Source organism: Streptomyces typhae (assembly GCF_009755605.1).
GTDB classification, from domain to species: Bacteria; Actinomycetota; Actinomycetes; order Streptomycetales; family Streptomycetaceae; genus Streptomyces; species Streptomyces typhae.
In genome coordinates this window covers 402,182-459,852 of record NZ_WPNZ01000001.1, presented here as the reverse complement: position 1 = coordinate 459,852, position 57,671 = coordinate 402,182, and the positions used below count along the sequence as shown (strand labels likewise).

The window sequence follows — 57,671 nt, the reverse complement described above, 5'->3', positions numbered from 1 at the left end:
GTGCCCAGCAGGATGGTGAACACCGTGGCGGTGTACAGCAGGCCCTTCAGCCACAGCCGCGTGTTCGGGCGCTCCGCGTAGTCGTTGATGACCGTACGCAGGCCGTTCGCGCCGTGCAGCATCGCGAGCCACAGCATGAGCAGGTCCCAGACCTGCCAGAACGGGGACGCCCAGCGGCCCGCGACGAACGCGAAACCGATCTTGGAGACGCCGCCGTCGAGGACGAGCTGGATCAGCAGGTGCGTGATCACCAGGACGACGAGGACGACGCCGGACAGGCGCATGAACAGCCACGCGGCCATCTCGAAGTTGCCACGGGTGGCCCGCGGGGTCTTCGTGGTGCGCTTGCGCGGCGCCTCGATGACGGGGGCCGGGTTGTCGACGTCGTACAGCGAGGCGCCCTCGACGGGGCCGATGCCGCTGCCGCCGGACTTCTCTACGGTCGTGTCAGTGGACATGTCTCGCCTCAGCTCCCGAAGACTTCACGGACGGCGTGGCCGAGGACCGGGTACAGCGCGCCGACCATCAGCACGACCCAGATGCCCACGACGGTCCAGAGCATCTGCTTCTGGTAGCGCGGACCCTTCGACCAGAAGTCGACGGCGATGACGCGCAGGCCGTTGAGTGCGTGGAAGAGGATGGCAGCGACGAGGCCGTACTCGAGGAGCGCGACGATCGGCGTCTTGTAGGTAGCCACGACATCGTCGTACGCCTCCGGGGAGACGCGGACGAGAGCGGTGTCGAGGACATGCACGAACAGGAAGAAGAAGATGAGGACACCGGTGACTCGGTGAGCCACCCATGACCACATGCCTTCCCGGCCGCGGTACAGCGTTCCAGCCGGCACGGAAGAACCCTCCGGGAGCGGGGATTGGGGCCGGCCGGCTTCGGCGTCGGACGAGCCCGGCCGGGTACGGTCCACCGGCCGCTCGTCATCGTATCGACGAGTTGTCGGTGACCTCGCTCCGGGTCCTCTACTGTGATCAAACAAGCAATCAAACTGGTACGTACGGGCTATTACGCCGCGAATCCGTGCCCGAAGCCGCCGCCTGTACCGCTGACGGCGGCGCGGACTGCGGGGGCGGCGGCGTCCGGAGCAGCCGGGTCAGCCTGCCCCGGGCCAGGCGCCGCAGTTCCTCGGCCGCGAGGGCGCGCTCCTCCTCCGGGTCGTTGCCCAGGCGGTCGCGGAGCGAGGCGAGCAGGTGGTCGAGGGCCTCGCTGGGGGCGACGTCGTCCAGGCAGATGACGAAGGCGTGGCCGAAGCGGCTCTCGTACGCGGCGGTGGCGGCGCGCAGCGCGGTGGCCGCGGCGCCCTGGGCGCTGCCCGCCGGGAGCGCCGCCTGCGGAGGTTCGGCGGCCAGGGCCTCGCCGAGGTCGCCCGGGGCCAGGTCGTAGGACGCCTCGTCGGCGGCGGCGAGCAGGGCGCCCAGGTCGGGGTAGGGCCGGTGGTCGGCGACGCGGCGCGCCCAGCGGCGGCTTCCGCAGCAGGTCATGAGGGTGCGCTCGGCGTCCTGGGGTGACGTCGTGTTCATGGCGTGCAGGGCGGGCGGCACGGCGCGGTGCGGCGGCAGGGGTGACTCCTCGGCGCGGAGCGGCGGATGTCGGAACTGGGGCTCGGAACTCGGACAACGCTAGCGACATGGGTCCCGGGGTGGCTGTGCGGCGCCAGGAGTTCATCCGAATGGGAGAGTTTAGCGATGTTCCGTGGACGTGCGGTGAACGCGCGGGGGTCCGCCACCGGGGCTTAGCGTGGAGGCATGGAGATGGTCGAGGTGCCGTTGTCCACCGCGGGTGCGGATGCCGCCGCTGCTGCTGCGGCCCGGGGGTGCCCGGCATGGGGCTGAGAGCGCACAGCGGTGGTCCTGACGGCCCCCGCCCGGGTGCGGGCGAGCGCCCGCCGAACCGGCGCCGCCGCCGTGTCGCGGCAGCCGCGGGAGCCCTGACCGTCACCGGTGCCGTCGTCCTGACGGCACTCCTGTGGCCCACGGGGGACGACGATTCCGGCGGGGCGGGCAAGGGCGGCCGCACGGGCGCCGCGCGCGATCCCGCGGCCGAGCCCACGCCCACCAAGTCGTACGCCCTCTCCGAGACCCCGGCCACGCTGCCCGCCGTACGCGACCACACCCCCGCGCGGGGGCCGGGCTGGCGCCCCGCAGGGAAGGGCCGCGTGGTCGTCGGGGACGAGCGGCTCGCGGGCGAGGCCCGGCTGCTCGCCGGTGAGCTGCGCCTGCGGTACGCGGGGAAGGCCGAGCCGCGCGCGGGCGACGTGCACCTGGGCCTGACGGCGAAGAACGGCGAGGGCGACGAGGACGCCGCGAACGGCATGGACGCCGAGGACGCCGCGAACGGCAGAGGCGGCAAAAACCCCGCGAACGGCCGAGGCGGCAAGGACGGCAGGAGCGCCGAGGACGACGCCGCGCACCGTGAGTCGTACACCCTCACCGTCAAGGACCGCACGGTCCGCATAGCCGCGCCCACCGACGCCGGTGTCTTCTACGGCACCCGCACCCTCAAGCAGGAGGTCGCCGACGGCCGCACCGCCCCGGAGGGCGTCGTACGGGACCGGCCCGCCAAGCCGCGCCGCGGCTTCATGATCGACATCGCGCGCAAGAACTTCTCCGCCGAGTGGATCGAGGACCGGATCCGTGAGCTCGGCGACCTGAAGTACAACGAGATTGGCCTGCACTTCTCCGACGACCAGGCCTTCCGCATCGCCTCCGACTCGCACCCCGAGGTGGTGTCCGACGACCACCTCAGCAAGGACCGCGTCCGCCGCATCGTCGGCCTCGCCGCGAGCCGCCACATCACCGTCGTCCCCGAGATCGACTCGCCCGGACACCTCGGCGCGGTCATCGGCGCCCACCCCGACCTGCAACTGCGCGACACCCGCGGCGCGGCGACGCCCGGCGCCGTGGACATCTCGAAGCCGAAGTCCGCGAAGATCGTGGACGAGCTGCTGCGCGAGTACGCCGAACTGTTCCCCGGGGCGCAGTGGCACCTGGGCGCCGACGAGTACCAGGCCCTGGTGCGCAGCGACCCCGAGGCCTCCTACCCGCAGCTCGCCGCCGCCGCGCGCGCCCGGCTCGGACCGGACGCGCGCATCCAGGACCTGGCCACGGTCTGGCTCGACGACCGCGCGAAGACCGTCGGACCCGGACGCGAGGTGCGGGCCTGGAACGACGGGTTCTTCCGCGGCGGCGTCACCGGCGTCGACGACCGCGTCGAGGTCGCGTACTGGACCGGCAAGGAGATCGGCGCCCGCGACCCCGTGGAGTACCTGCGCGACGGGCGGAAGGTCGTCAACTACAACGACGAGTACCTCTACTACGTCCTCGGCCAGCCCAACGACTTCACGTACCCCACCGGACAGCGGATCTACGAGCAGTGGACGCCGCGGGTGATCCGCGGCACCGCGCCCGTCCCCGCCTCCTACGACCGGCAGATCCTCGGCGGCTCCTTCGCCGTGTGGTGCGACCTCGCCGGGGCGCAGACGCAGGAGCAGGTCGCCCGCGGTATCCGCATGCCGCTGCGGGCGACGGCGCAGAAGCTGTGGGACGAGCGCGAGCCCACCCGGCCGTGGCAGGAGTTCGTGCGGCTCGCGGACCGCGTCGGACAGCCCGTCGGATAGTCCTGTGGATGCGCGAGAAGCCCGAGGGTTCCGGTAGGTTCGCAGGTCGCGCCGTGCCCGCGCCCGGGGAGAGGAGCGGGCGGCGCCGCTCGGCACACACCGGATCCGTGTGCTCGGCGCACATCGAATCCGTGGGGGTCGCTCCGTCATGTCGTACACGCCACCGGCCATGCCCGTCGCGCCGCCGCCTCCGCCCGGCGGGCCCGCGAGGCCCGGGGCCTGGCTGAAGTCGCCCGTCGGGCTCGCGCGCGCCACCATGGTCCTGCTCGGCGTCGGCATGGCCGTCGACGTGTTCTCGCTGTGGGCGGGCGTCGGGGTCCTCGACGTCGTGAGCGATCTGATCGACCACGGCTGGAGCGCCGACGCGGAGGACCGCGCCGACCGGGCCGACACGCTCTACGGCACGTCCGGCGTGCTCCAGGCGCTGGTGCTGCTCGTCACCGCCACCGTGTTCATCTGCTGGTTCCACCGGGTCCGCGTGAACGCCGAGGTGTTCGCCCCCGACGCGCACACCAAGGGGCGCGGCTGGGCCGTGGGCGGCTGGTTCGTGCCGGTGGTGAACCTCTGGTTCCCGCGCCGGATAGCCGTCGACACCTGGAACGCGAGCTCTCCCGGTTTCTTCGTCTCCCTGCCCGGCGACTTCGCGCCCGAGCAGCCGCGGCGGACGCTGCTCAACGCCTGGTGGACGCTGTGGCTCTGCACCGGGATCTTCGGGCAGATCGCCTCGCGCCAGTACGCGAACGCCGAGGAGCCCGAGGCGATCGAGCGGGCCGTCGTCTCGCTGCTCGCCTCCGACGTCCTGAACATCGCCGCGGCCGTCGTCGCGATCCTCTTCGTGCGCCGCCTCACCGCGATGCAGGACGCGAAGGCGCGGTACGGGCCGGGCGGCGTTCCGGCCTAGAGGCCGCGCCGCACCCGCGTACGGGCAACGACCTTGTCCGATCGGTGCTTTCGCCGCGTTTTCGGTGGCGCGGGCACCCGCCTTGTGGTCTATTCGGCCGAAAGCGGGAAAGCGTGATGCGAGCACGTCGGTAGGAGCGCGTCGGTACGAGTACGGCGAGACGAGCGCGTCGGTACGAGTACGGCGATTCGAGCACGGCGACACGAGCACAGCGGTTCGAGCACAGCGGGGGCACGGAGATGGGCTACTGGGGGTACTACGTCGTGGGCCGGAGCGAGCGACCGCTCGGTGAGCTCAAGGCGGTGGCGGGAGTACGGGACCGGCTCACGCTGCTCGACCGGCGGCCCGACGGTTGGCAGGTGTGGGAGAGCCCGGGTGACGGCACCGTCGACGTCGGCAACATGAACGTCCTCGCCCGGGAGACCGCCGCGCCCGCGCTCTTCGGCTACGTCCTCGACAGCGACAGTGTCGTCATCGAGGCGGCGGCACCGGAGAGCGGCGCGTGGACCACCTGCCTGGGCCGGGAGGCGATGGCCGGGTTCCTCCAGGGGGACGAACTGACCGTGGAGGACTACTTCCTGGAGCCGCGCGACGCCGCCGAGCGCGCCGTCGCCTGGGCCGCCGAGTCGGGCAGGAAGGTGGGGTCCGCCGTGCTCCTCGACGTGCTCACGGCGGACCCCGAGCCGTCCGCGGAGGAACTCTTCTTCCGCTTCCTCGACCGGCTCGGCGTGTTCCCGCAGTAGCCGCCCGCGGGACCGCCCGCCACAACCGGGGCGGCCGTGACGCACCGTCGTCGAATTCCGGCCGCTCTGACGCGGGAGTGACGTTCCTGCCGCTCCGTACGCAGTAAGGGCAAGTGGGGCATGCGGAGGTGCCCATCCGCGACGGGAGACGGCGTACGTCATGAGTACGAGCCCTTTGTCCAGTTCAGGTCCGCGCCCGGGTCCGCATGCGGGGGCCGGTGAGGCATGGCCTGAAGATGTGTTTCCGGGTGCTGGAGGGGCGGAGTCCGGCCAGTCGGACCTGGCCGGACTCATCGCCCGCGCCGACGAGACCGCCCTCGCCGCGAGCGGCCTGGGCTGCCTCGACCGCTGCCTGCCCCTGCTCGGCGGCACCGACCAGGTCCTGCGCCCGCTGTGGGTGAGCCTCGCGGACGGCACGGGGTGGGAGGGGGCGCTCGCGGAGGTGCGGCGGGGGTTGCGGGACGCGGGGGCCGCCCCTGACTCCGCCCCCGGTTCCGACTGCGGTGCCGCCGCCGTCCTCGCCCGGAGCATGCTCGACGCCGTCCCCGCGGCCCGCTCGGCAGGCGCCCTGCGCTCCTGGGCCGACGCCTGCTCGACCGCGGCCCTGCGCGTCCACCGCCTCCTTGACGCGGGTGACGGCGGCATGACCCCCCTGGTCGCCGCCGAATTGCGCCGCCAGATACGGGTCCTTGAACTCCTCGAAGCCGACGGCGACGCCGTCACCGGTGGCCTGCGCCAGGTCCTCGACGTGTCGACGGAGGGGCGCCGGGTGCTGCGCGCGGTGGTGTCCAGGTCGCGGCGGTCGGAAGTACGGGCGGGTTCGGACGGCGCCTAGACTTGGTGCCGCCGAGCCTCCGGGACCGCCGAGTCGCCTGAGACTGCTGAGGTGCCCCGAGGGTTGTACGGGGCGGGACCGGAGCAGCACGTGACGTATCCCGCACCGCGCCGATGTGACAACCGCGTGGGCCGCCCCGCAGGGTTCATCAGACACGTACATGAGAAACGCATGAGGACGTGTGGGAACGCGTCGGGGCGACGGCGGGAGAGGTGGGGGTCGTGGGGCCGAGAAGGATACGCGGGGTCCGGGGCGGGCGTGGCGGGCGACGGGCGTGGGTGCGGGGTGCGACCGCCGTGCTGGCGGCCGCCTCACTGGCGTCCGGGCTCACCGCCTGCGGGGGGCGGGAGAAGCCGGTGCGGTTCGAAGGCGGCGTCTTCACCGAGCGGAAGCCCGCCGACCGGGCGCGTGGCGAGGCCCTCGCGGCCGAGGGCATGGGGCTGCTCCAATCGGCGGACTCGCTGCGCATCGTCGTCGAGATGGAGCGGGGTCCCGCGGCCGGGGGCACGAGGCGCTCCCAGGAGGTGGGCCTGCATCTGGACCGGGACGGCAACTGCGCGGGCACCTTCGACGCCGGGAACGGTCAGCGCGGTGACCTGATCATGGTCGCGGGCGGCGCGACGTACGTGCGGTTCACGGAAGACTCGCTGGAGGCGATGCGGACGATGGCGCGGGCCCGCGGCCCCCAGGCCCTGGCGACCGTCGAGGAACGGATCGCGCTCGTCCGCGGCAAGTACATGAAGCTGCCCGCGGGCGCCGGCGGCAGGAGCGGGCGCGCGGTGCCCGGGGCGCAGTGCGACCTCGACACGATGCTCAGGGAGCTGGACGGCGGGGAGGACACCTTCGACGGCCAGGTGCGCGCCGAGGCCGCGACGTACCGCTACGGGAAGCACGTCATACCGCTCGTCGACCCGAACGCCGGCGGGGGCGAGGCCAACGCCATGTACGTCGCCGCCGAGGGCAAGCCCTACATCACCGCTCTCGTCATGAACGAGGACGGCAGGCGGATGACGATGCACATGTCCGACTACGGCAAGCCCGTGGAGGCCCACGCCCCTCCGGCGGCCCAGACCGTCGACGCGAGCGAACTCGGCGGCCCGGCAGGGGCGGACCTCTTCGAGGTCTGACCGGCACCACCGCAGGGGGTCCCCGCCCGGCCTGCGCCGAGCGCTCGGGGTGAGCGAGCGGCCGGGGCGCGACCTCCGGCCCGACCGCGCCAGACCGCCTGTCGAAGCGCACTGTCGAAGTACCCTGTACTCACTGCACGGCTTCTCCCCGGACCTGGTCGACCTGGCGGACCGTCGCGACGACCTCCTCTTGGTCGATCTGCCCACTCTCTACGGCAGTTGATGCCGAGCACCGAACGACTTTTCCCAGGCCCGGATTCAACTCCGCCGCGCGATCCAGTAGGTCCTGCCGTGTGAGCTCATCGCCTACGCCCATGGGGCAGTGGCGCGGCCTCGGCCGGATACTGGCCACGCGGTTGGTCACGGCGACGGGTGGGCCCCGCATCGTCCCAGGCCAGAACCGAAGGCGTCGTGGAGACGGCCGGGGCCGCCACCCCCCACAGGAGAGGCCCCGGCCGTCACACGGTACGAACCGCGTGGCGGTCCGTACTCCCTTCTGCGTCCCGGGTGCGTTTTCTGTCACACCGCATCGCGTCACCCGCTAGTTGCATGTTGTACAAACATGGACGTGCACCCGTCGCACGCCGTAGCGTGCAGTTTCGCGCCGCGTCGCGACCCACCGACGCGACCGCCGTCCGGACCCACCACGAGCGGCACAGCGGCGCACGACCGCGAGATGACAGACCCGTGAGAGCGGCGCCTCGCCGAGGCGCAGAGGGGCACGCAGTGCAGGGGGAGGACGACGCTGAGCTGACCGCCGCCGTGCTTGCGGCACAGGACGGGGACGAGACCGCGTTCCGGACTGTGTACCGCACCGTGCACCCGCGGCTGCTCGGTTACGTACGTACGCTCGTCGGCGACCTCGACGCGGAGGACGTCGCGTCCGAGGCGTGGCTGCAGATCGCCCGCGACCTCGACCGGTTCAGCGGTGACGCGGACCGCTTCCGCGGCTGGGCCGCGCGCATCGCCCGCAACCGCGCCCTCGACCACATCCGGATGCGCGGCCGGCGCCCCGCGATCGGCGGCGACGAGACCGAGCTGACCGGCAGGCCCGCCGACGCCGACACCGCCGGCGAGGCGATCGAGTCCCTCTCCACCGACGCCGCCCTCGCCCTCATAGCCCAGCTCCCGCAGGATCAGGCGGAGGCCGTCGTGCTGCGTGTCGTGGTCGGCCTCGACGCCAAGAGCGCCGCCGATACGCTGGGCAAACGTCCCGGAGCGGTCCGTACGGCCGCCCATCGCGGGCTCAAGCGGCTCGCCGAACTCATGGGCGCGGAAGCGCCCGCCCAGGGGCGCGGACTCGGTGCCGTTCCCCCGCAGCCGGACCCGCACGGACGTGCTGTGCCGCCGTCCCCCTGTGTGACGCATTCGCGTACGCGGACGCAGAAGGACATGTGATGGCCGACGAGCAGTACAAGTGGCTGGACCGTGACGCGGCGGAGCGATTGCTCCGCGGCGAGCGGCTCGAAGGCATCGGTGATCACGAGCGTGAACAGGCCGAACGCCTCGCCGAGGCGCTCGTCGCGCTCCGCGCGCCCGTCCTCCCCGCACCCGCAGCCCAGGCCGGAACCGCCGCCTCGGCGGAGCTTCCCGGCGAGGCCGGGGCACTGGCGGCGTTCCGTGCGGCGCGCGGGGATGCGGTGGCATCGGGTGCCGCGGGGGGTGTGCCGGGTGTTCCGGGTGTTCCGGGTGTGTCTGGTGCGGCCAGCACGGCCAGCACGGCCAATGTGTCCCGTGCGGCCAGTGCGCCCCGTGCGGCCAGTGGGTCCGGTGCGGTGCGTGAATCCGGTGCGCCCGGTGTGACGGCGACGGCTGGTGTGGCTGCCGTGCCCGGTGCTGCCGGAGTCGTGGATCGGCCCGGGTACGTCGCCAAGGCTGCCAACGTTGCCAAGGGCGCGAGTGACGCCAATAGCGCCAATGACGCCAACGGTGCTAACGCTGCTGATGGAGCGAACGGCGTGAACGGCGCGAACGGCATGCACAGTGCAAAGTCCGCTAACGGCGCGCACAGCGCAAACGCCTCGGAATCCGCAAATCGCCCCACGAGCCACGTGAACGCCGCGCACCCCAGACCCGAGGCCGCCACCGCCCCGTCCGGCGCCCCCGCGCCCCCCAAGCCCCCCGGCGATCAGTCCGTCCGCATCGGGCGCACCGCCGCCGGGCGCAGGTCGGTCCGCATTGGGCGCCCCGTGCGGTTCGGGGTGGCCGCGGCGATGGCAGCCTGCATGGTCGGTGGGGTCGCCGTCGCGGCCGGGACCGGGGTGATCCCCTCGCCGTTCCAGCGGAGCGAGCAGGGGCCCGCGACCAGCGCCTCGCCGGCGGAGACGCCGCAGCGGCCGCTCTCGACGCCCTCCGGCGACGTCGTCGCCCCGCCCGACGACGTCCCGGACGACGTCAGCTCCGCCCCCGAGGACGAGCCGTCGAAGCCCCCGGAGACCAGTTCGCCGCCGGAGAACTCCGAGGCCCCCGACGCCGAGCCCGACGGCGACTCCGGTGGCGGCCAGGAAAGCATCGACAAGCCGCGGAAAGACCCGGACGCCGGGACCGACACCGGCAAGGACAAGGGCCGGGGCCAGGACCGCGGCGACACCAAGAAGTGGTTCAAGCGCGTGGTCGCCGCCTGCCGCGACTACCGCAGCGGCGCGCTCCAGGGCGACAAGCGGCGCAGCCTGGAGGAGGCGGCACGCGGCGCCGAGCGCGTGCGTACGTTCTGCGATCGCGTCCTCGACGGCGGCAAGGGCAACGGAAACGGCAAGGGCAACGGCAACGGCAACGGAAGCGATAACGGCAAGGGCAACGGCAACGGCAACGGTGGCAAGGACGACGACCACCAGGGCGGTGGGGACAACGGCCCCGGCCAAGGACAGGGCGGCGGCCATCAAGCCCCGCCCGCCAAGCTCCCCGCCCCGCGCCCGTCCGCCCCGTACAGCGCGCAGCCCGTCCGCTGACACCACCCGACGCGTCCGGCGGTTTCCGCCACCCCGGTCGAGGCGCGCGCTCCGCACCCGGGCCGGAGCACGCGCTCTCCGCCCAGGCCGAAGCGCCCCCACCCAGGCCATGTGACCCAGACCGCACCGCCCGGGTGTGACGTTTTCCGACCGGGTGGCGCAGTAAGAAGTGAGCCGACTGGTCATCGGCTGCGCACGAGCCGGGGTTCCCCCCGTACCTACGGCTCCGTGCCACTGGCGCGGGCGGAATACGTTCCCCCGATTCCGCCCGCGCCCTCAACTCCCGAAGGCGCCGCGCCAGGCTCCCGCCGCTGTCCGGTTTCCGGCCGCCGAGCGGCCGCCCCGCTCACTTGTAGACGACCACCCGGTCCCCGTCCTTGACCTGCTTGAACAGGCGGGCAATGCCCTCCTTGTCGCGTACGTTCACACAGCCGTGCGACGCGCCGTTGTAGCCGCTCGCCGCGAAGTCGGACGAGTAGTGCACGGCCTGGCCGCCGCTGAAGAACATGGCGTACGGCATCGGCGTGTCGTACAGCGTCGACACATGGTGGCGGGACTTCCAGAAGACACGGAACTCGCCCTCGCGCGTCGGGGTGTACTCGGAGCCGAAGCGCACGTCCATCGTGGACCTGACCTTGCCGTCGATCATCCAGGTCAGGGTGCGGCTGTCCTTGCTGATGCACAGGACGCGGCCGGTCAGACAGCGCCGGTCGGGCTTGGCTGGCGGCATGCCGCCGTCGGGGTACAGCTCGTACCGCGACGGCTCGCGCGTCATCGCGCGCAGCCGGGACCAGGTGCGGGTGTCGGTCGCGCCGGTGGGCAGCAGGCCCCGCTTGCCCTGGAAGCCCGCGACCGCGGTCGCCGTGACGGGCCCGTACGTCCCCGTCGGGTTCTGCCCGAACCAGCCGATCTGCCGCAGCCGCGCCTGGAGCTCCCGCACCTTCTTGCCCTGCTCGCCGCGGGCCAGGACGACCGGCCCCGGCTCGGGCGGGGGCGGCGGCGCGCTGGTGCGCGGCGGGGGCGGCGGTGTCGAGGTCGAAGGGGTGGCCGGAGCCGGGGGTGGCGGGTCCTCAGTCCGGGCCGACGCGGGCAACTCCGCCCGCGACACCGGGGACTTCATCTTCTTGAGCTTCTCCGTCCCTTCCGTCCCCTCCGTCGGCGAACTTCGCGGAGTCGGCACGGAGTTGTCCGAAGTGGACCGGGCCGATGGCGAATTCTCGTCGCTCCCGGCCGTGTCGACGGCCTGCGCCGTGCACCCGCACGCCAGGGCGAGGGCGGCGACGGCACCCGCCGCCGCCCGCCCCTTGGCTATCGCGCCCCTGCTCATCGCTTCTCCCATGTCGCGCCATGTCGCGGAACTGGACACCGTTCCCCGAAGTGTTTCCCATGAGCGAATGCTTGAAAAGCCTGCCTCGGCGGTACGTGTGGCGACACCGTCAGTGGTGCCAGGCCTGCCCGTCCACGTTGTAGATCATGCGCTGGAGCACCTTCAGGGCCCGTACGTAGTCGGCGTCGTCGATCCCGTCGTGGACCTCCCCGCGAGTCCTCACCTGTAGCGCGGCGACCCGCTCGCGCAGCTTCGACCCCTCCTGTGTGGTGTGCAGCGGGCCGCTGTCCCTGCCTCCGCCCCCGGTGCTCCCAGTGCCCTCGGTGAGCAGCCCGCGCCGGATCAGGGAGTCGATGTCGTGGTGCAGGGGCCCCTCGCCGAACTCCAGGTATCCGCGCAGGATCTCGACGACGTCCTTGCGGTCCCGGCCCTCCGGGTGGCCGTCGACCTGGTTGAGGACCCACCACTGCGGTTGGGTGAGGCCGTTCTCCGCGAGCATCGCGCGGATGTGGTGGACGACGGCCTTGGCAGCCGCCGAACTCCAGTACCCGATCGGCTGGTTGATCAGTTCGGCGTCGCTGTGGGAAGGGCTGAAGGGCGCGGTCTTCGCGTTCGCGCCGGTGTTTGCGCTGGTCGTGTTCGTCATGCGTACGAACGTAGGACCTCAAGTTTGCTTGAGGTCAAATACTCCGTGAGGCCCTGTCCGTCCCGGCCCGCCCAGGCGACGTACCCGTCGGGCCGGACGAGATGGAGACCGGATGCGTACGGGGGGCAGCCCGCTTCCGTACGCACCACGCGCACCGACCCCGCCTCGAAAGCCGGAAGTCGCAGCTCGCCCACCGAGACGGCGAGCAGCGTGAAGTGCGGCCCCCGGAAGGCGTCGAAGAGTCGGCCGCCCTGCTCCAGTGCGGCGTCCGGGGCGCGGTCGCCCGCCAGGGGCGCGCCGTCCGGCAGGGCGGCACGCTCGGCCGGGGTGCGGGCATCGGCGGACAGGGGCGAGTCCCGGTAGCCGAGGCCGAGTTGGAGAGTGTCGGCGCCGCGGCGCGCGGTGCCGTGGTGGATGCGGGTGGACAGGTCGAGCATGCGTGCGGCGAGCGGTCGCCGCTCCTCCTCGTACGTGTCGAGCAGTGCGGGTTCGGCGCCGTGCCGCAGCACCGCGCCCAGCTTCCAGCCGAGGTTGTAGGCGTCCTGCACGCTGGTGTTCAGGCCCTGGCCGCCCGCGGGCGAGTGGACGTGCGCCGCGTCGCCCGCGAGGAAGACGCGGCCCGCGCGGAAGCTGTCCGCGAGCGCCGCCCGGGGCCGGAAGTCGGAGGCCCAGCGCACCTCGGTGACGTCGTCGGCGGACAGGTGGGTGCGGGCCGCGACGGCCTTGCGGACGCCGTCGGGGGAGAGGTCGGGTGCGGTGCCGTCCGTGAACCGGGCGAGCAGCTGGTAGTCCTCGGTGCCGGGCAGCGGGCAGATCGCCGCGAAGCCGCCGGTGCCCGCGGCGCCCGCGGCCGGGTCGGTGCCGTCCGCCGGGAAGATGTGCCAGTTGTCCCGGTCGAGGGCGCCCGCGGCGAGGCGCAGGTCGGCGACGAGCATGGGCTGCGGGTCGACTGTCTCGCCCGTCATGCCGATGCCGAGCGCCCGGCGTACGGCGGAGCGGCCCCCGTCGGCGGCGACGGCGTACGCGGCCCGGAGCGTGGAGCCGTCCGCGAGCCGCACCGTGACCCCGTCCGCGTCCTGGGCGACGCCCGTCACCTCCGTACCGAAGGCGACGGTCCCGCCCAGCTCCGTCAGGCGGGCGTACAGGATCTCCTGCGTACGCCACTGCGGCACCAGCCACGGCCCGGCGTACGGGGCCGACGCGCTCGGCTCGGCCTCCTCGAACATGCGGTACGCGCCCCGCCGGGTGCCGTCGCGCCACACCATGCCGGGCGGCGGCAGACTGCCCGCCGCGAGGAGGGCTTCGGCCACGCCGAGGTCGTCGAAGACCTCCATGGTGCGGGGCTGTATGCCCTTGCCGCGCGAGCCGGGGAAGAGTCCCGCGGCCCGCTCGACGACGAGGGCGCGTACGCCCCGGCGGGCCAGATCGCAGGCGAGGGTGAGGCCGGTGGGGCCCGCCCCGACCACGAGAACGTCCACGTCCTTAACGTCGTTAAGTTTCATGCATCGAGGATCGACTTAACGGTGTTAAATTGTCAATGTGCCCCCGACGACACGACTGGACCGGCGGCGAGTGGCGTCAGTCGCCCTCGACCTCCTGAACGAGACCGGCCTCGACGGCCTGACCCTGCGCGCCATCGCCAAGGAACTGGACGTCAAGGCGCCCGCCCTGTACTGGCACTTCAAGGACAAGCAGGCTCTGCTGGACGAGATGGCGACGGAGATGGTGCGGCGCGCCGCCCCCGGCCTCGGGGGCGACGCGGACGCCGCCGACTGGCAGGCCTCGCTCACGTCGGCGATGCACGGCCTGCGCCGCATGCTGCTGCGCTACCGCGACGGCGCGAAGGTGTACAGCGGTACGCGCTTCACGGACACGTCGTACGCGGTCCCGGTGGAGGCACAGCTCCGCACCCTCACCGAGGCGGGCTTTGCCCCGGCCGCGGCTGCCCGCGCCCTGCTGACGGCCACGAGCTACACCGTCGGCCACGTCATCGAGGAGCAGGCCACGGGGGCCGGCCCGGGGGGCGTTGCGGAGGGGTACGACCTCGCCGCGCGGGCCGAGCGGTTGCGGGACTTTCCGCTGGCGGCGGCCGCGGGCGAGGAGATGTTCCAGAACCACGACGCGGGGTTCGAGGCGGGGCTCGCGGCGGTGGTGGCGGGGGTGGGGGCTCTGCGCTAGGCCGTGGGCGCGCGCAGCTCGGCCCAGACCTGTTTGCCGGGGCCGTTCCTGGGGGTCACGCCCCACCGCTCGGCCAGCGCGGCGACTATGGGCAGCCCCCGGCCGCCGTCCGCGCAGGGCCCGTACGGCCGCACGACCGGCAACTCGGCGTCGCTGTCGTGCACTTCGATCCGCACGACACAGCTTCCACCGCTTCCATCGCTTCCACCGCTTCGATCGCTTTCCAGGCGGCGGAAGCGGGTCTCGATCTCCCGGCCGTGGCTTGCGCGTGCGTGCCGTACCGCGTTCGTCAGCAACTCGGACAGCACGACGAGTGCGGCGTCCTCAAGGTCCGCCGCGCCCCAGTCGGCCAGGTTCTTCCGCAGTTCCTGCCGTGCTCTGCTCACCGAGCGTGGATGCCGTGGCCACCGCAGAATCACTTCTCCTTCGTCCGTCGTCACCGCAAAGCTCCTCCGCGTCGGCTCCGGCTGGACCCAGCGGCAACTGGGCGATCAGGTGCCTGTCGCGCACAGCCGCATCGCCCAGTACGAACTGGGCAAGGAGAGCCCGCCCAAGGATGTCTGCGACGCGCTTGACCGCCTGCTGGGGGCGGGCGGCGACTTGAGCGAGCTGTGGGAGCACGTGCAGCGGGAGTCCATTCCGGACTGGGCTCGGCGGTATGTGGAGTTGGAGGCGCGCGCGAGCGTCATTCGCAAGTATCAGGCCCACACCGTGCCTGGATTGCTCCAGACGGCGGGATATGCGCGGGCACTGTTGACCGTGGCCCGGCCCAGCGTCGGCGATCGACTGGAAAACATGGTGACCACGCGGCTCATGCGGCAGGACATCCTGAACCGGGCTGCCCCTCCCGTGCTCTGGACGCTCCTCGACGAGAGTGTGCTCTACCGCCCAGTCGGCGGCGCAGCCGTCATGTGTGAGCAACTGAGGCACGTGCTGGAGGCGATGGCCCGCTACGACCGCGTGCGGGTGCAGGTCCTACCGTACGAGAGCGGTGCCCAACCGCTCTTGGGGGGCTCAGCAACGGTACTGTCGTTTCCCCGGCGACCAGACGTGGTCTACCTGGAGGGTTCGCACTCGGGTGAGCTCGTCGAACAGGTGGGTATCGTCACGGAGTACGGTCTGGCGTTCGAACATGTGCAGGCTCAGGCGCTTGGGTTGGACGAGTCGGCAGATCTGATCCGTTCCGTGATGGAGGGCACCCACCGTGACGTACGAATCCCGACCCGACCTGAGCGCCGCCGTGTGGCGCAGGTCCAGCTACAGCAACACGCAGGGCGGCGAGTGCGTCGAGGTCGCTGAAGGCGCCGTCCGGGCCGTCCGGGCCGTCCGGGACAGCAAGTGCCCGCAGGGGCCCATACTGATCGCCTCCGAGGAGGCGTGGACCGCGTTCGTGCGGCAGCCGCTCGCGCCGGCCCGCCCCGTCCCGGCGTAGCGCCCCGGCCGGGCGGAGGCGCCGGGCCGGGGCACGCCGGGCGACCGGTCAGCCGATCCTGTCCGTCCAGCCGACCTTCAGGTAGGTGGTGCGGACCGTGGGCTTGCCGTGGAGGTCGCTGGTGCTCTCCACGACGCGGCCGGTCCTCGGGGCGATGAAGTAGTAGGGGCCGTCCACGTAGGCGGGGGACGCAACAGATGGCTTGGATTTGCCGAGGGCGGCCTTCGGATCGGGTTCCGCACGACGGTGCAGGTTGATCACGGTGCCGAGCCGCCCCCGGCTGTCCTTGACGTTCGGAGCCATCCGCACTCCGGGGGTCTTCGCGACGATCTGGAACAGCGCCGAGCGCAGCCGGGGGCCGGCGGGGGACTCCTCCAGCAACGACATGATCTGGAAGAACCGGTCCGCCGTGTTCTTGGGGAAGTGGGCCTTCAGCTTCTGCGGATCGGTGGGGAGCTGGTTCAGACCGTCCCAGGAGAGCCGCCGGTGGCCCACGCGCCAATCGGCGATGTTGTGGCCCGACACGGCCACCTTGCCCTTCGGGTCGCGGATCCAGCTCTTGCCCGAGCGGTCGCTGTACACGGTGACGGTGACGGGGGCCCTGCCGGGAGGGCCGTCCTTCGACAGGTAGTGGGACATCCAGTACTTGCCGTGAGGTGCCGACGCCGCACCCGAGACCTCGGCCATCTCGTTCAGGAACCGCGTGGCCGCCGAGGCCGTGGCGGCGGGCTCGCCCCCGACGTCCAGTACCGGGTAGGCGACCGCGCCCGCCGCCGGCACGGCCATCGCCGCGGCGGTGAGCAGCAACCGGCGGCGGCGCGGGAACCGGCTTCGCCCGCTTGCGGTTCGCGGGCCCTCCGCCCCGGTACCGGGGCGCCCCAGGACGATCAGCGGCGTCGTGGTCGTGCCTTCGGCCTCGCGCTCCGTGCGAGGTGTCACCAGATCGACCGCGGCGGCGATGCGATCCGCAGGGGGCGGGGCCACGGCACCGGCCGCGACGAGTTGGTCGGCGCCGGGAAAGTCCAGAATCTCGTCACGCTCGCTACGTTCGGTCATGTCGGGTCTCCAGTCATGTGGCGGGCGGCGCCGTCACGCATGCGGTTGCGGGCGCGGTGCAGTCGGGTGCGGGCCGTGGCGGCGGGGATGCCGACGACGGCGGCGGCCTCGGTGGGGGAGAGCTGCTCCCAGGCGACCAGAAGGAGCAACTCCCGCTCCGTGGAGGGGAGTTGCGCGAGAAGCGCGCGCAGCTGCGGTGCCATCGAGGCGGCCACGAGGCGGTCGTCCACAGCCGCCCACGGATCGTCGCCCCCAGCGGACCGGGGCAAGCCGGGCCGATCGGCGGCGCGTTGCCGCCAGTGCGCCGACAGCACGTTCCTGGCCACCCCGAACAGCCAGGCCCTTACGGAGCCGCGCTCGGGGTCGTAACCACGGCGCGCCGCATACGCCCGCAGCCACAGCTCGGCGTGCAGATCGTCGGCGGCCTGGGGCGCGCGACGCGCGAAGTAGCCGTGCAGGTCGGTGGCGTGCCGTTCCACGAGTGCCGCGAAGGCGACGGGGTCCCGCACCGTACGGTGCCGCCCCTCCTGGTCGTCCGGGTCCTCGATCACAAGGCCTCCCCTTCAGGACCGCCGGTCGGCGGTCTCGACCCGTACTTGCCGGGCGGGCGCCGAAGCGTTCGCGGACCAGGCGTGACCAGGCATGACCAGGCGTGACCAGGCGCGGGCCGGAAAGCCGTAAGGGACCGGCTCGATACCCTCGGGTCAAAGGCGCTGAAGTCGCTGTCCCTGCCGGAGGCCTCGCGCTGCCCGAGCGGACCGTGTTCGGGCGATGGAGCGAGTCGCCCCTAGGCCTGCATCGTTGTCAGCGCCCGCAGCCCATCGCTGATGGCCTCGCCCGCGCCCTCGTCGAACAGGGCTCGCTGGATGATGAAGCCCTGGATCACTGCCAGCAGCGTACGCACGATGCGGTCCGGCGGGACGTCGGTGCGCAGCTGTCCCGCCTTCTGGTAGTCCTCGATCAGCTCGCCCCAGATGCCGCGCATCCGGCTGTACCCGTCGTTGAGGGTCCTGCGCAGGGGTTCGTTGCGCGCCGCCTCGCCCCAGACCTGGATCACCAGGCGGGGGAATGCCTGCGGGTCGGTGGCGCCCGCCTTCTCGGCCTGTTTCCGCAGGACGGCGTCGAGTACCTCGGTGAGCACCTCGTGCAGCGGCCGCAGCGGCCGCAGCGGCGCGCCGTGCGCAGCCGTCTCGAACGCCGCGCTGACGTCGGCGAAGGCCTCTGAGGCGACGGCTTCGATGAGTTCGTCCTTGCCGCGGAAGTAGCGGTACACGGCGCCGGCGGACAAGCCGGTCTCCGTCAGCACGTCCTGCATGGACGTGGCGTGGAAGCCGTTGCGGGTGAAGCTGCGCCTGGCGCCGTCCAGGATCTGACGTCGCCTTGCGTCGAGGTGGGCCTGGGATACGCGTGCCATGGAGCCAAGATTAAAGCGAACGTTCCTTCTTGACAAGGTGGGCGCCCTGCGGGACGGTGGCGGCATGGTTAAAACGAACGATCCTTCTCTTTTGAAGTGTCGCCCTGAAGGTCAGGAAGGTCTGTGCCGTGCTTGAGCTTCAGAACCGCAAGACCATCGCGGCGATCATCCTGGTCCCCGTGGTCATCGCTCTCGCCCTCATGGCGTTCGTCTGGCCCAACGCCCGCCTGGAGCCCCGCGAGCTGCCGGTCGGCGTGGCCGGCCCGCCGCACGCCACCGCACAGCTCGCCCAGCGGCTCGGTGCACACGAGGGCGCCTTCGACGTGACCGCCTACCCCACCGAGAGCGCAGCCCGTGCGGCGATCGAGGAGCGGGACATCTATGGTGCCTTCGTACTCACCCCCGACGGCCCCAAGGTCCTGACCGCCAGTGCAGCGAGCCCGGTGGTCGCCCAACTCCTCACCGCGGCCGCGGCAGAGAACGCCGCCCCCGGTGCGAAGCCCGTGGTCGATGACGTGGTGGCAGCGCCGGAAGAGGACCCGCGTGGCTCCGCGCTCGGCTCCAGCATGCTGCCGCTCGCCCTGGCCGGTGTGATCGCCGGCGCCGGGGTCACCTTGCTGGGGCTGCGCGGCGCGCGTGCCGTCGTCGCCCTCGTCGGTGCGGCGTCCGGCATCGGCCTCGTCGGCGCGGCGATCACGGACAGCTGGCTGGGCATCCTCGGCGGCGGCTGGTGGGCGGAGGCCGGGGCCTTCGCGCTGACGGCGCTGGCAGGCAGTGCGGCGGTGGCCGGGCTGGCGGCCGTGCTCGGCGCGCCCGGGATCGGCCTCGGGGCCATGCTCAACGTCTTCCTCGGCAATCCGTTCTCCGGCGTCACTTCCGCGCCCGAGATGCTGCCGGAGCCGGTCGGTGCGCTGGGCCAGTGGCTGCCCGTGGGCTCGGGGGCACAACTCCTGCGCTCGGTCGCCTTCTTCGACGGGAACGCGGCGAGCGGACCGGTGCTCACGCTCAGCGTCTGGACTCTGGCAGGGCTGTCCCTGGTGCTGTTCGGCGGACGGTGGAACCGCGGCCGGCCCGGCGGTACCAGCGTGGCGGCGGGCGCGGACGGGGCCATCGAGGCACGACCGGCGCTACGGGAAGAGCCGACAGCGGGCCGGTGAGAGCGATCGGCGGCAGCCGGCCCTGCTGTCCGAGCGGGCAGGTTCCAAGGGGCCGGGGCGTCGGTTCTGAACCGACGCCCCGGCCCCTTACGGCCTCTTCCCGCTACGAACCCCTACGACCTGGCCTTGCGCACCGCCCGCGTCACCACCGGCGGCAGCAGGTCCTTGGCGAGGCGCCGGGCGCGGAGGCGGGCGGCCGGGCGGGCCGGGGTGACCGTGGCCGGGGCGACCGGGGCGACCGGGCGCGGGGCCGGAGCCGGGGCCGGGGCGCGGTAGTGGCGGGACTTCGGGAAGGGCGGAGAGGCCATGCCCTTCTTGGACTTGACCCGGATGATGCGGTGGCCCGCCGCCTGCTGCACGCTCAGGTGGCAGTCGTCGCGCCCGCGCACCATCGCGAGCAGGTCCTCCTGCACGGCCTCGGGGTCGTCCCACGTGCCGTACAGCTTCTGGGTGCTCAGACAGACCGGCCGCAGGCCCCGGTTGAGCACCGCCTCCCAGGCCGCGATGGACACGCCCGGCGTGTGCTCGGAGCGGAAGTCGTCGAGGACCACGATGCCGTTCTTGGGCACCAGGGCGTCCCGGGCCGCGGCTATGTCCCCGTACACGTGCTCGTACAGGTGCGAGGCGTCGACGTGGACGAAACGGCAGGACGCGGGCGTCACTTCGGTCGGCACCATCGAGCTCGGGCCGAACAGGACGCGCGGCAGCTCGTCGTGGAAGGACAGATAGTTCTGCTCGAAGGCCTGCTTGGTCAGGGCCGAGTACGACTTTCTGGACTCGGCGGAGTTGGCCCCGTCCGGGGCTTCACCCTCGAAGAGGTCACAGACCGTGTAGCGCTCGGCGTCCCCGAGGTGACGGCCGAGGAAGATCGCGCTCTTTCCCATGTACACGCCGATCTCCAGGAGGTCGCCGTGTACGGCCCGTTCCTCCTGCCGGTCCAGGAACCAGTCGAAGAGCACCTGGTCCAGCGGGGGGAACCAGCCCGGGACGTCGTCGAGCTGCTGAGGGGGCGTGGATATGTCGTGCGCAGCAGGCATGAGGGGAAACCACTCTCTTGTTGCGGACGCAAGTACCCCGGGAAACTAGGGGGATTCCCCGGGTGCGGTCAAGGCGCGTACCGCAATGCTGCTTCTGGACAGCCGGGAGGCATCCGCGAGACGGCCGAGAAGGTCAGGAGAAATGAATTCCGCGTGAACTCAGGCGGATTTTCACATTACCTGTGATGGTGATCCGGGGCATTTCGGCGCGCGCCCGCCCGCCCCGCTCCCGGCACCGGCGGGCGCCCCGCTCCAGCCCCGGCCGGCCCGCTCCGGCCCCGGCCGGCCGCCTCACCCCAGGGCGGCGCGCTTGATCGACCGGGCCCGCCGCGCGACCTTGCGGACCGCCGCGTTCCGCGGGATGAAGGCCAGCTGCACCGGGATCCCGCCCGGCAGCGCGAGCGCGGTCAGCCTGCGCCGCTTGAAGTAGCGCCAGGTGGTGTCGTTCAGATGGGTCGCGAGATAGCGCTCCGTGGCCGGGCGCAGGTTCGGGTAGATCTTCGGCTGCATGGCGAAGCCCACGGCGCGCACCAGGGCCGTCAGGGCCGGCAGATCCGGCTCGCCGCGGCCGGATCCGGTGACCGCCGCGCGGTCCGAAAGGTCGGGCAGCAGCGCGTCGGCCAGGGTGACCGGAATGCGGTTGCTGTTCTCGTACGGCTTCAGGCGCTCCAGGAGCGTCTCCGTGCCGATCCGGGCCACCGGCAGGTCGTAGAACACCGAGGCGGTCAGCAGCGCCGTGGAGAAGCAGCCGACGACCAGGGCGGGCCGCATCCGCTGGTAGAGCACCTCGGCGAGGACCGGGGTGTCGAGGACGGTCAGCTCGACGCCGATCCGCTCCGCCTCCTTCTCCAGCTCCCGCGACCAGCGGGCCGGAGCCGTCGGGTGCGGCTTGAACACCACCCGGGTGTGCCCGAGCGCCGCGGCGCCGCGCAGCATCCGCGCGTGCAGTTCCTCTTCCTCCTCGGCGGTGAGGATGTTGAGGGCGGAGAGGTACTGGCCGAGGAGGAGCGCCGGTTCCTCGATCCGCGGCAGCGCGTCGGCCGGCGCCGACTCCTCCTGGTCGTCCGCCAGTTCGGCGAGGACCTTCAGGAACACCTCCGTCGGCACCAGCTCCGGCTCGACGTCGAACTCCGTGAGCAGCAGCGGCTTCAGGCCGGGCACCAGGTCGAGGTGGAGCAGCCGCCGCACCCGGGTGCCGACCAGCGGGTCGATCTTGTTGCGGGTGGGGCCGTAACTCATCAGGCCGTCCGCGTAGACGTCCACGGGCGCGCCCGTGAAGATCCGTGCGAGCGCGAGCGCCGGGTTGACCTGGATGGACTCCACGGCCAGCTCGACCCGGTCGTCGCCGAGGCCCCAGGCGAGCCGCAGATAGCGCTGCCACAGCGGCAGGTCGTCACCGCGCGGCGACCAGCCGCCCGGGTGGAACGGCGAGATCGCCTCGTTCCAGGAGAGCACGTCGTCGAAGCGGCCGCGCAGCCGCTCGAAGCCCGGCATCGTGTCGACGGACGGCGTCGTCTCCGGGGTCGCCGCGTTGTTGGCGATCAGCAGCACGCGCCGGTCGGCGGGGCCGAAGCGGTCGGCGTCCAGGGCGGCGGCCAGCGTGGCCACGCCGTACAGCGTGGACGCGAAGAAGATCTGCGTGGTGCGGCGGCCCGCGTCGGGGCGCGCGGCGTCGAGAGCGGCCGTGTGCGGGTCGGGCACGGCGCGGCTCGCGGGGCTGTCGGGCACGGTCCGGCCCCCGGGGGCGGCGGATGCGGCCCGGTCTGCGGGGTCGGTGGGCACGGCCCTGCCTGCGGCGCTCACGCGGCGACCTCCCCGGCGCCGCCCGAACGGCGGCGCAGCCGGCGCAGACGGGTGGAGCGCTGCACGTCCATGGAGGCGAGGGCCTCCTCAAGGACGCCCTGCGGCATGCGCTTGAGCGCGGCGGCGCTCAGCGCCTTGAGTTTCCGGGCCACGGCTGGCTCGAACCTTTCGATGGATCCCAAATGGTGGGCGATGATCGCGCAATACGTGCGGACCGCCTTCGGGAGCAGCACGTCCGCGTCCCTGTCCTCGGCCGTCTCCCGTACCACCTGGTCGAACGCCTTGATGAAGTCGAGCTGGCGGACGTCGCCGATCTGCGTCAGCGAGGAGGCGACGCCGCGCCGGTAGAACACGCCGAGCATCCCGACCGCCGCGAACGACGACGCCTCCCGGTGCAGCCGCCAGATCCACGGCCGGTCCTCGGCCGTGCGCAGCCCGTGGGTGAAGTGCAGCAGGCCCTGGTCGAGCAGGCGGCGGTGGTACATGCCCGCCCAGGCGAAGGCGTAGTCCACGGACGTGGAGCGGTCGGCGGGCAGGATCACGTCGCGCGGGGACATCACCACGTCGCGCAGGCCGTGCGGCACGCGGTGCACGCTGCGGGCGCGGGCCGTGCACTGCACGTGGTCGGTGCGGACGAAGTCGCAGCCGAGGCCCTCGATGGCCGCGAGCAGCCGCGGGTAGTACCCGGGCGCGAGCCAGTCGTCGCCGTCGAGGAAGGTGATGTACTCGCCGCGGGCCGCGTCCAGACCCGTGTTGCGGGCCGTGGCCAGGCCCCCGTTCTGTTCATGTCTGAGGTGCACGGCGCCGGGGAGCTCGCGTGCGGCCCGCTCCAGGACGTCGGGCGTCTCGTCCGTCGAACAGTCGTCGACGAAAATGAATTCGAAGTCGTCGCGCGCGTTCGCGTGCAGGGACTTCAAGGTGTCGGGCGCGTATTGCTGCACGTTGTAGAACGGCACGATGACGGAGAGCTTAACCACGTGCGAGACGTTAGGTGTCGCCACGGCATTCGTCTTGGCCGACGGTGGTATGTCAGGTGAACGAAGCGTGGCGGATCGGTTAACCGGGCATCCCGTCACACGTTTGCCAGCCTGCTTCGCCATTCGTCGGCATGCTGTTAACCGTTTGTTGCACCTGAGTTGGGCCATCAATCGAAATGGCTTCCTAGCGTCTTCGCTGTGCCAGTAAGCAACAAGACGACGCGGGTCGCCGTGCTCGCCGACTCCGACACCCGGTGGAAATGGGGCTCGCTCACCGCGAAGCGCCTCGTGCGGACCACCGGGGGCGGGGACACTCCAGCGGGGTTCCATCTCGACGGCTACCTCCTGCGCGGCCGTGCGACCCCGACACCCCGCCAGCTCGAAGAGGTGGGAGTCCGCGCGGACAGCATGCGCGAGGTCACCGCCATAGAGTTCCTGGGCCACGTCGACAACGTCGACAACGTCGAGAACACCGACAGCACCGACAGCACGGCCGGTGGCGAACAGCCGTACGACATCATCGTGCTCGCCCTCGTCGGCGGCGCCGTCCAGGCCGTCCTGCACGGCCTCGCCCGCGTCTTCGACGGCGCGCCGCGGCGCCCGGTCGTCGTCACCGGCTACGTCGGCGTCGTCTACGAGAAGCTGGCCGACGGTCTTCTCCTGCGGCACGGCGCGGACGTCGTCCTCGCCAACTCCCGTCAGGACGCCGAGCGCTTCCGCGACGTCTACGAAGGGGTCGGCGCCGACGCGTCCGGCGTCGTGGAGGCCGCGCTGCCCTTCCTCGGCGGCGAGCCCTACGCCCCGGACGACCGCTCCACCCCGTACACGGTGGTCTTCGCCGCCCAGCCCTCCGTCCCGGAGAAGCGCGCCGACCGCAGCCACCTGTTGTCCCGCCTGATCCGGCACGCCCGCCGCCACCCCGAGCGCGAAGTCCTGCTCAAGCTGCGCAGCAAGCCCGGCGAGCACACCACGCACATCGAGGAACTCCCGTACCAGAAGCTGGTCCGCGGCGAGGACGTGCCGCCCAACTTCCGTCTCGTCTACGGGCACATGGGCGAGGTCCTCGACCGCACCGACCTGCTCGTCACCGTCAGCTCCACCGCGGCCCTCGAAGCGCTGCACCGCAACATCCCCACGGCCGTCCTCACCGACCTCGGGGTGCGCGAGGCGCTCGGCAACCACGCCTTCATCGGCTCCGGCTGCCTCGCCTCCTGGGACCAGCTGGACGCCGGGCACAGCCCGGTGCCCGACCCCGCGTGGGTGGCCCGCCAGGGCGTCGCCGCCGACGGTGCGTACGAGACGGCGTTCGACGAGGCCCGCGAGCGCGTCGCCGAACTCACCGAGCGCGCCCGCGACGGCGCCCTGCCGCCGATCCGGCCGTACTACACCCAGGTCACCGCCCCCGGCTATCTGCCCGGCATCCTCGCCCGCCACCACCTGGGCCCGGACGCGGCCCCGCTGCCCGGCGCCCCCGCGGCCGACCGCGAGCCGGGGCCGGTGCGCCAGGCCGTCCGCAGCGCCGCGCGCGGCGCCTACCGCCACGGCGTGCAGCGGGTCGCACCGGTCATCCGCCGGATGGGCGAGCTGTGACGGCGCCCGACGCGGGCCGCGGCCCCCGCGGCCCCGTCGTCCCGCCCCAGGGCACCGGCCGGAACACGCGGCTGCCCTCCCCGCAAAGCCCCCTACCAGGCATCCCTGAAGGAGCCTCCATGTCCAAGCCCCACCCAGCGGGCCCGCCCCACCCGGAAGGCGACCCGGAGCGCCGCGTCCTCGCCGTCATCCCCGCGCGCGGCGGCTCCAAGGGGGTGCCCGCCAAGAACCTGGCGCCGGTCGGCGGTGTTCCGCTCGTGGCCCGCGCCATCCGGGCCTGCGTGGCGTCGCCGCTGGTCACCGATGTCGTGGTGTCCACGGACGACACGGTGATCGCCGAGACCGCGCGCGCCGCGGGCGCCGAAGTGGTGCTGCGGCCCGCGGCCATCGCCGGGGACACCGCGACCAGCGAGGCCGCGGTCCTGCACGCCCTCGACGGGTACGAGGAGCGGCACGGCGTGAGCGTGGACGTGGTCCTGCTCGTGCAGTGCACCAGCCCCTTCATCGTCCGTGAGGACGTCGACGGCGTCGTCGCCGCGATCACCGCGGGCGGCGCCGACACCGCGCACACCGTCGCGCCCTTCCACGGCTTCATCTGGCGCGACGCCGGTGACGAGCCCGCCATCGAGGAGCGCACGGACACCGCCGCCCGGGGCGGCACGACCAAGGTCGTCACCGGCACCACCACCTCCGGCGGCTACGGCGTCAACCACGACAAGTCCTTCCGCCCCCGCCGGCAGGACCGCCCCCAGGACCTCCTGGAGACCGGCGCGGTCTACGGCATGGACGCGACCGGCTTCCGCGAGCACAAGCACCGCTTCTTCGGGCACACCGAGCCCGTGCGCACCGACCCGGCGCGCGTCCTGGAGATCGACGACCCGCACGATCTCGCCCGCGCCCGCGCCCTCGCGCCGCTCTTCGACGCGGACCGCGACGGCGCGCTCCCCACCCGCGCCGACATCGACGCGGTCGTACTCGACTTCGACGGCACCCAGACGGACGACCGGGTGCTGATCGACTCCGACGGACGGGAGTTCGTCACCGTGCACCGCGGTGACGGGCTCGGCATCGCCGCCCTGCGCAGGTCGGGCCTGACGATGCTGATCCTGTCCACGGAGGTGAACCCGGTCGTCGCCGCACGGGCCAGGAAGCTCAAGATCCCGGTCCTGCACGGCATCGACCGCAAAGACCTCGCACTGAAGCAGTGGTGCGAGGAGCAGGGCATCGCTCCCGAGCGCGTGCTCTACGTCGGCAACGACGTCAACGACCTCCCGTGCTTCGGCCTTGTCGGCTGGCCCGTGGCGGTCGCGAGCGCCCACGACGTCGTACGCGGCGCCGCACGCGCGGTCACCTCCGTCCCCGGGGGTGACGGCGCGATCCGAGAGATCGCCGCCTGGATCCTCGGCCCCTCCCTCAACAGTTAAGGACAGTTCCCCCATGAGCAACACGGCTGCCAACCCCCGCCTGCGCACGTTCGGTTCGAAGACCGCCGGGCCCGGCCACCCCGTCTACATCACGGGTGAGATCGGCATCAACCACAACGGCGACCTGGAGAACGCCCTCGCGCTCATCGACGTGGCCGCCGACGCCGGCTGTGACGCGGTGAAGTTCCAGAAGCGCACGCCGGAGATCTGCACGCCGCGCGACCAGTGGGACATCGAGCGCGACACCCCCTGGGGCCGGATGACGTACATCGACTACCGCCACCGCGTGGAGTTCGGCGAGTCCGAGTACCAGGCCATCAGCGAGCACTGCAAGAAGCGCGGCATCGACTGGTTCGCCTCCCCGTGGGACACCGAGGCCGTCGCCTTCCTGGAGAAGTTCGACGTCCCGGCCCACAAGGTGGCCTCCGCCTCCCTCACGGACGACGAGCTGCTCCGCGCCCTGCGCGCCACCGGCCGCACGGTCATCCTCTCCACCGGCATGTCGACGCCGAAGCAGATCCGGCACGCCGTGGAGGTCCTCGGCTCCGACAACATCCTGCTCTGCCACGCCACGTCGACGTACCCGGCGAAGGCCGAGGAGCTCAACCTGCGCGTCATCAACACCCTTCAGGCCGAGTACCCGAACGTCCCGATCGGCTACTCCGGCCACGAGACGGGCCTCCAGACGACGCTGGCCGCCGTCGCCCTCGGCGCCACCTTCGTGGAGCGCCACATCACCCTCGACCGCGCCATGTGGGGCTCCGACCAGGCCGCGTCCGTCGAGCCGCAGGGCCTGTCCCGCCTGGTCCGCGACATCCGCACCATCGAGGCGTCCCTCGGTGACGGCGTCAAGAAGGTGTACGAGTCCGAGCTCGGCCCGATGAAGAAGCTCCGCCGGGTCGCGGGCGTCGTCGCCGAGGCCGGCGCCACCGAGCGCGAGCCGGTCGGCGTCTGACACCCGCCGGGCCGGAAGGACCCGGCCCCGGGCACGCCGTCCGAGCCGGGGCCGGGCACCCGCCCGGCTCCCGCCGGGCGGCAGGCATCAGCAGTTGGTCCGCCGGTGCCCCGGGAACCCCGGGGCACCGGTTCCGCGGCCCCGCCGAGCGGGACCGCGGCTTTGTCGGCTCCGGCCCCGGTGGCCGGAGCTTCGGCGGCTCCACGGGGGACCGCCACACCGCTGTGCACGGGAGGACTCATGTCAGTACGAAGCGGACGGCGCGCCGCCGCCCCGACGACCGGACGCGGCACGCTGGCGTTCGTGGAGTCGCCGGTGCAGCTGCTCAATGTCCTGGAATGGGCGTACGCGGCGGGGGAGTCGGGCCGGCCGACGGGGTCGGAGGGCGAGCCGGGCCGGCCGACGGGATCGGAGGGCGAGCCACCGTCAGAGGGCGTGCCCCACGGCGACCTGACCCTGGTCGTCCTCTCGCCCACCGACCCCATGACGCGCGGCCAGCTGCGCCGCATGGCCGAACTGGCGCGCGGCGACGGCTTCCAGGTGCGCTGGGAGGAGGCGCGCGGCGGGGCGTCCGCGCCCTTCCACACCATCGGGGGCCTCACCGGGCCGCTGCGCAGGGCCGCCCGGATCGTGATCGGCGACCCGTTCTCGCGGTACGTGCAACTGCTCCTGACCATCACACGCGCCCGCGACCTGGTCGTCGTGGACGACGGCACGGCGACGATGGAGTTCGTCAATCAACTGGCGCGCGGCGAACGCCTGGTGCGCTGGCACCGCCGCGGTGGCCGACCCGGCCCCCGGGACATGGTGTTCATGCCGGTGTCGGCGAAGGCGCGCCGCCGTCTCACCCCGAGCCCGACCGGGCGCCGCCGGGTCGAGGTCTTCTCGTCCATGCCGATCGAGTCGGCGCCCGACGGGGTGACCGTCACGGTCAACTCCTTCGCCTGGACCCGGGCCCGCTTCGGGCCGCCCCGCATCATCAAGGGCGCCGACCTGGTCGGCACCTCGCTGGTGGAGACGGGCGTGGTGGACCTCGACCGCTATGTCGAAGCGGTCGACAAGCTGGCCCGCGCGCACGGCGCGACCCGCTACTTCGCCCACCGCCGCGAGAGCGCCGAGAAGCTGCACCGCCTGGCCGTCGACACGGGCCTCCAGGTCGTACGCCCCGACCTCCCCCTGGAACTCATCGCCCGCCGCGGCCCCATCGGCAGCACCATCCTCAGCTTCCCCTCCACGGTCGTCCACACCCTCCCCCTCGCCCTGGCCGGTACGGAGGTCAGGGTCGCCGTCATGGACATCGACCCGGCCTGGCTGACGGACTCCGCCTCGCCGCGGGCGCAGGGGTTCCTGTCGGGGGTGACGGGGACGGCGCGGGACGTGCAGCGGCTGACGGCACCGGAACCACCTGCCGGGCCCGAAGGCCCACCAGGGGTGCCGGCGGCCAGAGAAGCAGAACAGCAAACAGCACCGGCGTAGTACCCGCCCCTGCCTGCGCACCCGCCGGACGCGGCGCCGCAGGGGCATACCGCCCAGTGAATTCGCAAATTCTTCGCAGCAGTTCCTGCGCGTTCCGTGACGCCTCCGAGCCGCCACCGGACGCGCCATGGCTGATTCTCGCCGCACCGGATCACCACGATGTGCGTGCCGTCGCTCCCATGCGTGCCCCTCCGACGTTCACACCGCATGGCCGGTAGTCGCCAGAGGGGACTACGGAGAGCCATCAAGCTGCACCACACAGCTATGTGGTGTGTCCTGCGTCACCTTGACGGTTCGGATGGCCAAAGCATTAGCTTCACCCCGCCGTGAACATCCTGTGACGGTGCTCTGTGACTCTGGGGTGGGGACTGTGGAGACGATGAGATGGGGTGTGGCCGCGGCCCTCGTGGTGGCGGCGGCCACGACATCGCTTGGGGTGGGAGCGCCGCCCGCGGCGGCCGCAGCGTGCACCGCCGGGGTGGGGTCGGACTTCAACGGTGACGGCATTCGTGACATGGCTGTGGCCGACCCCGAAGCCACCGTGGACGGCAAGGCGAACGCAGGCCTGGTCCGCGTCGTACTCGGCGGCGACAAGGGAGTCACCGAGATCTCCCAGGAGCTCAGCGGCATGACGGCCAGCCCCGAGACGGGCGACAAGTTCGGCGCGTCGATCGCCGTGTACGACGCCGACAGCGATGGCTGCGACGACTTGGTGGTGGGTACGCCCTACGAGGACGTCACCACCGCCGAAGGCCCGCAGGCGGATGCCGGCGCGGTCTATGTCATCCACGGCAGGCCCGCGGGTATCGGGCAGGGCTCCACCATCAAGAGCTATACCCAAGCGGGCCTCGACAGTGGTACCTCAACAGAGGCCGGGGACCTTTTCGGCTACGCCCTCGCAGCCGGAACGAAGGCGGGTGGCAAGCCCTACCTCGCCATCGGCGTACCGGGCGAAGCCATTGGCGACATCTCGGATGCGGGCTGCATCCACTACGTCCAGGGCACGACCAAGACAACGGTCAATCAGGATGATCCGGACGTGCCCGGAGCCGCCGAGACCAACGACCGCCTCGGCCAGTCCCTCACGGCCACGAGTCGCTACATCGCGGTAGGAGTGCCTGGCGAGGGGATCGGCGACGAGTCCTTCGCCGGTTCGGTGACGCTGTTCAACCACACCATCGAGGACGGGCGCCCGACCGTCCTGGACGGTGTGGACGAGAATCACCCGGCTCTGGTGTCCGGAGCGTCCACCGAGGGCGACCGCTTCGGTACGGCGCTGTCCATGGTCCCGTACAGGCCTTCCGGCGCGGACTCCGAGACGGACGCGTTGCTGGCCGTCGGCACCCCCAACGAAAACGTGGGCTCTGTCGCGGACGCGGGCGCCGTCACCATCCTGCGGATCAAGCCGTCAGGCGCCGTCACTGAGATCAACTTCATCGACCGTCTGGCGACGGGTGGTGACGAGCGCCCGACGGCAGCGGACCACTTCGGCCACCGGGTCGCCCTGGCCAGCACCGATCCGGGAGCGGTCGGAACCTCCGAGTCGATCAAGTTGGCCGTCAGCGTCCCGAATCAGGAAGTGGGGGCCGCGGAGAACGCCGGCGCCGTGCACATCCTGTCCGCCCTGGGCACGCCTGGGCGCGGAGCCAAGGTCCTCACGCGAGGCCGCGGCCTGCCGGGGGCGGCCGAGGAGCGCGACTTCACGGGTCTCGGCCTGTGGGCCAACTATCGGCTTCTGTACGTGGGAGTGCCCTACAGCAAGACGTCCGGCGACCGGAAGGGTCTGGTGTACGCGGCGACCTGGACCCAGATCGAGAGCGGCACGGGGACGGTACGCACGGTGAAGCCGGGCGCGGACGGTGTGCCGGACGAGGGCAAGGCCTTCGGTTCGGACATCCGGTAGCAGGGGGATCAGGGGGATCTGGGGATGCTGAAGAGCAGGGGAGTTCGGCGGGCGCGAAGAACCGCCGTCGTGGTCGCAGCGGTGACATCCGTCCTCGCGGCGGGGGTCAGTGGGCTCTCCACCGCTACCGCAGTACCGGTCGAACGGTCGTCGGCGAAGGCGGCGGCGGGCGCCGCACCGCGCACCGCACTCACGGACGACGCGGCCGCCCGCCGAGCCGACGAGTCCGGGAAGCGCGTCGAGGTCATCGGTCGCCGCAGCGAACGCGCCCAGACGTTCGCGAACCCCGACGGCACCTTCACCGTCAAGGAGTTCGCACAGCCGGTACGCACCTGGAAGGGTGATGCCTGGGCCGACATCGACACGACGCTGGTCGAGCAGCCGAACGGCACCCTCGCCCCGAAGGCCACCCCCACCGCCGTGACGTTCTCCGGTGGCGGCGAAGGGCCGTTCGCCACGATGGGCCGGGACGGCAGGACGTTCTCCCTGTCCTGGCCCGGCAGGCTCCCCGCCCCCGAGGTCGAGGGCGCAACGGCCACGTACCGCGCGGTACTGCCGGACGTCGACCTGGTCGTCCGCGCGGAGCCCGAGGGGTTCGCGCACCTGCTGGTCGTCAAGTCCGCGAAGGCGGCGGCGAACCCCGCGCTGGCCGCCGTCGACCTGCCCGTCACGACGCGGGGCGTCACCCTCGGTCAGGATGCCCGGGGCGGCCTGGTGGCGAAGGACACGCAGGACGGAGGCACGGTCTTCGAGGCTCCGCAACCGGTGATGTGGGACTCCAGCGGGGAGAGTCGGAGCGCGGCGCGGCGAAAGCCCTCGGCCGCCGCGGCGCAGTCCGCGCCGGGTGACGGTGCCCGGGTCGCCGATGTCGGACTCGGCCTGCGCCGGGACGTCATGACCCTGAAGCCCGACCTGGCCCTGCTCAGGGGCGAGCACACGCGCTACCCGGTGATCATTGACCCGGTCGCGCGGACGAAGGGCCGTACGGCCTGGACCTGGGTGTCGTCGGCGAAGCCCACCCTCGAAGGCTGGAAGTTCCCGAACTCCGACGACGGCGTGGAGTCCGGCAAGGGCGTCGGCCGCTGCCCCGCCAACTACTCCGTGCGCTGCACCGGCAGCGACGACGTGCAGCGGCAGTACTACGCCCTGCCGACCGGCAGCTTCGAGGGCAAGAAGATCCTCAAGGCGGAGTTCGCGATCACGCTGGTGCACACGTACAACAGCGAGGCCCGCTCGGTGCAGCTGCACCGCGTGAACAGCTCCGGCGGCAGTGCCATCAACTCCCGTACGAACTGGTCCAACCGGCCATCCAGCAAGGACCACATCACGTCGGAGTCGCCGACCCACCCCACCGGTTCCTGTACCGCGACTAATCAGAACGTTCGTTTTAATGTCCAGGGAACTGTCCAGAAAGCGGCGTCCAGCGGCTGGGACACCACCACGTTCGGCCTCCAGGCCGCCAGCGAGGACTCGTACGTCTCCTGGAAGCGCTTCTGCAACAACGCGGCGCTGGAAGTGACGTACAACCGGCCGCCGTACCAGCCGAAGATGGGCGACCTGACCATGGACTCCGGGGGCTCCTGCGCCTACGGGGAGGCCACCAAGCACTACACGAAGACGGTGCCGACGCTGTCCGCGGAGATCTGGGACGCCGACCACGGCGACGCGGGCGGCAACTCGGAGAAGCTCCGGGCGCAGTTCGAGATCTTCTGGACGGACAAGGACGGCAAGGAGAAGAAGTACGCCGTCACGACCGACTACAAGCAGTCCCGCTCGCAGCGGGGCCGCGACAGCGGCGTCGCCGGGTTCAGCTACAAGGCCGGCGAGGACATCCCCGGGGACGGCACGGGCAAGTTCACCCTGCCGCAGAACACCGTGATCGGATGGTGGGTGCGCGGGGGAGACGACATCCCCGGAGCAGACGCGTCCTGGGGCCCCTGGAGTCACGAGGGCTCCGGCACCCGCTGCGAGTTCATCCTCGACTCGACCAAGCCGGCCGCGCCGGACGTGAAGTCCGAGAAGTACCCGAACGACGACGAGTGGCACGACGGCGTGGGTGACTACGGCACCTTCGAGCTGCACTCCGAGGGCACCGACGTCGTCAAGTACCGCTACCAGTTCACGGGTGAGGAGGAGCGCACGGTCACGCCGACCTCTCCCGGCAGGCCGGTCACCGTGCGCTGGATGCCCCGCCGGGAAGCCCCCATGGCGTTGTTCGTCCGGGCGGAGGACCGGGCCGGCAACACCAAGGACATCACCAGGTCCTACCGCTTCCGGGTCGCCAAGGGCCGCTCCGCCAAAGCGTCCTGGGGCCTGTCCGACCCCGCGGGTTCCAAGGAGGCCGTCGGCGACGACAACACCCCGGCGGCCACGGCGGGCTCGGGCGTGACGTTCGGCGAGGACGGCCCGCACGGCTCGGTGCGCACGGCGGCCACCCTGAACGGCGGCAGCGGCGCCTACCTCAACACTGGTCAGCACGTGGTCGACACGGACAAGACCTTCTCCGTGGCCGCCTGGGTGCAGCTCCCCGAGCTGCCGAAGACCTCCATGAGCGTCGTCAGCCAGGACGGTTCGGCCCGCTCGGGCTTCTCGCTCGGGTACGACGCCACCTCCAAGCGGTGGTCCTTCCTGGCTCCCGACAGCGAGCTCGACTCAATGGTCTCGTGGGAGGTACAGGGGCCCCGGCCCGTTCCGGACGAGTGGACCCACCTGGTCGGCGTCTACGACAAGGAGGAGGTCAGGTCCGGTATACGGGGCACGATGCGGATGTATGTCAACGGCATGCTGGTGAAGGGCGACGTCCAGCAGCGTCCCACGGCCTGGAACGCCACCGGCTCACTGCAGATCGGACGCGCCCTGGAGCCCGCCGGATACACCGCGAACCTCAAGGGGACCGTCGCGGACGTCCAGGTCTTCGACCGAGTCCTGGCCGCTGTCGAGACGGAGAGCCTCGGCGGAATCCCCCCGCGGCAGCGCGCCTACTGGGACATGGACGAGTCCGACAGCGGCACGCTGCCGGACCGCTCGGACGGCAAGGGGCTGACGATGCACGGTGGGTCCTCCGTGTACCAGGCGGACGACACCTGCGACATCCTCGACCCGAACTGCAAGTCGGCCGAGGAGCCCGTATGGGGAGACGGACATCTGTCGCTCGACGGGAAGGACGGCTATGCGAGCCGCACCGCCGGGCTGCTGAAGTCCAGGGCGAGCTTCACGATCACCGCGCGGGCCCGGTTGAGTTCGCCGGATCCCAAGGTGAGCCAGACGGTGTTCGCGTTGCCGGGAACCGAAGGCTCGGCGGCCAGTGTCCGGTTCGACAAGGACAGTGGCCGCTGGAAACTGAGGCTGACCGACAAGGACGCGTCGGACGCCGTCACACATGAGGCCACCGCGCAGGGCTTCCAGCCGAGCAGCTCCGGTGACGGTGATCATCTCGCGCTGTCCTACAACGCCCTCTTCGAAGAGGTCCGCCTCTACGTGAACGGTCAATGGACCGAAGAGGTGGTGAAGTGGCCCAACGAGTGGAACTTCGCCACGGCCGGCTTCCAAGTGGGACGTGCCGGACTGACGTCAGGGTCTCAGTACTTCTCCGGCGCGATCGATGAGGTACGGGTTTTCGAAGGAGCTTTCGACGAGGCGCTGGTGGCCACCGTCGCGAGCCTGGAGTCCGGTGTGAACCTGGACGGAACGGTGACATAGGCGCAGGCAGCGTGCCGGGCGGCAGGACGACAGCCGCCCCGGCCGCCACGACACCCGCCCGCGCCCCCTCTTCCGAGACCTCCCGGAGTTGAGACATGTCTACGTCCCAGCGGTTCCGTCTGCCCTCTTGGCCCGCCCATCGCGGGCTGCGCCGTCAGGTGATCCTCGCCCTGGGCGTCTCCATGGCCGTGGGACTGCTCCCGCAGTACGTTCCGCAGGCGTCGGCCGACGACGAGGGCCGCTCCCGGCCGGGCCTCCAGGAGGACCTCGGCAAGCCGGTGCCGGGCACGGATCTCAAGGCCGAGCGGAGCAGCGGGCCCGATCCGGCGGAGAAGGCGCGGGTGCGGCGGGCGGCCGACGTCACCTGGCCCGAGGCGACCGATGCCGTCGTCTCCCTCGGCGGCAACCCCACGCGGTCCGTCGGGGCGCGGGGGACCCCCGTCGAGATCGGCCCGCCCGAGAAGCGCTCCGGACCCGGAGCCGTCACACCGGCGGCGGTGAAGGTCGTCGTCGCGGGCCGGAAGCAGACGAAGGCGGCGGGGATCGACGGCGTCCTGCTCACGGTCGGCGTCGCTGGAAAGGCCACGCGGGCGGGCGCCGCAACCGAGCCGGGGACCGGCGCCAAACCGGGCGCCGCAACCGAGCCGAGGACCGCCGCCAAGCCCGGCGCCGCGCGCGTCACCCTCGACTACTCCGGATTCGCCGACGCCTACGGCGCGGGCTACGGCTCCCGCCTCCGCCTCGTACAGCTCCCGGAGTGCGCGCTGAGCACCCCGGGCAAGAAGGGCTGCACGACCCCGCGTGAGCTGACGTCCGGCACCAACGACGCCGCCGCGCGGACGCTGAGCGCCGACGTCCCGGTGGGCGCCCGCAGCGGGTCCGCCGGTGCGGCCACCGTGCTCGCCGCGACCGCGGGGGCCTCCGGCGACCAGGGCAGCTTCGGCGCCACGCCCCTCGCGCCGGCCGCCGAGTGGAGCGTCTCCAACTCCTCCGGCGCGTTCAACTGGACGTACCCGCTGCGCACCCCGCCCGCCCCGGGCGGCCTCGTGCCGTCGGTCGCGCTGTCCTACAACTCCCAGTCCGTGGACGGTCAGACCGCCGCCACCAACAACCAGGGCTCCTGGATCGGGCAGGGCTTCGGCTACGAGCCCGGCTTCATCGAGCGCAGGTACAAGCCGTGCTCCGACGACGGCCACGCCAAGGCCAACGGCGACCAGTGCTGGGCGTACGACAACGCCACCATCCAGCTGGGCGGCGCCGGCTCCGGTGAGCTGATCAAGGACGACGAGTCCGGGAAGTGGCGGATCAGCGGCGACGACAACAGCAAGATCGAGAAGCTGACCGGCGCGAGCAACGGCGACGACGACGGCGAGCACTGGCGCGTCACGACGACGGACGGCACCCAGTACTACTTCGGCCTGGACAACCTGCCCGGCTACACCTCGGGCAAGGAGCAGACCGGCTCCGCCTGGACCGTCCCCGTCTACGGCGACGACGACAAGGAGCCCTGCAACAAGGCGACCTTCGCGGAGTCCCACTGCAAGCAGGCCTGGCGCTGGAACCTCGACTACGTCGTGGACCCGCACGGCAACGCAATGTCGTACTTCTACGGCAAGGAGACCAACTACTACACCCAGAACCTTCAGACCGACGAGAACGGCAAGTCGTACACCCGCGGCGGCTACCTCAAGCGGGTCGACTACGGTCAGCAGGACGGCAAGGTGTACAGCACCCCGGCCGCCGCCCGCATGGTGTTCGACACCGACGAGCGGTGCCTGGCCGCGGCGGCGGACTGCGAGCCCGGCGACCTCACCGACGCGACGGCGGGCCGCTGGCCCGACGTCCCCTGGGACCTCAACTGCAAGTCCGGCACCAAGTGCAAGGGACAGAACAGCCCGACCTTCTGGACCCGCAAGAAGCTGAGCAAGGTCACGACGCAGATCCGCTACGGCGACGGCTACGCGGACGTCGACTCCTGGATCCTCGGCCACCTCTTCACGGACAACGGCGACAGCTCCAAGTCGCTCTGGCTCGACTCGATCAAGCAGACGGGCCACGCGGGGTCCGGCACGGTCAGCACCCCGGCCGTGGAACTCACCGGCCAGCAGCTGCCCAACCGGGTCGACAAGCCCGGCGACAGCATCCAGGCGATGAACCGCTTCCGCCTCTCCGGCGTGAACAACGGAACGGGCGGTCAGCTCAACGTCCTCTACCGCGACGCGGAGTGCAGGGCGAGCGACCTGCCGTCGGAGGACGCGCCCAAGTCGGCCTGCTACCCGGTCAAGTGGAACCCGCCGGGCCACGAGAAGCCGATCACCGACTGGTTCCACAAGTACGTGGTCAGACGCGTCCTGGAGGACGACCTCACCGGAGGCACGCCCGACAGCGTCAGCGACTACGAGTACCAGGGCGACGCGGGCTGGAAGAAGGCCAGGCCCGACGGCATCACCAAGGACGAGTACCGCACGCACAGCGACTGGCGCGGCTACGGCAGGGTCCGCGTGACGAAGTCCGATGGCACCGTCAGCACAGCGAACCAGCGATCGGAGCACGTCTTCCTGCGCGGCCTCGGCGGCGACGTCAAGGACTCCACCGGTACGGTCCACGCCGACGACGAGGAACTCTCCGGCCAGGAGCTGGAGACGATCACCTACAACGGCGCCTACGAAGCCGACCGGATCATCTCCAAGAGCATCAGCACCGCCTGGTCCCGCGCCACGGCGACCCGCGTCGAGGACTGGGGCACCCGCAAGGCGTACTACGTGCGCCCCCAGTCCACGAAGACGTACACGGCCCTGGCCGGCGGCAAGTGGCAGGAGACCTCCGCCACCACCCGCTACGACGCGCGGACCGGCCGCGCCACCGAGACCGACGACTACGGCAAGGTCGGCGATGCCACCGACAACCAGTGCGTCCGCACCGAGTTCGCCGACAGCGAGGCGAAGCACATCTACGACCTGGTCTCCCGCGTCGAGAAGGTCGCCGTCACCTGTGAGACGGCACCTGACCGCAAGACCCAGGTGATCTCGGACGAGCGCACCTACTACGACGGCCAGGCCCTCGGCGGCGCGCCCGTCAAGGGCGACGTGACCAAGGTGCAGCGCCTCTCCAAGCACGACGGCACCAAGGCCACGTACCAGACGGTGACGGAGTCCGCGCCCGCCGACTTCGACCGATTCGGACGCCCGCTGAAGGTGGCGGACGCCAAGGGCACCGAGACGAAGTTCGCGTACACCGAGACCGACGGGCTGACGACCAGGCAGACCGAGACCAACCCGAAGGGCTGGCAAGTCTCCACGGAGTACGTCCGCTCCTGGGGCGCCCCGTCCGCGCAGGTCGACATGAACGGCAAGCGCAGTGACATCGGCCATGACGCACTCGGTCGTGTCACCTCCGTGTGGTTGCCCGACCGGCCCCGGGACAAGGACCACACCCCGGCCATCAAGTACACCTACCTGATCCGTAAGAGCGCGCCGGCAGCGGTGAAGACGGAGAAGATCGAGAACAGCGGTACGTCCTACGGCACCGAGTACACGCTCTACGACGGCTTGTTGAGGCCGCGCCAGCAGCAGTCCGAGGGCCCGAACGGCGGACGAGTGGTCGCCGACACGCACTACGACGGACTTGGCAACGTCGTGCGGACCACCTCCGACTACTACACCTCCAAGGGGCCCGAGGACGAGATCTTCAAACCCACCGGCGAGGTGGACGGCCAGACCCTCAGCCAGTACGACGGCGCGGGCCGCAGGACGGCGGAGATCTTCCAGGTCGCCGACGAGGAGAAGTGGCGCACCACGTACACCTACGGCGGCGACCGCGTCCACGTCGACCCGCCCGCCGGTACCCCGCCCACGACGACGATCACCGACGGCCGCGACAGGACGACGGAGATCCGCCGCTACAAGGGCGACAAGCCGCTGCCCAACGGCACCTCGCAGGACTACGAGTCCACGTCCTACGCCTACACGCCCGCCGGACAACTCAAGGACGTCGAGGACGCGGCCGGGAACTCCTGGTCGTACGAGTACGACCAGCGGGGCCGCAAGATCCTGTCCATCGACCCGGACACGGGCAGGTCCTCGTACGCGTACGACTCCCTGGACCGTCTCGTCTCCACGACCGACATGCGGGACAGGACGGTGTCCACGTCTTACGACGTGCTCGGCCGCCCGGTCTCCACGTGGGAGGGTGAGCCGGAGAAGGGCACACAGCTCACGGCCACGACGTACGACCAGGTCGCCAAGGGGCAGCCGTACGGGTCGTACATGTACGAGAACGGCAAGGTGCAGACCTCGACGGTCAACGTCACGTTGGACGAGATGTACCAGCCGACGTCGACCAAGGTGGCGCTCGGTGGCGACACGGCCGCCGAACTCGCCGCGACCTACGAGTTCGGTACGCAGTACAACCCGGACGGCACGGTCCAGACGCAGACCGTCCCTGCCGCAGGTGGCCTGGGCTCAGAGGTGCTCACGTACACGTACGACAGTCTGCAACGCCCCACTCGACTTGATTCGACGCTCGACGGCAAGAAGCAGGGAGCCTACGTCGGTCTGGCGTCCTACGCCCCCACCTCCCAGCTCCAGCAGCTCGAACTGGGCACGATCGGCGGCTCCGACGGCAAGAAGACCTGGCTCACCTACGAGCGGGAGCGCGGCACCGACCGGCTCATGAACTCCCGGGTGGACATATCCGGTGTCGACCCGGTGACCGCCGACACCGACTACACCTACGACGCGTCAGGCAACGTCACCTCGATCGCCGACACCCCGACGGGCGGCCAGGCGGACGTCCAGTGCTTCCGCTACGACTGGCAGCGGCGCCTGAAGTCGGCCTGGGCGACGGCCAACCCGGCCGACGAGGCGGCGGGCACCGGCAAGGCGAACAAGGCGTGCGCGGACGATCCCACCGCGCCGACGCTCGGCGGTCCCGCGGCCTACTGGCAGGACTTCGACTACGACGCGTCCGGCAACCGCAGCAGGCAGGTCCTGCACGGTGTGGGCGGCAAGCCGGACATGACGCGGACGTACTCGTACGGCAAGGGCGCGGACGGCAACGGCGGCCCGCACACCCTCACCAAGGTGGTGACGGACACCCCCGCGAGCGGCAGCGGTCCGGCCGTGAAGTCGCAGGACACCTTCGCCTACGACAAGGCGGGCAACACCCGCCAGCGGGTCCTGAACGGTACGACGCAGGATCTGACCTGGGACGCCACCGGAAAGCTGACGAAGTCGGCGAAACCGGACACCGAGGCGACGACGTTCTCCTACGACGCCTCCGGCAGCCGTCTGCTGCGCAAGGAGCCCGGCAAGCAGACGCTGTACCTGCCCGGCATGGAGCTGTCCCTCGACACCGCCACCCGCGCGGTGGAGGCCACCCGCTACTACTCCTTCGCCGGCCAGACGGTCGCGACGCGCACACCGAAGGGCGTGCGGTTCCTGGCGGGCGACCACCACGGGACCTCCCTCACGGCGGTCGACGCGAAGACCGGGGCGATGACGCGGCGCCGCATGGACCCCTTCGGCAACGCCCGCGGCACCGCGGTGAGCGACCCCTGGGTCGACGACAAGGGCTTCCTCGGCAAGCCGGTCGACGCGTCGACGGGGCTGACCCACATCGGGGCCCGGGAGTACGAGCCGGAGAACGGCCGCTTCATCTCCGCCGACCCGCTGATCGACTTCACCGATCCGCAGCAGATCAACGGGTACGCGTACGCGAACAACAGTCCGGTGACGTTGTCGGACCCGACGGGGATGATGCCCGAGGAGTGCAAACTCCCTGGTGTCCAGTGCAACTTGAACAACAGGGGCGGCCACGACGTAAAGGTCACCAAGACCTACTACACGTACTTCCAGCTCGACAAAACCCCGGCACAGCGGAAAGCCGTCGTCGCCCGCTCCCGGGCCAACGTCGAGAAGAGCTTCGCGGTCTCCGCCGCCAAGGAACTCGGCCAGATCCTCTCGGACGAGTTGGGCATCACCGATGCCCTGGACTGCTTCAGCACCGGCAGCCTCGGCTCCTGCGGCGCCACGATCCTGAACGTCGTCACGAGCGCGATCGGCGCGAAGATCGGACAGTTGGCCAAGAAGTACTTGTGGCATTGGAAGAAGGGCGTCGCACTCGCCAAACGGATCTGGGGCCTGCTGGGCAAACTCAAGAGCAGCTACGGCAAGTGGCGAAGCCTGGACAAGAAGGCCGACAGGGCGGAGGCCGCAGCGAAACGGTGTGAAACCGTCTCCAACAGCTTCACACCAGGCACCAGAGTTCTCATGGCGGACGGCAGTACGAAGTCCATCAGAGATGTCGACGTGGGCGACAAGGTCCTCGCCACGGATCCGAGGACCGGCAAGACGAAGGTTCGTACGGTAACGGCGGAGATCAAGGGCAATGGTGCCAAGCACCTTGTCAAGGTCACGATCGACACGGACGGCGAGAAGGGCGACAAGACAGCCTCGGTCACGGCGACGGACGGACATCCCTTCTGGGTGCCGGAGTTGTCGGAGTGGATCGACGCGAAGGCCCTCCGGTCGGGCCAGTGGCTGCGGACGAGTTCCGGGACGTACGTCCAGATCTCGGCGGTGGAGCGTTGGACGCAGTCGGCGGCCGTGCACAACCTCACGGTCGCGGATCTGCATACGTACTATGTGCTCGCGGGGGCTGCGCCGGTACTCGTGCATAACTGTGGTGGAGGGGATGGCTACCTTTATCGCGGAGTTCCCAACGAGCATCCGAAGTATGACGATGCACTTGAGGGGCGTGCTGTCCCGCATGGCGGGCATAGCGATCCGGGGCGTCACGCGGGCGGCAATACGGGCAGTGAATTCACGTCTTGGACTCACGACTACGAGGACGTAGCTCTTGACGCGGCAGATGAGCTGGGTCCTGGAGGGATTGTGATGCGAATTCCGCATTCGAGTGTCCCCGCTGGAAGAGATGTGCGGATTCATGGAACCGCGCATGAAGTATACGAAGAATCCGAACATGCCCTACGTGGAGTAATTGAGGGTGCGGAGATCAGTGTCGATAGAGGGCCTTGGTATACACCCGGCGGCTGATGGTCGATGCGCGGTGAGCGCGCCGGAAGGCCGCTAGCTCGGAGTCGGGTAAGTATGCTGGTGCAGCGGAGGGTGTCGTGGAAAGAAGCCGTCTTACTCAACTCCTGGCGGGAGACAGCGAAGTGCGTCTTCTTTCGCGAGCAGCTCTAAGTGCCGGCGCCGAGTTTGAGGTCTGGCCTGAAGCTGTGCCAGCTCAGCGCCTACTCGCTGTGTACGAGAGGAGGCAGCGCGGTGCGCGGCGCTCTGGGCAGTCTTCGATCGGATTCAGCGACGCTCTTGATGCCCTCCGCGCTTACGACGGCGCCGAACTTTCCATCGGGTTCATCGATGATCGCAGCCGGGGTGGATACTACTTCCAGCTCTTCATGAATGCCGAGCTGGATTTGATTGTTGCCTGCCTGGGGGTTGAGTCCCCCCGTGATGACTCAAATTCATGAGGTACGTCAAGGTCGCTTAGAGTCACGACTTCGCCGACGATCCTGTGCCCTATGCAAGCGAGTTGAGTGACGGGGGTTACGAAACTCGGAAAGGGCAGTTCTGTCGGGACGGTCGAGCTGAGTCGAAGTTGGTCCAGTTGTAATTCTCTGTCCGGCGAAAACGGCCTCTGGGGCCCACCGATGCATTCCGCGGCAGAGAAACTGCGCCACGCGAGAACGCGGTGATATCGGCCAACCCGGGCGAAGTCCTTGGCGGACAAGCCGGCGCCCCGGCTCGCAGGGAGGCGTATGCGGGCGCCGGCCGTCCGGTGGGCCTTGGGTGCGTGGGTGCCACGGCGGGGCCGTGGTGATCTCGCGTCTCCGGGCCGCACATCCCCTCCTTCGGAGCAGCGGGGCGGGTGGGATTGGTGGCCGGGGAGGGGCGCTGCCCGGCCCCGGCGGGGAAGCGGCGTTTCCCTCTGGTCCACCTGGGCACCCGAGGCCCATGCGCCTCAGTGACCGGAAATCCCGCTATAGGGGGTTATTATCGGCGGCGGCGGGCCGAACCGGGCCCTCCGCCCCCCCCGCCCGCGCTCCGTCCCGCCCTGTCCCGTCCACCCGGACGAAAAGCGGAGGAGGCAGCAGCGCCCCCCGGGAGGATGACACCTCATCCCCCCGGCGCCCCGGGCTGACCTGCGGAGATATCCCTCCGCAAGCGGAAGGTAACTATCCTTCATACCCTCCGTACCAGCCGGACATGCGCACGGGCGCCTAGTTTCTTACCTCAATCTGGCTGAACTTTTGTTGATCGAGGGTTAGTTGACCCCACGATCGCCCTACCCTTCACAGGGTGAACCATTTGATGTCCCGCGAGCCCAAGGCCGACGCCGAATCCGAGTCCGCGTCCCCCGGAGACCAGCCGGGGGACATGCCGGGCGCGCTGCCCGATGCGCTGCGCGCCGAACTCATCGCCTTCCGCCGTGACTTGCACATGCACCCCGAGCTCGGCAACCAGGAGTTCCGCACCACCGCGGCGCTCAAGGCCAGGCTCGAGCGGGCCGGGCTCACGCCCCGTGTGCTCCCCATCGGCACCGGGCTCATCTGCGACATCGGGGGTGAACCGCAGCCGGGCCGCCCCGCCCTCGCCCTGCGCGCGGACATCGACGCGCTGCCCATCCCGGACACCAAGACGGGCGTGCCGTACCGTTCCACCGTCCCGGACCGCGCCCACGCCTGCGGACACGACGTGCACACCACCGTCGTCCTCGGCGCGGGCCTCGTCCTCGCCGAGCTCGCCGCCGAGGGGCGCCTCCCGCACCCCGTGCGGCTGATCTTCCAGCCCGCGGAGGAGGTCCTCCCGGGCGGCGCCGCCGACGCCGTCGCGAGCGGCGCCCTCGACGGCGTCGGCCGCATCATCGCCGTGCACTGCGACCCCCGCGTCGACGCGGGGCGCATCGGCCTGCGCCACGGCCCCATCACCTCCGCCTGCGACCGCCTGGAGGTCTCGCTCGACGGCCCCGGCGGCCACACCGCGCGGCCGCATCTGACGACCGACCTCGTCACCGCCGTCGCCAAGGTCGCCACCGAGGTCCCGGCCCTGGTCGGCCGCCGCATCGACGCCCGCTCCGGTCTCTCCGTGACCTGGGGCCGCATCGAGTCCGGGCACGCCCCGAACGTCATCCCGCAGCACGCCGAGCTCTCCGGCACCGTCCGCTGCCTCGACCTCGTCGCCTGGCGGCAGGCCCCCGACCTCGTACACGGCGCCATCCAGGAGATCGCGGACCTCTACCGCGCCAAGTCCGAGATCAACTACATCCGCGGGGTCCCGCCCGTCGTCAACGAACCGGTGGTCACGGAGCTGCTCAGGGACGCCATGGTCGCCCGTCGCGGCGTCGCCTCCGTCGAGGACACCGAGCAGAGCCTCGGTGGCGAGGACTTCTCCTGGTACCTGGAGCACGTGCCGGGCGCGATGGCCCGGCTCGGTGTGCGCACCCCGGGCGAGCACGGCGTGCGCGACCTGCACCAGGGCGACTTCGACGCCGACGAGCACGCGATCACCGTGGGCGTCGAACTCTTCACCGCCGCGGCCCTCGTCGACGCGGCAGAACGTTCCGCCTGACCTCCCGAATCCTGCGGTTCCCGGACCGGCGCGATACCGCTCCGGGAACCGCCACGAATCGATAACGGCCGCAGCCGCACCCGTTCCCCTCCCTTTCTACGCGCGTTAATGTGCGCCGAAATCAGCGCCCACGACGGCGCGTTGGGGAACGTAAGGGGTGCGTCAAGTGCTTCCAGTACGTCCAGAGAAACCAGTGGCCCGCCTGTTCGTGGCGGTGGCCGCCCTCGCTCTCCTGGCCACCGCGTGCGGCGAGACCAGCAGCGACGCCGCCAAGGACGACGGCAAGGACGGCAAGGGCAGCGGAAGTTCCGGCAGCTACGACGGCAAGGGCATCGGGCTCGCGTACGACATCGGCGGGCAGGGCGACCAGTCCTTCAACGACGCCGCGCACGCCGGCTACGAGCGGGCCCGCAAGGACTTCGGGATCGGCGGCGTCGACATGGAGCCGGGCGACGGCGAGTCCAGCGCCGACAAGGTCCAGCGCATCGAGCAGCTCGCCCGGCAGGGCTACGACCCGGTGATCGGTGTCGGGTTCATCTACGCGCCCGCCATTCAGGAAGTGGCGAAGAAGTTCCCGGACACCACCTTCGGGATCGTCGACGACAACACCGTCAAGGCCGGGAACGTCGCCGATCTCGTATTCCACGAGGAACAGGGTTCCTATCTCGCCGGTGTCGCCGCGGCGAAGGCCACCAAGGCCGACCACGTCGGATTCATCGGCGGCGTGGACATCCCGATCATCCATAAATTCGAGGCAGGATTCGTCCAGGGCGTGAAGTCCGTCGACCCGAAGATCAAAATCGAGAAGCGGTACCTCACGGAGAAGCCGGAGGAGGGCGGGTTCGCCAGCCCCGACAAGGGGCAGGACGCGGCGAGCGGCCAGCTCGAAGCGGGCGCCGACGTGCTGTACCACGCGGCGGGGCTCTCCGGGCAGGGCGTGATCCAGGAGGTCGGGTCGCAGCGGAAGTGGGCGATCGGCGTCGACTCCGACCAGTACAAGCAGAAGGCCCTCGCCAAGTACCGCAAGTACATCCTCGGCTCGGCCCTGAAGGACGTCGGCGGCGCCGTCTACGACCTCGCCGGGTCCGTCGTCAAGGGCAAGCCGATGACCGGCACCCAGCGGTACGACCTCCGGTCGGGGCGGGTCGGGTTCGCGGACTCCAACCCCGCCTACCGCGACATGAAGGAGGTCGTCGCCGCCGTCGAGCAGGCGAAGCGAGACATCGTCGACGGAAAGGTAGAGGTATCGGCACGCCCGTGACCGTCGTGTCCGGCTCTTCACGGGCCGTCGTGCGCCGTTTCACGGGCCGTCGTGTGCCGTTTCACGGGCTGTCGTGTCCCGCTTCACGTCGTACGTATAACCCTCCGTCCGGCCCCGTCGGCGTCGTACGTATAACCCGTTGAGCCGGAACGCCCCGGCCCCCGCGAGGCCGCGTCGCCCGGGTGACACCCGGGCGACGCCTGGTGGCCACAGCTCGATAACGGAGCGGACAGAAGGGTTCTTATGTCAGGTCTACGCGCGTTACGCTGCGGCGAAATCAGCGCCGGGTGAGGCGCACCGCATGTATGCGGCACAGCACGTGTCCCCAGGTCGACGAGCCGCGTACGTACTCACGTCCTTGTACATAAGGAGTTCGTCTCTATGCGCCGGGTGTCCCGAATCGCGTTCGCGTCTGTCGCGACCGCCGCTCTCGCCGTGTCCGTCTCCGCCTGTGGCGGTACCTCCAGCGACGCCGCCAAGAGCGACGACGGAAAGAGCAAGGGCGTCGCCCTCGCGTACGACATCGGCGGCGAGGGCGACCAGTCCTTCAACGACGCCGCGACCGCGGGCATGAACAAGGCCTCCAAGGAGCTCAAGGTCGGCAAGAAAGCCGTCGAGCCGACCGACGGCGAGTCCGACGCCGACAAGATCCAGCGCCTCACCGAGCTGGCCAAGCAGGGCTACAACCCGGTGATCGGTGTCGGCTTCGCCTACGCGCCCGCCGTCAAGGAGGTCGCGGCCAAGAACCCCGACGTCACCTTCGGCATCGTCGACGACGCCACCATCGACGCCAAGAACGTCTCGGACCTGGTCTTCAACGAGGAGCAGTCCTCGTACCTGGCCGGTGTCGCCGCCGCCAACGCCACCAAGTCCAAGACCGTCGGCTTCGTCGGCGGTGTCGACAACACGCTGATCCGCAAGTTCGAGGCGGGCTTCGTCCAGGGCGTGCAGGCCACCGACAAGTCGGTCAAGGTCAAGCGCCAGTACCTCGCCGACAAGCCCGAGGACGGCGGCTTCTCCAGCCCGGACAAGGGCAAGGAGGCCGCCAGCGGCCAGATCGAGGGCGGCGCCGACGTGGTCTACCACGCGGCCGGACTCTCCGGGCAGGGCGTCATCGAGGCCGCCGCCGCGAAGAAGATCTGGGCGATCGGCGTCGACTCCGACCAGTACAAGCAGTCGGCGCTCGCCAAGTACAAGAAGTACATCCTCACTTCGGCCACCAAGGACGTCGCCGGTGCGGTGTACAACCTGGTGAAGGCGGTCCAGGATGGCAAGGCCAAGGGCGGCATCGTGCGCGCGGACCTCGCGTCCGGCGGTGTCGGCCTCGCCGACTCCAACCCCGAGTTCCTGAAGATGAAGGACCTGCAGGCCGACCTGAAGACGGCCGAGCAGGGCATCACCAGCGGAAAGATCAAGGTCAAGACGACGCTGTGACGGCGGCTCCACGGCCGCGGAACGGGGTGTGAGGAGGAAGCTTCCTCGCGCCCCGTTCGCGCGGCCGAGGCGCCCCGCCCCCTCGCCCGCGGCCGATACCGCGGGCAGCCCGCGGCCCCGTCCGCGAGCAAGCACCTTCCCGGGGAGCGCATCCCCGACCCCCAGCCGAGAAGACAGGGCCACACCGCGGGTGCGGCGCGGGCCCCCTTTCCTTCAGTGTCCGAGGAGAGTGCGCCATCGACGCATCCACCAGCCCTCCGCCCACCGACCGCACGGCCGCCTGTGCTGTCGAACTCACCGGCATCACCAAGCGGTTCCCGGGTGTCGTGGCCAACCACGACATCCATCTGAGTGTCCGCAAGGGCACCGTGCACGCCCTCGTCGGCGAGAACGGCGCCGGCAAGTCGACCCTGATGAAGATCCTCTACGGCATGCAGAAGCCGGACGAGGGCACCATCGCCGTCGACGGGACCCAGGTCTCCTTCGCCAGCCCGGCCGACGCCATCGCGCTCGGCATCGGCATGGTCCACCAGCACTTCATGCTGGCCGACCAGCTGACGGTCCTGGAGAACATCGTGCTCGGCAGCGAGCAGCTGCACGGCATCGGCTCCCGGGCGCGCCGCCGGATCACCGAGCTCTCCGACCGCTACGGCCTCGGCGTGCGGCCCGACGCGTACGTCGAGGACCTCGGCGTCGCCGACCGCCAGCGGGTGGAGATCCTCAAGGTCCTCTACCGCGGCGCCACCACCCTCATCCTCGACGAGCCCACGGCCGTCCTGGTGCCGCAGGAGGTCGACGCGCTCTTCGACAACCTGCGCGAGCTCAAGTCCGAGGGCCTGTCCGTCATCTTCATCTCGCACAAGCTGGGCGAGGTCCTCTCCGTCGCCGACGACATCACCGTCATCCGGCGCGGTACGACGGTGGGCACCGCGGTCCCCGCCGAGACCACCCCGCGCCAGCTCGCCGAGCTGATGGTGGGCAGCGAGCTGCCGACGCCGGAGACCGCCGAGTCGACGGTCACCGACCGGCCGATGATCGAGGTCGAGGGGCTGAGGCTGCTCGCCGACGGCGACTCGGCCCGTGCGCTGCTCGACGACATCTCCTTCACCATCCACGAGGGCGAGGTCCTCGGCCTCGCGGGCGTGGAGGGCAACGGCCAGACCGAACTCATCGACGCCCTCATCGGCCTGAAGCACGCCGACTCCGGCGCCATCCGGATGGCCGGCGAGGACATCACCGGCTGGGCGACCCGCAGGCGCCGCGAGGGCGGCGTCGGCTACATCCCCGAGGACCGGCACCGCCACGGCCTGCTCCTGGAGTCCCCGCTCTGGGAGAACCGCATCCTCGGCCATGTCACCGAGCCGCCCAACACCCGTGGCAAGGGCGGCTTCCTGCTCGACATCAAGGGCGCGCAGGCCGACACGCGGCGCATCGTCGAGGAGTACGACGTCCGCACGCCCGGCATCGACGTCACCGCGGCCTCGCTGTCCGGCGGCAACCAGCAGAAGCTGATCGTCGGCCGCGAGATGAGCCACAAGCCGCGCTTCCTCATCGCCGCCCACCCCACGCGCGGCGTGGACGTCGGCGCGCAGGCGCAGATCTGGGACCAGATCCGCGAGGCGCGCCGCGAAGGCCTCGCGGTGCTCCTGATCTCCGCGGACCTGGACGAGCTGATCGGCCTCTCCGACACCCTGCGGGTGATCTACCGGGGCCGTCTGGTCGCGGACGCCGACCCCGCGTCGGTCACCCCGGAGGAGCTGGGCTCGGCGATGACGGGCGCCGCCTCCGGCCACCTGGAGCACACCGAGGAACCGGCAGCGGAAACACTGGAAGCAGCCCCGGAGGACGAGGCCCGATGAAGAAGTTCGACAAGGAGCGCCTGCTCCTCGCGGTGGCCGGACCGGTCATCGCGCTCGTCGCGGCCATGGTGCTGACCTCGGTCGTCCTGGTCGCCTCGGGCAAGAGCCCGGTCGAGCCGTACAGCCTGATGTTCGAGCAGGCCACGTACTCCGACGTCCAGGTGCTCATCATCAACGAGGCCGGGATGTACTACCTGGCGGCGCTCGCCGTCGCCGTCGGCTTCCGGATGAACCTGTTCAACATCGGCGTGGACGGCCAGTACCGGCTCGCCGCGATGGTCACGGCGGTCGTCGGCGCGCACATGTCGCTGCCCGCCGGTCTCCAGATCCCCCTCCTGATCGTGGTCGCCATGCTCACCGGCGCCTTCTGGGCGGGCATCGCGGGCGTCCTGAAGACCACCCGCGGCGTCAGCGAGGTCGTCGCGACGATCATGCTGAACGCCATCGCGACGAGCGTCATCGCCTACCTCACGCTCGACGACAAGTTCGGCGTCCCGGTCGGCAACAACAACACCACCGGCGTCATGCACGAGTCCGGCTGGTTCCCCGGCATCGACATGGGCGACTCCGGCGAGATCTACGGCTTCGTCGTCGTCGCCGCCCTCGCGGGCGTCCTGTACTGGCTGATCCTCAACCGCACCCGCTTCGGCTTCGACCTGCGGGCCACCGGCGCCTCGCAGTCCGCCGCCGCGGCGTCCGGCGTGAACGCCAAGCGCATGATGCTCACCGCCATGCTCGTCTCCGGCGCGGTCGCAGGACTCGCGGGCATGCCGATCCTGCTCGGCGACGTCCACACGTACAGCCTGAGCTTCCCGACCGGACTCGGCTTCACCGGCATCGGCATCGCCCTGCTCGGCCGCAACAGCCCGGTCGGCATCGCCCTCGCCTCGCTCCTGTGGGCCTTCCTCGTCAAGGCGTCCCAGGCGCTCGACTACGAGGGGTACGACAAGGAGATCGCGGTCATCATGCAGGGCCTGATCGTGATCGCCGTCGTCGTCTCCTACGAGGGCGTACGCCGCTGGGGCCTGCGCCGCCAGCAGCAGCGCGTCGGTGAGGAACTCGCCGCCGCGGCGCGCGCCGCCGGCGACGAGAACAACGGCAACAACGACTCCGTGAAGGAGGTGGCTGCCCGATGAGTACGGCAACCGTCACCAAGCCCGCGCAGGCGGGGCCCGGTCCGGGCCGCCGCCGCGTCTCGCTGCCCGTCCTGCTCCTGATCATCGCGGGCGTCCTCGTACTGACCTCGGTGGTCCGCCTGATCACCGACGCCCACGGCATCACCTCCACCGGACAGGTCTCGGGCGCCCTGCGCCTGGCCGTGCCGATCGGCCTCGCCGGGCTCGGCGGACTGTGGGCCGAGCGCGCGGGCGTGGTCAACATCGGCCTCGAAGGCATGCTGATCCTCGGCACCTGGTTCGGCGCCTGGGCGGGCTTCCAGTGGGGCCCGTGGGTGGGCATCGTCTTCGGTGTCCTCGGCGGCGCGCTCGGCGGTCTGCTGCACGCGATCGTCACGGTCACCTTCAACGTCAACCACATCGTCTCCGGTGTGGCCCTGAACATCCTGGCCCTCGGCACCACGCGCTACCTGTCCACCTTCGCCTTCGAGGGCGAGGAGGGCGGCACCTCCAAGCAGTCGCCGGGCGTCGAATCGCTCGGCAAGTTCTCGGTCCCCGGCCTCTCCGACTGGCTCCAGGACCTCAACGACAAGCACTGGTTCCTGGTCTCCGACATCGCGGGCCTGCTCGGCGGGGTGCTCACCGACCTGTCGCCGCTGACCGTGATCGCTGTCGCGATGGTGCCGCTGAGCTGGTTCATCCTGTGGCGCACGGCCTTCGGTCTGCGGCTGCGCTCCTGCGGCGAGAACCCGGTCGCGGCGGAGTCCCTCGGCGTGAACGTCTACAAGTACAAGTATCTGGCGGTCGTGATCTCCGGTGGCCTCGCGGGCCTCGGCGGCGCGTTCCTGTCCCTGGTGGCCTCCAACATCTACCTGGAGGGCCAGACCGGCGGGCGCGGCTACATCGGCCTCGCCGCCATGATCTTCGGCAACTGGATGCCCGGCGGCCTCGCGCTCGGTGCCGGCCTGTTCGGTTACACCGACAGCCTGAAACTCCGGGGCGGCGGCACGAATGTCCACGCCCTGCTGCTGCTCATCGCCATCCTTCTCGTCATCGGTGCGGCCTATCTGATCTGGCGCAAGCGCTACGTCCCCGCGGTGATCACCGCGGCGGTCTCGGCGCTGATGTTCCTCTGGTACGGCCTCACCGACGAGGTGCCGAACCAGGTCGTGACGGCGACGCCGTACGTCGTCACGCTGCTGGTCCTGTCGCTCTCCGCCCAGCGTCTTCGGATGCCGAAGGCGGACGGGATGCCGTACCGGAAGGGACAAGGGAAATGACCACTGCCGCGGACGCCGACTGGGACGCGCTCCGGGAGGCGGCACGGGACGCCATGTCCCGCGCCTACGCCCCGTACTCGGGTTTCCCGGTCGGCGCCGCGGCGCTGGTCGACGACGGCCGCACCGTCACCGGCTGCAACGTCGAGAACGCCTCGTACGGACTCGGTCTGTGCGCCGAGTGCGGACTCGTCTCCCAGCTCCAGCTCACCGGCGGCGGCCGTCTCACGCACTTCACCTGCGTCGACGGCAAGGGCGACATCCTGATGCCGTGCGGGCGCTGCCGTCAGCTCCTGTACGAGTTCGGCGGCGCCGCCCTGCTCCTTCAGACGTCGTCCGGGGTGCGGTCGCTCGGCGACATGCTGCCGGACGCGTTCGGGCCGGAGCATCTGAACTGAGCGGCCAGGGGTGCACGGGAACTGGGCCGTCACCGCAACGGGCCATGGCCCCCGCCGAGTTGGCGGGGGTCTTTCCCGTCCCCCGCTCTATGCGCGTAGAGTCGCGCTCACTGCACGCCGGTCACTGACGACCGTCACCGCTGGAAGGGATTTGCTGCCATGGACGTCATCTCCGTCATCCGTACGAAGCGGGACCGGGGCGAGCTGAGCGACGAGCAGATCGACTGGGTCGTCGACGCCTACACGCGCGGCGCCGTCGCCGACGAGCAGATGTCGGCCCTGGCGATGGCGATCCTGCTCAACGGCATGAACCGCCGGGAGATCGCCCGCTGGACGGCGGCGATGATCGCGTCCGGCGAGCGCATGGACTTCTCCTCGCTCTCCCGCCCCACCGCCGACAAGCACTCCACGGGCGGTGTCGGCGACAAGATCACACTGCCGCTCGCGCCCCTGGTCGCGGCCTGCGGCGCGGCCGTGCCGCAGCTCTCCGGGCGCGGCCTCGGCCACACCGGCGGCACCCTCGACAAGCTGGAGTCGATCCCCGGCTGGCGCGCGCTGCTCTCCAACGCGGAGATGCTCGATGTCCTGAACGGCGCGGGCTCCGTCATCTGCGCGGCGGGCGACGGGCTCGCCCCCGCCGACAAGAAGCTCTACGCCCTGCGGGACGTGACCGGCACCGTCGAGGCGATCCCGCTGATCGCCTCCTCCATCATGTCCAAGAAGATCGCCGAGGGTACGGGGTCCCTCGTCCTGGACGTGAAGGTCGGCACCGGCGCGTTCATGAAGACACTCGACGACGCCCGCGAGCTGGCCTCCACCATGGTCGGCCTCGGCACCGACCACGGCGTGCGCACGGTCGCCCTGCTCACCGACATGTCGACGCCGCTCGGCCTGACCGCGGGCAACGCCCTGGAGGTCCGCGAGTCCGTCGAGGTCCTCGCGGGCGGCGGCCCCGCCGACGTCGTCGAGCTGACCCTCGCCCTCGCCCGCGAGATGCTCGCCGCGGCGGGGCTGCCGGACGCCGACCCGGAGAAGGCGCTCGCGGACGGCTCCGCGATGGACGTCTGGCGCCGCATGATCAGCGCGCAGGGCGGCGACCCGGACGCGGCCCTGCCCGTGGCCCGCGAGACCCACACCGTCACCGCCCCCGCGTCCGGGGTCCTGACCCGCCTCGACGCGTACGACGTCGGGGTCGCCGCGTGGCGCCTCGGTGCGGGGCGGGCCCGCAAGGAGGACCCCGTGCAGGCGGGCGCCGGCGTCGAACTCCACGCCCGGCCCGGCGACTCCGTCGAGGCGGGCGCGCCCCTGCTCACCCTCCACACGGACACCCCCGAGCGCTTTGCGTACGCCCTGGAGTCCTTGGCGTCCGCGTACGAGGTCGCCCCTCCCGGGACGGACTTCGCGGTCCGGCCTATCGTGCTGGAGCGGGTTTCTCCCTGAGTGGGGGGCTGGGGGGTGCCGCCCGGCGCTGCGGGGTGCTGCCGGTGCCGCTGGGTGCTGCTAGGCGCTGCTGGGTGCTGCTGGGTGCCGCTGGGTGCCGCTGGGTGCTGCCGGGTGCCGCCGGGTGCTGCCGGTGCCGCCGGGTGCCGAGCGGGCCTCTTTCCCCCACCCACCCGCCCCTACCTCGGGTAGGGCCGGTCCCTGGGCAGGGCGCGCCCGCCCGGCAAGGTCCGGAGCTTGCCCGGCGGGGTGCGATCCCGTCCGGCAGGCCCGCACCGCCAAGTCCCGAGCGGTCCTTCCGCTCCCACCCGCCCGCCCCCTCCTCGGGCAGGGACCGCCGCCTCCGGGTGGGAGGTGCCTGCCTGGCGGCGGGGGCGTGCCTGCCCACGGGCTGCGTGCCTGCGGGGCAGGGTCCGTGCCCGTCCGGCAGGCCCGCACCGCCAGGTGCCGAGCGGGCCTCACGCCCCGCCCACCGCCCCCACCTCGGGCAGGGCCTGACACGAGCCTGCCGGGCGAGGTCCGCCTCCGTCCGGCGTGCTTGTCCGGCACGGTGCGATCCCGTACAGCGGGTCCTCACCGCTAGGTGGCGGGTGGGGCTTCTGCTCCCACCTGCCCGTCCGCGCTACGCGGACGTGGGGAGCGCGGGACCCCCGCATTCGGCTGCCACTCGCGCTGTGCAGCCGAATGCGCGGACACCGCGGGCCGGCTGTTCGCCGCGCGCCGTACCGCGCTCACATTCCCGGGGCCAAGGCGAAGCGCTCCGGCATGACGTGGACAAACGTCTGCGGGGCTGCGGCCCGTAGGCGCTCGTGCAGAAGTCCACCGCGCGCGGCCGGCACCGACACCGGTACGACAAACTCGGCCCAAACCTTCTTGCCGTGGGCGGTCGGCTCCCAGCCGTGCCGTGTGGCAAGGAACTCGACGAGGACCAGGCCGCGCCCTCCTTCGTCGTTCTCCGTGGTGATTTGACGACTGGGCGGCTCGGGGCTGCTGTCGTGGACGACCAGGAGCAACCGGTCTTCATCGAGGTAGAGGCCGATGGTGATCAAGCCCCCTGCGTGGACCACGGCGTTCGTGATCAGCTCCGAGGCGACGAGCTCGACCGCGTTCAGTTTCTCCTCGCCGAGCTGCACACCCCACGCCTGAATCTGGTTCGTGACTCGGTCTCTTGCGAAAGCGACGGCGGTCGGGTCACCGCTTACGGCAATCCGGGCTCGGCGGGTCATGAGGACTGCTCCTCTGCGATGGGAATGGTGGTTCCGTGCCCGACGGGGAATCTGCCCCGAGTCCTGGGCGACTGGTGATCAGTCAACGACACCCCCTTGTAGTAGGGAGACTCCAAGGGGTGACTCCACCATGGAGTCAGGCGTGTGTGCGCGGTCGTAGCATCGGAGGACACGAGCCGGGGGAGCCGCCGATGAGTCGCCAGCCACCAGATCCGCGCGATGTCGTCGCCGGACTGCTTGGCGATGAACGACTGCTCAATGCCTGCGCCGAGCGGGACATGGGAGTCGTGTTCCGACTGCTCAATGCACGAGGTGTCAGTACGCGTCGGATCGCTACGGCCGTGGACATCACCCAAGGTCGGCTCTACGACTACTTGAACGGCAAGAGCCGGGTGGAAAAGCTGGCCCTCTTCGAGCAGATCGCGGACGCGTTCCACATCCCCGGTCATCTGCTCGGGCTTGCCCGCCGCGCCTGGGAACCCGCTGCGGCCGAACCGATCGAGCGCGAGCCGGAGTTGCCGCCGGACGGTGACGACTTGGCGGCCATGGATGCCTTCCGCGCGGCAGACCGGCAGACCGGTGGAGGACGTCTGTACGGAGCTGTCGTACGGCATCTCGCGGACCGAGTCGCCCCGCGTCTGGTCGATACCGGGAGTGGCTCACAAGTCTTCGCCGTCGCTGCGGCGTTGACGTAGGTGGCCGGGTGGATGGCTCATGACTCCGGTCAAGACGACCTCGCCTCCCGACACTTCAGCCGAGCCTTGCCACTGGCTCGCACCTCAGGGGACTTACCGCTCACCGCGAACGTCGCCGCGAGCAAGAGCCACCTCGCACTTCAGACCGGTGACACATCGGGTGCCGCCCGCTGGGCTCAGACCGGGCTCGACCACGCCGGCCGTGGTCCGCGAATTCCCTCGCTCACTGCACGGCTCCAGACGAGGCAGGCCCGAGCTTTGGCCGCAGGGGCGCAGCGCACGCCGGCAGTGCGCTCTCTCGAAGCGGCCCATGACACGCTCGACGGATCGGCGGATGCCGCGCACCCCTGGCTGAGTCCCTTTGACGCCGCTGCCCTTGCGAGTGAATCCGCGCTGATCCTGCGGGACATGGAGCAGCATGATCAGGCGCTGAGGCAGGCCGAGCAGGCGGTAACACTTCGGGAGCCGGGGCGCACCAGGTCCCTTGCACTGAGCCGCATTGTCCTTGTGGACATCCATGTCCGGCGAGGAGCCCTCGATGCGGCCGTGAGCATCGGCCACGAGTTGCTCAGCACAAGCCCGACGCTCGGATCGATCCGAGCTGTGCACAGCTTGACGACCTGCGTCGTCTCCTGGACCGCCACAAAGGCTACGGTCCGCTGCGGGAGTACCTGGTGAGATTCGATGACGCCCGTAGGGCCAGAATGCTGCTGCTGGCCGACATCCTCACCCCCAGGGGAGGCACCCCCACATGAGGCCCACACCCGCCGACCCGGAAGCGTGGAATGCCTATCTCGCCGAGGGCAAAGCCACACAGGCCCGCAAGCGTGTCGCGGCCGATGTGCTGCTGCGCGACGCGGCTGGAGGCGTGCTCCTGGTGAACCCGACGTACAAACCGGGCTGGGATCTGCCCGGGGGAATGGCCGAGGCGAACGAATCGCCGGAGAGGGCGGCGGTGCGGGAGCTCGGCGAAGAGCTGGGGTTGGACATCACCTTGCGCGGGCTTCTGGTGATCGATTGGGTCGCCCCGCACGGGCCTTGGGACGATCAAATAGCCTTCGTCTTCGACGGCGGCACGCTGGACGCCCATCAGGCGCGGGGGATGCGACCCCACGACGAAGAGCTGTCTGAGGCTGCGTTCGTTGCTCCGGACAAGGCGCGGGAGTTGTTGGGGGAACGGCAACGGAGCCGACTCGACGCCGCGATCAGGGGCTTGAACGAAGGGCGGCCGGTGTATCTGCATGACGGCGGTCCAGCCTGGTAGGGGGCCGCGGATCGGCCGTACGTGTCGCGCTGACAGCGAGTGGGGCTGCCTGCCCTCGGGACGTTCGGCTTGCCGCATCCTTGCGTCTGCATCCCTGCGTCTGCATCCTTGCGTCTCGCGACAACCGGACGCGGTGGGTGCAGTGGACGCGGCGGGGGCAGTGGACGGGGTGGGGGAGAAGCTCACTCCGGCAGCAACCGCCCCCGCCGTCCCAGCAGAAACTTCTTGAACGCAGCCACCGGCGCCGTGTCCGGATGTCCCTCCAGCCAGGCGACCCCGATCTCCCGTACGGCCCGCTGCCCGGTCACGGTGAGTTCGACGACCCCGGGCCGGGCCACGGCGGGCGGCGGCAGGAGTGCCACCCCGAGCCCCGCCGCCACGAGACCGCGCAGCGTCTCGGCCTCCTCGCCCTCGAAGGCGATCCGAGGCCGGAACCCGGCCTCGGCACAGAGGTCGTCGGTGATGCGCCGCAGCCCGTACCCGGGCTCCAGGGTCACGAACGCCTCGTCGGCGGCCTCGGCGAGCCGCACCCGCTTGCGCCCGGCGAGCCGATGGTCGTCGGGCACGACGAGCCGCAGCCGCTGCTCGTCGAGGCGCCGTGCGACCAGACCGGGCGCGTCCGGCACGGGCGAGGTCAGGCACAGGTCCAGCTCCCCGGCCCGCAGCCGTTCGAGCATCGCCTCGCCGTAGTTCTGGACCAGACTGAATCGCACCCGGGGATGATCCGCGCGGAAGGCGCGGATCAGCCCGGGAACGGTCTCCGAACCCATGGTGTGCAGGAAGCCGAACGCGACCTTCCCGGTGGCGGGATCCGCGTCCGCCCGCACGGACTCCGCCGCCCGCCCCACCTCCGCGAGCGCCCGCTCGGCCGAGCCGAGGAAGGTGCGGCCCGCTGGCGTCAGCGACACCGTGCGGCCGTGCCGGGCGAACAGGTCGACGCCCAGGTCCTGTTCGAGCCTGACCATGGCCCGCGACAGCGTCGACTGCGGCACCCCCAACTCCCGCGCGGCCCGCGTGACGTGCTCGGTCCGGGCGACCCCGGCGAAGTACGCGAGCCGCGGCGCGAGCAGCCGCACGATGTGATCCGTGTCCTCCGTGTCACTGTTCCGCGACAGCTGACCATCTGACCTGTACTGATGCTGCATGGGATCGATTATGGCGATTCCATGCATTGGACGCATGAGGAGGGTGGTCGTACGTTCATGGCATGCCTCCTGCCACTAGCGGGGCGACCGCAACCCACGCGGCCGCCCTCACCCCGCCGTCCCCCGACTCCGAGCCCACCACCGCGAACACTGTGAACACCCCGAGCACCGCTCACACGGATCGCACGGCTCACACGGATCGCACCGCTCACGACACCCGCACGGCACCGGGAGGCCCGGGCTTCCGCCGTATGAGCTTCGCGCTCTTCCTCGCAGGCATGGCCGCCTTCGCGCTCCTGTACTCCACCCAGGCCCTGCTCCCGCTGATCTCCGCGGACTTCGGCGTGAGCGCGTCCACGGCGAGCTGGACGGTGTCCGCCGCGACCGGCGCGCTCGCCCTGTTCGTGCTGCCCCTGAGCGCTCTGTCGGAGCGGTACGGGCGGCGGACGCTGATGACGGCCTCGCTGAGCGTGGCCGTCGCGGTCGGCCTGCTCGTGCCGTTCGCGCCGTCGGTCGGCGTACTGATCGCGCTGCGCGCCGTGCAGGGCGCCGCCCTCGCCGGGCTCCCGGCGTCCGCGATGGCCTACCTCGCCGAGGAAGTGCGCCCCAAGGCGCTGGTCGCCGCGATCGGCATGTTCGTCGCGGGCAACTCCATCGGCGGCATGAGCGGCCGCATCGTCACCGGCTGGGCCGCGCAGGCCTGGGGCTGGC

The 57,671-nt window shown here is 70.9% G+C and carries 45 protein-coding genes and 1 pseudogene (2 of these 46 running past the window's edge); 31 read left to right on the top strand and 15 right to left on the bottom strand.

Features of this window, described 5'->3' with window-relative positions:
• The 3 genes from GPA10_RS01960 to GPA10_RS01950 all read right to left on the bottom strand — a co-directional run.
• Positions 1-458 carry the 5' portion of a succinate dehydrogenase hydrophobic membrane anchor subunit gene (locus GPA10_RS01960; protein ID WP_058848247.1) on the bottom strand. The gene continues 37 nt to the left of window position 1, outside the view, so 458 of the gene's 495 nt are visible here — the first part of the coding sequence; it begins with the start codon at positions 456-458; its stop codon lies off the left edge, out of view.
• Positions 459-466: 8 nt separating this feature from the next.
• Positions 467-847, bottom strand: a complete 381-nt coding sequence (gene sdhC / locus GPA10_RS01955; protein ID WP_078965447.1) for a succinate dehydrogenase, cytochrome b556 subunit — start codon at positions 845-847, stop codon at positions 467-469.
• A 148-nt stretch (positions 848-995) separates the two neighbouring features.
• On the bottom strand, positions 996-1,532 hold the full coding sequence (locus GPA10_RS01950) for a 2-oxo-4-hydroxy-4-carboxy-5-ureidoimidazoline decarboxylase (protein WP_157163924.1): 537 nt from the start codon (positions 1,530-1,532) through the stop codon (positions 996-998).
• 302 nt (positions 1,533-1,834) lie between these two features.
• Between GPA10_RS01950 and GPA10_RS01945 the strand changes: the two genes are divergently transcribed.
• From GPA10_RS01945 to GPA10_RS01910, 7 genes are all read left to right on the top strand, one after another.
• Complete coding sequence (locus tag GPA10_RS01945) at positions 1,835-3,628, top strand: beta-N-acetylhexosaminidase (protein ID WP_198351481.1); 1,794 nt, start codon at positions 1,835-1,837, stop codon at positions 3,626-3,628.
• Positions 3,629-3,776: 148 nt separating this feature from the next.
• Positions 3,777-4,529 (top strand): DUF4328 domain-containing protein, encoded by a 753-nt coding sequence (locus GPA10_RS01940; protein WP_157163923.1) that lies wholly within the window; start codon positions 3,777-3,779, stop codon positions 4,527-4,529.
• 239 nt (positions 4,530-4,768) lie between these two features.
• Entirely contained in the window at positions 4,769-5,272 is a 504-nt protein-coding gene (locus GPA10_RS01935) for a hypothetical protein (protein WP_157163922.1), read from the top strand.
• Positions 5,273-5,510: 238 nt separating this feature from the next.
• Positions 5,511-6,107, top strand: coding sequence for a hypothetical protein (locus tag GPA10_RS01930; RefSeq protein ID WP_343040197.1), 597 nt, complete (start codon positions 5,511-5,513; stop codon positions 6,105-6,107).
• Positions 6,108-6,403: 296 nt separating this feature from the next.
• Positions 6,404-7,234, top strand: coding sequence for a hypothetical protein (locus tag GPA10_RS01925; RefSeq protein WP_157163921.1), 831 nt, complete (start codon positions 6,404-6,406; stop codon positions 7,232-7,234).
• 726 nt (positions 7,235-7,960) lie between these two features.
• On the top strand, positions 7,961-8,632 hold the full coding sequence (locus GPA10_RS01915) for an RNA polymerase sigma factor (protein ID WP_107450245.1): 672 nt from the start codon (positions 7,961-7,963) through the stop codon (positions 8,630-8,632).
• Positions 8,632-10,182, top strand: coding sequence for a hypothetical protein (locus GPA10_RS01910; RefSeq protein WP_157163919.1), 1,551 nt, complete (start codon positions 8,632-8,634; stop codon positions 10,180-10,182). Before GPA10_RS01915 ends, GPA10_RS01910 begins: the two co-directional genes overlap by 1 nt.
• Positions 10,183-10,528: 346 nt before the next feature.
• On the opposite strand, the gene GPA10_RS01905 is transcribed toward GPA10_RS01910, so the two are convergent.
• The 3 genes from GPA10_RS01905 to GPA10_RS01895 form a co-directional block, all read right to left on the bottom strand.
• Positions 10,529-11,509 carry a L,D-transpeptidase family protein gene (locus tag GPA10_RS01905; protein WP_246258612.1) on the bottom strand — a complete coding sequence of 327 codons (981 nt, stop codon included), beginning with the start codon at positions 11,507-11,509 and terminating at the stop codon, positions 10,529-10,531.
• A 109-nt stretch (positions 11,510-11,618) separates the two neighbouring features.
• Positions 11,619-12,155, bottom strand: coding sequence for a winged helix DNA-binding protein (locus tag GPA10_RS01900; protein WP_157163917.1), 537 nt, complete (start codon positions 12,153-12,155; stop codon positions 11,619-11,621).
• Positions 12,152-13,657 carry an FAD-dependent monooxygenase gene (locus GPA10_RS01895; RefSeq protein ID WP_157163916.1) on the bottom strand — a complete coding sequence of 502 codons (1,506 nt, stop codon included), beginning with the start codon at positions 13,655-13,657 and terminating at the stop codon, positions 12,152-12,154. Before GPA10_RS01895 ends, GPA10_RS01900 begins: the two co-directional genes overlap by 4 nt.
• 70 nt (positions 13,658-13,727) lie before the next feature.
• Here GPA10_RS01895 and GPA10_RS01890 point away from each other — a divergent pair, with 70 nt between their 5' ends.
• Positions 13,728-14,333 (top strand): TetR/AcrR family transcriptional regulator C-terminal domain-containing protein, encoded by a 606-nt coding sequence (locus GPA10_RS01890; protein ID WP_343040195.1) that lies wholly within the window; start codon positions 13,728-13,730, stop codon positions 14,331-14,333.
• Here GPA10_RS01890 and GPA10_RS01885 read toward each other — a convergent pair.
• Positions 14,330-14,719, bottom strand: a complete 390-nt coding sequence (locus tag GPA10_RS01885; RefSeq protein WP_425505640.1) for an ATP-binding protein — start codon at positions 14,717-14,719, stop codon at positions 14,330-14,332. The two genes, GPA10_RS01890 and GPA10_RS01885, sit on opposite strands and share 4 nt — an antisense overlap.
• Between GPA10_RS01885 and GPA10_RS01880 the strand changes: the two genes are divergently transcribed.
• On the top strand, positions 14,712-15,632 hold the full coding sequence (locus GPA10_RS01880; RefSeq protein ID WP_425505659.1) for a helix-turn-helix domain-containing protein: 921 nt from the start codon (positions 14,712-14,714) through the stop codon (positions 15,630-15,632). The two genes, GPA10_RS01885 and GPA10_RS01880, sit on opposite strands and share 8 nt — an antisense overlap.
• The gene (locus GPA10_RS01875; protein ID WP_343040194.1) at positions 15,538-15,765 is read left to right on the top strand and encodes a DUF397 domain-containing protein; all 228 of its coding nucleotides are present in this window, start codon (positions 15,538-15,540) and stop codon (positions 15,763-15,765) included. The genes GPA10_RS01880 and GPA10_RS01875 overlap by 95 nt, the downstream gene beginning before the upstream one ends.
• A 48-nt stretch (positions 15,766-15,813) precedes the next feature.
• On the opposite strand, the gene GPA10_RS01870 is transcribed toward GPA10_RS01875, so the two are convergent.
• The 3 genes from GPA10_RS01870 to GPA10_RS01860 form a co-directional block, all read right to left on the bottom strand.
• Positions 15,814-16,821 carry a hypothetical protein gene (locus GPA10_RS01870; protein WP_157163915.1) on the bottom strand — a complete coding sequence of 336 codons (1,008 nt, stop codon included), beginning with the start codon at positions 16,819-16,821 and terminating at the stop codon, positions 15,814-15,816.
• Entirely contained in the window at positions 16,818-17,372 is a 555-nt protein-coding gene (locus tag GPA10_RS01865; protein WP_343040193.1) for an RNA polymerase sigma factor, read from the bottom strand. Before GPA10_RS01865 ends, GPA10_RS01870 begins: the two co-directional genes overlap by 4 nt.
• A 236-nt stretch (positions 17,373-17,608) precedes the next feature.
• Positions 17,609-18,235: a TetR/AcrR family transcriptional regulator gene (locus GPA10_RS01860; protein WP_157163914.1), complete on the bottom strand. Its 627-nt coding sequence runs from the start codon at positions 18,233-18,235 to the stop codon at positions 17,609-17,611.
• A gap of 128 nt (positions 18,236-18,363) precedes the next feature.
• Between GPA10_RS01860 and GPA10_RS01855 the strand changes: the two genes are divergently transcribed.
• Entirely contained in the window at positions 18,364-19,392 is a 1,029-nt protein-coding gene (locus GPA10_RS01855) for an ABC transporter permease (RefSeq protein ID WP_343040192.1), read from the top strand.
• Between the two features lie 113 nt (positions 19,393-19,505).
• Here GPA10_RS01855 and GPA10_RS01850 read toward each other — a convergent pair whose 3' ends face one another.
• The 3 genes from GPA10_RS01850 to GPA10_RS01840 form a co-directional block, all read right to left on the bottom strand.
• Positions 19,506-20,429 (bottom strand): class I SAM-dependent methyltransferase, encoded by a 924-nt coding sequence (locus GPA10_RS01850; protein WP_157163913.1) that lies wholly within the window; start codon positions 20,427-20,429, stop codon positions 19,506-19,508.
• 291 nt (positions 20,430-20,720) lie between these two features.
• Positions 20,721-22,130 (bottom strand): polysialyltransferase family glycosyltransferase, encoded by a 1,410-nt coding sequence (locus GPA10_RS01845; RefSeq protein ID WP_343040280.1) that lies wholly within the window; start codon positions 22,128-22,130, stop codon positions 20,721-20,723.
• A 98-nt stretch (positions 22,131-22,228) separates the two neighbouring features.
• Positions 22,229-23,209 carry a glycosyltransferase family 2 protein gene (locus tag GPA10_RS01840; protein ID WP_058848264.1) on the bottom strand — a complete coding sequence of 327 codons (981 nt, stop codon included), beginning with the start codon at positions 23,207-23,209 and terminating at the stop codon, positions 22,229-22,231.
• A 198-nt stretch (positions 23,210-23,407) separates the two neighbouring features.
• Between GPA10_RS01840 and GPA10_RS01835 the strand changes: the two genes are divergently transcribed.
• From GPA10_RS01835 to GPA10_RS01765, 16 genes and pseudogenes are all read left to right on the top strand, one after another.
• Positions 23,408-24,799: a DUF6716 putative glycosyltransferase gene (locus GPA10_RS01835; RefSeq protein ID WP_343040191.1), complete on the top strand. Its 1,392-nt coding sequence runs from the start codon at positions 23,408-23,410 to the stop codon at positions 24,797-24,799.
• A gap of 119 nt (positions 24,800-24,918) precedes the next feature.
• Positions 24,919-26,223 (top strand): N-acylneuraminate cytidylyltransferase, encoded by a 1,305-nt coding sequence (locus GPA10_RS01830; RefSeq protein WP_058848266.1) that lies wholly within the window; start codon positions 24,919-24,921, stop codon positions 26,221-26,223.
• Positions 26,224-26,236: 13 nt separating this feature from the next.
• Entirely contained in the window at positions 26,237-27,178 is a 942-nt protein-coding gene (locus tag GPA10_RS01825) for an N-acetylneuraminate synthase family protein (RefSeq protein WP_058848267.1), read from the top strand.
• Between the two features lie 240 nt (positions 27,179-27,418).
• Positions 27,419-28,654, top strand: a complete 1,236-nt coding sequence (locus tag GPA10_RS01820; RefSeq protein ID WP_246258610.1) for a hypothetical protein — start codon at positions 27,419-27,421, stop codon at positions 28,652-28,654.
• A 379-nt stretch (positions 28,655-29,033) separates the two neighbouring features.
• Positions 29,034-30,557 carry an FG-GAP and VCBS repeat-containing protein gene (locus GPA10_RS01815; protein ID WP_157164186.1) on the top strand — a complete coding sequence of 508 codons (1,524 nt, stop codon included), beginning with the start codon at positions 29,034-29,036 and terminating at the stop codon, positions 30,555-30,557.
• A 69-nt stretch (positions 30,558-30,626) separates the two neighbouring features.
• Positions 30,627-34,256 (top strand): LamG-like jellyroll fold domain-containing protein, encoded by a 3,630-nt coding sequence (locus GPA10_RS01810; RefSeq protein ID WP_343040189.1) that lies wholly within the window; start codon positions 30,627-30,629, stop codon positions 34,254-34,256.
• A gap of 95 nt (positions 34,257-34,351) precedes the next feature.
• On the top strand, positions 34,352-41,311 hold the full coding sequence (locus GPA10_RS01805) for a polymorphic toxin-type HINT domain-containing protein (protein ID WP_157163909.1): 6,960 nt from the start codon (positions 34,352-34,354) through the stop codon (positions 41,309-41,311).
• Between the two features lie 472 nt (positions 41,312-41,783).
• Positions 41,784-41,891 (top strand): annotated as a pseudogene (locus GPA10_RS43935) (hypothetical protein); the annotation flags it as partial.
• 698 nt (positions 41,892-42,589) lie between these two features.
• Positions 42,590-43,846 (top strand): amidohydrolase, encoded by a 1,257-nt coding sequence (locus GPA10_RS01800; protein ID WP_157164185.1) that lies wholly within the window; start codon positions 42,590-42,592, stop codon positions 43,844-43,846.
• 193 nt (positions 43,847-44,039) lie between these two features.
• Positions 44,040-45,107: a BMP family lipoprotein gene (locus GPA10_RS01795; RefSeq protein WP_343040188.1), complete on the top strand. Its 1,068-nt coding sequence runs from the start codon at positions 44,040-44,042 to the stop codon at positions 45,105-45,107.
• Positions 45,108-45,488: 381 nt separating this feature from the next.
• Complete coding sequence (locus GPA10_RS01790; protein WP_058848270.1) at positions 45,489-46,541, top strand: BMP family lipoprotein; 1,053 nt, start codon at positions 45,489-45,491, stop codon at positions 46,539-46,541.
• A gap of 236 nt (positions 46,542-46,777) precedes the next feature.
• Positions 46,778-48,400 carry an ABC transporter ATP-binding protein gene (locus tag GPA10_RS01785; protein ID WP_343040279.1) on the top strand — a complete coding sequence of 541 codons (1,623 nt, stop codon included), beginning with the start codon at positions 46,778-46,780 and terminating at the stop codon, positions 48,398-48,400.
• Entirely contained in the window at positions 48,397-49,536 is a 1,140-nt protein-coding gene (locus tag GPA10_RS01780; RefSeq protein WP_157163908.1) for an ABC transporter permease, read from the top strand. Before GPA10_RS01785 ends, GPA10_RS01780 begins: the two co-directional genes overlap by 4 nt.
• Positions 49,533-50,795, top strand: coding sequence for an ABC transporter permease (locus GPA10_RS01775; protein ID WP_058848272.1), 1,263 nt, complete (start codon positions 49,533-49,535; stop codon positions 50,793-50,795). The genes GPA10_RS01780 and GPA10_RS01775 overlap by 4 nt, the downstream gene beginning before the upstream one ends.
• Positions 50,792-51,190 carry a cytidine deaminase gene (locus tag GPA10_RS01770; RefSeq protein WP_157163907.1) on the top strand — a complete coding sequence of 133 codons (399 nt, stop codon included), beginning with the start codon at positions 50,792-50,794 and terminating at the stop codon, positions 51,188-51,190. Before GPA10_RS01775 ends, GPA10_RS01770 begins: the two co-directional genes overlap by 4 nt.
• 159 nt (positions 51,191-51,349) lie before the next feature.
• The gene (locus GPA10_RS01765; RefSeq protein WP_157163906.1) at positions 51,350-52,630 is read left to right on the top strand and encodes a thymidine phosphorylase; all 1,281 of its coding nucleotides are present in this window, start codon (positions 51,350-51,352) and stop codon (positions 52,628-52,630) included.
• A 731-nt stretch (positions 52,631-53,361) separates the two neighbouring features.
• Here the strand turns inward: GPA10_RS01765 and GPA10_RS01760 are convergent.
• Entirely contained in the window at positions 53,362-53,856 is a 495-nt protein-coding gene (locus GPA10_RS01760) for an ATP-binding protein (RefSeq protein ID WP_157163905.1), read from the bottom strand.
• A 191-nt stretch (positions 53,857-54,047) separates the two neighbouring features.
• On the opposite strand from GPA10_RS01760, the gene GPA10_RS42140 reads away from it, so the two are divergent.
• From GPA10_RS42140 to GPA10_RS01750, 3 genes are all read left to right on the top strand, one after another.
• The gene (locus GPA10_RS42140; RefSeq protein ID WP_157163904.1) at positions 54,048-54,551 is read left to right on the top strand and encodes a helix-turn-helix domain-containing protein; all 504 of its coding nucleotides are present in this window, start codon (positions 54,048-54,050) and stop codon (positions 54,549-54,551) included.
• 12 nt (positions 54,552-54,563) lie between these two features.
• Positions 54,564-55,229 carry an NsdA family TPR-like regulatory protein gene (locus GPA10_RS44265; RefSeq protein ID WP_484600340.1) on the top strand — a complete coding sequence of 222 codons (666 nt, stop codon included), beginning with the start codon at positions 54,564-54,566 and terminating at the stop codon, positions 55,227-55,229.
• A gap of 73 nt (positions 55,230-55,302) precedes the next feature.
• Entirely contained in the window at positions 55,303-55,815 is a 513-nt protein-coding gene (locus GPA10_RS01750) for an NUDIX domain-containing protein (protein WP_157163903.1), read from the top strand.
• 182 nt (positions 55,816-55,997) lie between these two features.
• On the opposite strand, the gene GPA10_RS01745 is transcribed toward GPA10_RS01750, so the two are convergent.
• Positions 55,998-56,960 carry a LysR family transcriptional regulator gene (locus tag GPA10_RS01745; protein ID WP_157163902.1) on the bottom strand — a complete coding sequence of 321 codons (963 nt, stop codon included), beginning with the start codon at positions 56,958-56,960 and terminating at the stop codon, positions 55,998-56,000.
• A gap of 62 nt (positions 56,961-57,022) precedes the next feature.
• Between GPA10_RS01745 and GPA10_RS01740 the strand changes: the two genes are divergently transcribed.
• Positions 57,023-57,671: the start of an MFS transporter gene (locus GPA10_RS01740; RefSeq protein WP_157163901.1), read on the top strand. 710 nt of this gene lie beyond the right edge of the window; the window shows 649 of its 1,359 coding nt (coding positions 1-649); the start codon lies at positions 57,023-57,025; its stop codon lies beyond the right edge, outside the window.

Bases quoted from the DNA above. Each gene is read 5' to 3' on its own strand.
- GPA10_RS01895 (WP_157163916.1), bottom strand. From the start codon at position 13,657: ATGAAACTTAACGACGTTAAGGACGTGGACGTTCTCGTGGTCGGGGCG.
- GPA10_RS01950 (WP_157163924.1), bottom strand. From the start codon at position 1,532: ATGAACACGACGTCACCCCAGGACGCCGAGCGCACCCTCATGACCTGC.
- GPA10_RS01765 (WP_157163906.1), top strand. From the start codon at position 51,350: ATGGACGTCATCTCCGTCATCCGTACGAAGCGGGACCGGGGCGAGCTG.
- GPA10_RS01745 (WP_157163902.1), bottom strand. From the start codon at position 56,960: ATGCAGCATCAGTACAGGTCAGATGGTCAGCTGTCGCGGAACAGTGAC.
- GPA10_RS01900 (WP_157163917.1), bottom strand. From the start codon at position 12,155: ATGACGAACACGACCAGCGCAAACACCGGCGCGAACGCGAAGACCGCG.
- GPA10_RS01945 (WP_198351481.1), top strand. From the start codon at position 1,835: ATGGGGCTGAGAGCGCACAGCGGTGGTCCTGACGGCCCCCGCCCGGGT.
- GPA10_RS01780 (WP_157163908.1), top strand. From the start codon at position 48,397: ATGAAGAAGTTCGACAAGGAGCGCCTGCTCCTCGCGGTGGCCGGACCG.
- GPA10_RS01770 (WP_157163907.1), top strand. From the start codon at position 50,792: ATGACCACTGCCGCGGACGCCGACTGGGACGCGCTCCGGGAGGCGGCA.
- GPA10_RS01800 (WP_157164185.1), top strand. From the start codon at position 42,590: ATGTCCCGCGAGCCCAAGGCCGACGCCGAATCCGAGTCCGCGTCCCCC.
- GPA10_RS01850 (WP_157163913.1), bottom strand. From the start codon at position 20,429: ATGCCTGCTGCGCACGACATATCCACGCCCCCTCAGCAGCTCGACGAC.
- GPA10_RS01750 (WP_157163903.1), top strand. From the start codon at position 55,303: ATGAGGCCCACACCCGCCGACCCGGAAGCGTGGAATGCCTATCTCGCC.
- GPA10_RS01940 (WP_157163923.1), top strand. From the start codon at position 3,777: ATGTCGTACACGCCACCGGCCATGCCCGTCGCGCCGCCGCCTCCGCCC.
- GPA10_RS01790 (WP_058848270.1), top strand. From the start codon at position 45,489: ATGCGCCGGGTGTCCCGAATCGCGTTCGCGTCTGTCGCGACCGCCGCT.
- GPA10_RS01830 (WP_058848266.1), top strand. From the start codon at position 24,919: ATGTCCAAGCCCCACCCAGCGGGCCCGCCCCACCCGGAAGGCGACCCG.
- GPA10_RS01820 (WP_246258610.1), top strand. From the start codon at position 27,419: ATGTCAGTACGAAGCGGACGGCGCGCCGCCGCCCCGACGACCGGACGC.
- GPA10_RS01825 (WP_058848267.1), top strand. From the start codon at position 26,237: ATGAGCAACACGGCTGCCAACCCCCGCCTGCGCACGTTCGGTTCGAAG.
- GPA10_RS42140 (WP_157163904.1), top strand. From the start codon at position 54,048: ATGAGTCGCCAGCCACCAGATCCGCGCGATGTCGTCGCCGGACTGCTT.
- GPA10_RS01905 (WP_246258612.1), bottom strand. From the start codon at position 11,509: ATGAGCAGGGGCGCGATAGCCAAGGGGCGGGCGGCGGCGGGTGCCGTC.
- GPA10_RS01860 (WP_157163914.1), bottom strand. From the start codon at position 18,235: ATGGCACGCGTATCCCAGGCCCACCTCGACGCAAGGCGACGTCAGATC.
- GPA10_RS44265 (WP_484600340.1), top strand. From the start codon at position 54,564: ATGGCTCATGACTCCGGTCAAGACGACCTCGCCTCCCGACACTTCAGC.
- GPA10_RS01815 (WP_157164186.1), top strand. From the start codon at position 29,034: ATGAGATGGGGTGTGGCCGCGGCCCTCGTGGTGGCGGCGGCCACGACA.
- GPA10_RS01910 (WP_157163919.1), top strand. From the start codon at position 8,632: ATGGCCGACGAGCAGTACAAGTGGCTGGACCGTGACGCGGCGGAGCGA.
- GPA10_RS01870 (WP_157163915.1), bottom strand. From the start codon at position 16,821: ATGACCGAACGTAGCGAGCGTGACGAGATTCTGGACTTTCCCGGCGCC.
- GPA10_RS01760 (WP_157163905.1), bottom strand. From the start codon at position 53,856: ATGACCCGCCGAGCCCGGATTGCCGTAAGCGGTGACCCGACCGCCGTC.
- GPA10_RS01805 (WP_157163909.1), top strand. From the start codon at position 34,352: ATGTCTACGTCCCAGCGGTTCCGTCTGCCCTCTTGGCCCGCCCATCGC.
- GPA10_RS01935 (WP_157163922.1), top strand. From the start codon at position 4,769: ATGGGCTACTGGGGGTACTACGTCGTGGGCCGGAGCGAGCGACCGCTC.
- GPA10_RS01775 (WP_058848272.1), top strand. From the start codon at position 49,533: ATGAGTACGGCAACCGTCACCAAGCCCGCGCAGGCGGGGCCCGGTCCG.